Genomic DNA, 57,671 nt, shown 5'->3' with positions numbered 1-57,671 from the left:
CTCCGACCAGCTGTTGTCCCATCGACCCGCTCTCGCCGGAAAGCTGTTGGGGCAACTGATGGAAGGCTTCCATTCGGGTGCTTTTCACGCCTTGCCATGTACCGTCTTCACTGCAGATCGCGTGGTCGATGCTTTTCGCCACATGCAGAAGGCCGCACATATCGGCAAGATCATCGTGACCGCCCCTGACACGGCCCACCAGAGCGAGCTACCGGACAGCGCTGTCGCCACCGCTCCCGCCTCTCACGTGATCAGGACAGGCGTTGAGCACAGCGACCACGAGCCGGGCTCACTGGCAGAGGATGAGGTCAGTTCTGGAGAACCTTGGCTCGATGCAGCCGGCTGCTACCTGATCACCGGAGGGCTATCGGGGCTGGGGCTGGTGACTGCCCAGCGACTGGTGGACTGCGGTGCCCGCCACCTGATGCTGTTAACTCGATCAGGCGCCAGCAGCGCCGAAGCCAAGGCGGCAGTCGATCGCTGGCATCGCCAGGGCATTACCGTGGAGACTCCCTACGTGGACCTTGCCGATGGCACAGCGCTCGCGGCGCTGATCAAGGACCCGCAACAGCAGCGCCCTCCCCTGCGAGGGGTCATCCATGCGGCGGCCGCCATCGATGACGCCTTGGTGCACCATCTGGAGCGCTCCCACCTGGAGACAACGCTAGGAGCCAAGCTGCTGGGGGCACTGCATTTGGATCACCTGACCCGCGACTGCCCACTGCAGCTGTTCGTACTGTATGCCTCCGCCACCACCGTTTTCGGCAGCCCTGGGCAGTCCGCCTACGTTGCCGCCAATACGGCGCTGGAAGCCCTTGCCGTGAGACGACGTCGGGCGGGCCTGCCCGCTACCTGCCTGAGCTGGGGCATCATCGAGGACACCGGCTTTCTCGCGCGCCATCCCTCCCTTCAACAGTCACTGGCCAAGCGCATGGGAGGCAGTCAGCTGCGTGCCAGCCAGGCGCTGGACCATCTGCAACAGGCCATCAACGAGGATATCGGGGTCGGCGCGGTGATTGGCCCCGTCGATGGCTTGCCCGCCCAGCGCCGCTTTGACGACCTGCGCCAGCAGTGGCAACGAACGGATAGCTCGGAAGCGCCTCTCCCCCACATCGACCTGGCGACCCTGGACGAAAACGAGAGGGTGGAGATCGTGGAAAGCGTGGTACGTCAGCAGCTCGCCAGCATCCTGATGCTCGAGCCGGAGCGGATCGACGGCCACAAGCGTCTCTCTGAACTGGGGTTCGACTCCCTAATGGGGGTCGAGCTGGTGACGGCTATCGATCACCAGCTGGGTGTAACACTGTCTCCCATGGCCCTGGCAGACGCTGCAACGCTCAAGCGCACCGTCAACCTGATCTGCGAACAGGCGATGGGCCCATCCGACACGGTACACGACGAGCAGACCCACCTGGCCCACCGTCACGGTGCCTGCGCGGAGGCCGAGAAGGAGGGGTCATGACGCCTGACGAACGCAAGGCATTCAAGGGACAATGGCTCGATCAGGCCAGGCGGCAGGATGCGAGCCACAGCGAGCGGCCTGGCCGCCAGGATGCCCACCCAGACCTCACCGACTTCAGCACGCTGGAAGGTTACCGCCAGATCAGCATGATGCGCTCACTCGCCAGCGGGGCAGGTGTCGCCAGCCCCTTCTTCCGCTGTCATGACGCCAGAGCGGGGGCCATTAGTCAGCTACAGGGCCGCAATGTCATCAACTTTGCCAGCTATGACTACCTGGGACTGGCAGGAGACTCCAGGGTCATCGCCGCGACGCGTCACGCTATCGAACGCTATGGGACCTCCGTTTCCGCCAGTCGCATCGTGGCCGGCGAACGGCCGTTCCACCAAAAACTGGAGAGCGCGCTGGCCCAGCACTATCAGAGCGACGATGCCCTGGCCTTCGTCAGTGGCCACGCGACTAATGTGTCCACCATTGCCATGTTGGTCGGGCCACGCGATCTCATCGTTCACGATAGCCTGATCCATAACAGCGTGCTCGTCGGCGCCAAGCTATCCGGGGCCACGCGCATGAGCTTTCCTCACAATGATCCCGACGCCCTGGATCAGCTGCTTCGACGCCACCGCCAACGTTTTGAGCGGGTACTGGTGGTGATCGAAGGGCTCTACGGGATGGATGGTGATACGCCGGACCTAACCCGATTCATTGCCGTCAAGCGTCACCATCAGTGCTGGCTCATGGTGGATGAAGCGCACTCACTAGGGGTGTTGGGAGCGACCGGACAAGGGCTGTACCAGCATTGCCTCGTAGCTGCCGCCGGGGTCGATATCTGGATGGGCACGCTCAGCAAGGCACTGGCATCGAGCGGTGGTTACATTGCCGGCTGCCAACCGCTGATCGACACCCTGCGCTATCTGGCGCCAGGATTCCTTTACAGTGTTGGCCTGGCACCGCAGCTCGGGGCCCCTGCGATTCGCGCGCTCGAGCTTCTTGAGCAGGAGCCGTGGCGCGTCACCGCCCTGCAGCACAACGCTCAGCGTCTACTGGCAGGTTGCAGAGCGCTAGGACTAGAGACAGGACATTGCCAAGGCCATGCCATCATTCCCGTTATTCTGGGCGATTCGGCCAAGGCTACCCAGCTCTCTCACCGGCTGCTGGAGGCTGGCATCAATGTCCAGCCAATTCTCTATCCCGCCGTGCCAGAGCGAAGCGCCCGCCTGCGCTTCTTCGTCAGTAGCGAACATACACACGAGCAGATCGACGTCACCCTGCAAACGCTGGGTAGATTGATGGCGACATCGTCATGAAATGGTAGTGATTGAAGGATCCTGACCTTTGTCCCAGCAACGGAAAACCAAAATGATCCAACAAAGAAGCCACCCAAGCCTGTGAGCAGCAACAGCGTGAATGGGGAACCATCAACGTAGGGAGAAGCAGTAGAGGAGAGAGAAGAAAGGGGGAGAAAGCGAGGGGAGGGAAAAAGAGAGAAGAGAGAAGAGAGAAGAGAGATTGAAGTGAGCTTCCTAGGCTTTGTCCGAAAAGTCGACGAGCGAAGGTTAGACAAGGCAAAAATTGGTGAGAAAGCGCAGTTTACGAGGTGTAAATGAGCATTTTGACCGGGCTGGCGTACCAGCCGATTTTTAACGCCGTATCACCAAGCGCAGGCACTTTTCGTACAAGCCCTAGTCAGGCAAGCCTTGAGTATTGCAAACACTTTCCTAGCATTGTCGCTCGCGCCAAAAGGCTTCGTGCCTCGCCGGGTTACCTATATCCGCGGCCTTTTCCAAGGCACGCCTAGCCATGACCTGCATCTGTTCAGGGGACGTCAGCAACCGCTCCAGGGCTTCCTGCCAGGCGAGACCATCATCATCTACCAGCACACCATCCACGCCATCATCGACGATCTCTTGATATGGCGAACGGCGGCTGTAGACACCGACCCCTCCAATGCGAGCAATCTCGAGAAACTTGAGGTGTGACTTGGCGCTGTTAAAGGCTGATGGCCACAGCGGAGCAAGCCCTACGTGCAGGCGCGTCTGGCCGAGCCGTCGCCGATAGGCATGCCATTCCATGGGTGCAAGGATCATGACCTGCTTATGGTCGCGCAGCGGTTCAGGGGTAAATGCCCCCATCGCCACCTCCAGCGAGGCGCTGTCAAACGACGACAAGACATTGACGAGGGCTGGGCTGATCTTTGCAAGGTCCTCTCGGTGGGCTCGGGTACCGTGATATCCCAGCCGCCACTGCCCGTCACCCGGCAGCGGAGTCGCCGCGCCAGGCAATGAGCCTAGAGCCGGCGTCAACACCGTCACCGTCCCGTGGTGGCTACTGAGACGACGGGCCAACCGTTCACTTGCCACCACGACTTCATCAGCCAGGGCCAATAGCCGTGGCACGCAATAGCGGGACAGCAAGGCCATACGCTCGCGATAGGGCGGCGGTAGGCTGGCATCCTCCGCGGCTGCCCCGATGTCATCGTCCAGCAGATAATGCAGACTCGCCAAAAGGCCACGCTGCGACTCGAGCAGCTCAAGCCAGGGGCGAGGCAGACTTCTGCAGACAATGACCTGTGCCCCGGACAACAGGCGCCCGAGCCAAGGCCAACATAGTCTGGGGGTCACCCATCGTCGAGTATTCAATCGAGTCACGTTGGCGCCGGCCTTGCGCAACCCGGGCGCCGCCGTCGCCATAAAGTAGATATCCTCAGTGGGCAGCGCACCATCGCTAAGCAATAGCCATCTTGCTCGGGCGGCGCTCAGGCTTCCCGTTGCATGGCGCCGTCCGACTGCGCCTTTCAGATCATCAGCTTTCACACGCTGGGTTCCCCCCCCAGAAAAGCTCCAGCAGGAAATGCCACGACAGCCAACGTGCCCAGTGTCTCGCCTGACATCGCCCAGCGCCCCGATACGGCCACTATCAGCGTAAAGAGAAGTCTTCATGAACCAGGGTCAGGTTGGGGTTATAGGCGGGGTCATGATCGAGCTGCTCTTTCCAGGTGCTGCGCATATACAGCACCTCACCACTGGCTCTGGCCCGCTTGCTGGCGTTGTCATCGGCACCACGAGACTCAGACTCGTGGTGGTACAGCTCGGCATACGGCGTCCATACATTGCGATAACCGGCAGCGCGGACTCGCAAACAAAAGTCGACATCATTGAAGGCGATAGGCAAGTGGCGCTCATCCAGTCCGCCTACCTGATCAAACAGCGACTTTCGAACGAGCAGGCAGGCCCCCGTCACCGCAGAATAGTTCTGAGCCAGCATCAACCGCGAAAAGTAACCGTTAGCGTGACGACTGAAATACTTGTGGGCATGCCCAGCCACTCCCCCTATGCCAAGTACAACGCCCGCATGCTGGATCGTGTCGTTGGGATAGTAGAGCTTGGCACCGACACAGCCGATATCTGGCCTCACCGCGTGACGTACCATCTCATCTAGCCAATCTTCGTTGATCGGCTCGATATCGTTATTGAGTAGACCGAGCAACTCGCCCCGAGCATGGCGGGCGCCAAAGTTATTGATTCCCGAATAATTGAACGGGTGGTTCCACGCCACTACTCTGACACGCTTATCCGCCTCAGCGACGGTTTTGAGGTATGCCAGCGTTTCTGGACAGCGAGTGTCATTATCGAGAATCAGCAGTTCGAAGTGCGGATAACGGGTGCGCGAGAGAATCGCTTCAACGCAGGGCGCCAACAGATCGATACGATCCTTGGTGGGAACCAGCAGGCTGACCAATGGTAGAGGGTCAGGCAACGGCCAGCGAACTCGGTAGGTATGGGGCAACGGCCCTGGTTCTACCTCAGCCCCGCTGCGGGCCTGTTGCAAATGGTCTGCCACGGCGCGCAGTCCGGCATCGAAGGCGTACTGCTTGGCGTCGCTGCACAAGGCCGTAGAGCCGGGAGAAGCACGCCAGTGATAAAGCACGCGTGGGATATGGACGACGCGATCAGGATCCGCCGCAGCACACACCCTCAACGCAAGATCATGATCCTGGCTACCCTCGAAGCCAGGGCGGAAGCCCCCAAGTTGACGTACCAGTTCGATATCAAACACACACAAGTGAGCGATGTAGTTCTGTGCCAACAGCAGGTCTGGGTTATACCCTGGTTTGAAGTGTGGTTCGCAGCGATAGCCACGGGAGTCGATCTTGTCTTCATCGCTATACATGAGCAGTGGCGCGGGAAACAGGCTGGTAGCCTCAAGCACATAGCTCAAGGCGCACGGCGATAGCATGTCATCATGGTCTAACAAGGCGATGTACTGCCCCTTGGCCATGGATAGCGCCTTGTTGCTGGCTGCGCATACGTGCCCATGCTGCTCGAGGCGTGCGAGCTCGATTCTGTTGTCCCTTGCAGCAAACTCCTCAAGCAGGGCAATCACCTGAGGGTCCTGGGAAGCATCATCTACCAGGCACAGCTGCCAATGGGGGCTGTCCTGCCCCAGTACCGATTCAAGGCATTGACGCAGATGAGCCGGCACGGGGTCGTGGACGGGAACCAGAATCGACACCTGCGGTGTCGTAGGGTGACAGACTCTATGGGCGTCGGCTGCCTGGGCCGCACCAGGCACGTCCCGAGCGGAGAACCTGGGGCCGGCCTGTGAACGGACCAACCGCGACTCCCCCTGAACATCCATACGCCCAAACGATCTCTTGTGCTCCAGCATCACCCGCTGTCGACTGCGACTGTCATCGCGAGATCGCGCCCCCCCCGCCTTCCTTTTCGACTGACGGGTTCTTGAACGATCACGTGCGCGGGAGCCACGGAGCCCCTCGGTACCGGCGCGAATTTCCCCAAAATCGGCCTGTCGGCTGGTCGTCCGCCAATTCTGGCGATAGATGACCTCTCCAGCCTTTACCGCCTCACGCGCTGGCAGTGGAGGATGGGCATCTTGCTGCCTGACCGTCTCTTCATCCCGCCTTTCCGCCCGTCCATCCACCCTTTCGAGGTCATATAGGTTGCCCTCACCCATTAGCGTGGCGGACCGAGCCACAACACGATGAACAGGAGAAATCACTGGCCCAACAGGCCAAGAAGATACGCTAGTATCCTGCTCGTCTAGACGCTCCCACGCCTCCTCCCAGCCACGTTCGCGTAACCACTGGGGATAGCTTTGACCCGAACACATCCACTCAAACGTCTCTTCGTAGTCAGCCAAAGCCAATTCACGCCAGTGCCGCCGCTCCAACCTGGCGCGCTGACGACAGCCTTGTATCACACTTGCCCGTGGGACATTTCGCCAACGATGATGCATGTTCACCAGTCGCTGACTCAGACGATCATGGGCAAACCAGGGTGTCAGCCAGACGATACGAAAATGTCTGACGGCAAAGCGACCAGGCGAATCAAGAGGATCAAAGCGTAGGCGTTTCAGCCATCCTTTGACATACACGAGACGCTTACTGATGCGCCCGTTTCGCAAGGGCACTACGAGTGACTCCTCTTCACTGAAGCCACTACCAGTATCAAAATACAGACGTACTAGCGCGTGCCGCTGATCATGGTCCAGGTCGAGTTCAACCATATGCCACCCGGGAAGGGGCAAGTGCCTGCGCTGAAGAAACTGGGGATCATCATCCAGAGCCTCCCATTGCCAGTCGAGACGACCGTTCCCGAGCTTTCCCAAACCACTCCAAGGCCGCCAATACCGCTGAGGGTGGACGATAAAGTTCGCTCGCTCAAGAAGTCGTAACACCACCGAAGACGTACTATCCTCACTCATGCTGCGTGCTCAAGTCTGCAGATAGTCTTATGCTCCACGTCAATGTGGTGCCGCTATTCGGTAAGGTTCGATGGGGAAACATTGACCGGTATCTGCGACTCGACACTGCACTTCATCACCCGCTGATAACTTGATCGCCACCTTGAACCCTACACAACCGCTTCTCGGTGCTAACCAGTTCTGCACGTCATCACAAGGCTGCATAGCAGGCACCGTAACCGCTCGCTCGCCATTGACCAAAACATCAATCACCACGGGGTCATCCGCGTCCGTCTCCCACCAAGCCCAACCTGATACGCTCTCTGTATTACAACAAGTCATCTTACAATGGGAATAGCGCAGGTTACGCCGGTAAAGTTCCATACGCATGTCGAATAGTTTGCAACAGTGCTGATAGAGTTCTACCTCCTGCGCATTTATCTGATAGAAATCTCGCTCATCCTTGGGCTCAATCTCATGACGTGCTCCTAACTGACGACTAGAAAGGTTAGCCTCCTTAGGGGGGATATCTATATCGTAGCGGGTATTTATCAGTTCAAGACTTTCGGAATATCGCTCTGTCAATCCGATAACCCCCAACGCTTCAGGATCTACACCGTTAAGGATCGTCTTCTGTCGATTGACAAAACTATGCAAGCGAATGAACTCAGAAAAGGATCCCTTATACCGATCATGTCGCTGAAAATGCCAGTATTCAGAGGCGGCTCGTTGGAGGGGCTCACGAAGAAACGTCAAGGCCTGAGTCGCCCCGAAGACAGGAATGTATTTGGTGGCTTCAACGTGGCCAGCCACAACCTTAGCCTGTATATCGAGACACCCCCGATAAAACTGCCACGCATCCTCACGTCCTTCATAAATAAACTCACGAACTAGTGGGTGCGTAGTCAACGAATGCGAACCATAATCATATATAATTGACTGTTCACCAAGAGCCTGCTGCATCCCTAAACGAAAGCTAGTCCCTGCCGTCTTTGGTATGTGAATAAAAAATAACGGGCTCACAGCCACCTCTCTGAATACGAAGTATTTTCTCATGCAGCGTAAAACAGCACACATTATGCCATTGAGGAGGTAACGTGACATTCACCGGCAACCGGAAATAGTCATACCGCCTATCATCAGTATCAAAACGATGAACATGAATTTGTCAGTATTGACCGTCCTTATAAAATATTCAGTCATCGCCAATAACTACGTCACTACAGCCTGCCAGCTTCGACATGTTGGCATGAGGTTCGACGGTAACCCGATCTCCACACCCAAGTAAGCAGGGATGGGTCCAGCGAAAGCCGCAGTAGCCGTCAGCAGATTTACCCGACTGTAGTAGATCAGGACGAAACATGTCAGCCGAAACACGTGCCACATGCGCGCCATTGACAAATATGTTCACAAAAAGATCTTTCGCATACCCTGTGTCATCAGTGATCCAACCGATCACACTCTTGGCGTTTGATACTCCCACTGTGCCTGTCAAGGAGCGACCAAATGGCGTCTCGTTGTTAAGCCGCTGCTTGAAAGCAGACATTTCACGTTCAAGGCGGCTCAATTTCCCCGGTTCAAATAGAAACTTTGCCCCATTAACATCATGATAGTTAAAGTACTTATCTCCACGAGAAGGAGTTCCAGCCCTTGTTGCAGTCCCACGCTGACATTTAAGCAAGTACTCTTCCTTGCTCTTAACCACATAATGGTGCACCCGCAACGGACCCTGCCTAATAGAATCGGTCTTACCACTTCGAGGATCAGGCTTTCCCCCAATATCAGGACGATCCGAAAAATCCAACACATCCTCACCAGCGCAATCAATATATCTGAGGTCAGATATAAGCAAAGATGTATGAATACCTGCCTGCTGAACATGATTGACCTTAATCATGCTCTTTACATGCCGATCTGCTGCAAAGTCTGGACTGTCTGAGCAGTGAGTAAAACGTTTCAGAACAGGTTCTGGAGACTTACTTTCATGGCCACCGGAACCGAAACAGCGCCAATTAACACTTATACTACCAACATCGCCAGATGCAACCAGCTCCTCGAGCAATCTCCGCTCTTCTCCATGCCTCTGGCTTTCGTGGACTAAGAATTCGTCCGCATCAAGAAACATCACGTACTCATATCTACCTAATGCGATCTCCAGCGCCTTATTATAGGCGTGTACTTGGGTATTGCCAGCAACACTAGGTTGATATATAACACGGACGACACCTATCGTCTCAAGAGCCTCAAGTAGCGACCTTGTACCGTCGGTGGAAGAATTATCAGCCAAAATAATATTATTGAACCCGGCTAACTGATGCCAGGCTATCCATTCAATGATGTAATCGGCCTCGTCCTTCACGATACCCGCTAAACAGAATTTCTCCATGCTAACTCATCCTCATAGGCGAGTTTACCAGGTCAACAACATCATTCACTACCCTAGCCCTGACGCAATCACCAGGCAAAATCTTCTCATTCTTGGGTATGGTGAAGGAGAAACCACATGCTAAATTATCAGGACCTTCACCGCCGCGAACAGACTCATTGGCAGTAACGACACCTACCGAACGTTCGCCAATAAAAATTTCTACTTCAGCATGCTGCCTCTTGTGTACATAATGAGCCCAGCCACTGACCTGCTGCCCGTCAAAGGCAATCAGCCTACCCTCGGACTTGGTAATTCTGGTTGCTTCGATATAGTCCTCGGGCTCAGGATCGATGAAAGAAAGCGCAGCATCGCGCTGCTCGCGAGTAGGTTGAATCGAACAAAAATTCTCAAGCATGGAGAGAAAGACTTCGGGATAAGCAGTTGCTTTATCGTAAGAAACCAGCATAGCATGGATGGAATCACTACCTAGCAGCGTGAGTGTATTGTGATACTGTTTTAACGCTCGCTCCATCCCATGGGTGACTTCATCGAGCATAGAGATAGAATTCCGCTGAGCAATCGAGAGAATATCTTTATAAATAAAGATATATCGAGCACTAGGAGAAAGCAGACTATTGACTTCTGATAGATGATCAATGGTAGAAGGTCGCTTCCAACCCCAGTGAGTATGTTTCATCGAATACTCTTCGACAATATGCTTAAATCTGGCAATCTGCTTCTTTTCAAAGGCTTCTGACAGCCGTACGTCCTCATAGACCGGATGATTGGCACGGTCTCCCATGTACACACCGAGCCTGGACAACACACCCGCTACCATTGATGTTCCACCGCGTGCTGTACCGATTACAACAATAGGAGATACCTTGCTAGAATCCGGTTCTCCGACTATGACTATTCCCTTGTTGATCAAGGCATCATTCTTGGCCATCATCTCTCCACGCTCTGTTATTAGGTCGACAAGCACACAATATTAAGACTGGTATTATCATCCACCGATGGAGAAATCCTCGCGAACTTTGGTGAGACAGGGGTTATAGTTGGGATCATGATCGATGATATGACCCCAGGCGTTCTTCATATAATCGATTTCGGTATTGAACCTAGCGATCTTTTCGGGATTATCCTCAGCACCACGGCTAATAGACTCATGGTGATAAAGCTCAGCATAAGGTGTCCAGATATTCCTATATCCTGCGTCATGGACTTTCAAACAGAAGTCGACATCATTAAACGCCACCTTCAGTTCGTTTTCATTTAATCCACCGACTTCTTCATATATCTCCTTTCTTACTAGCAAACAAGCAGCCGTCACCGCCGTAACGGAGTGGACAATCTTGAGCCGGCTGAAGTAGCCGCCGGACTCTTTGGGAAAATACTTATGCGAGTGACCCGCAACACCGCCGATACCAACGACAACCCCTGCGTGCTGGATAGTATCATTACTATAATACAACTTGGCGCCTACACAACCGACATCTGATCGGCTTACGTGAGATACCATTTCCCCCAACCACTCCGGCGAAATAACTTCGACATCATTATTTATAAGACCCACAATACTACCTTTCGCCAAGGTAACACCAAAGTTATTAATAGCCGAGTAGTTGAAGGGATGGTCGTAACGCACGACGCTGACGCGTGAATCTTCTCGTTGAATCTCTTCGAAGAAAGTGTGTGTCGCGGGCTCAACACTACCATTATCAAGGATGATAATTTCGTAGTGAGTGTATAGAGTCTTATCTAGGATGCTTCGCACCGCTAACTCGGTAACCTCTACCTTATCCCGTGTGGGTATCAGAAGGCTGACTAGCGGCGCGGGATGAGGAATAGGCCAACACACGCGGTAAGTATTTGCTACCATCCCTTGCTCTATCGTAGCACCAAGACCATCCAGCTCAGCAAAATAATCCTTGAGAGCTTTTACACCGGCGGAGGTCGTATAGTCTTTTCCTCCCTGCGATAAAGCCGTTGAGCCTTCAATAGCTCTCCAGTGATACAAGACTCTAGGGATATGAAGAATTTGATGAGGGGAAGTATGCGGCAAACATCGCAACACAAGATCGTAGTCCTGAGAGCCTTCAACTCCTGTACGGAATCCCCCAATCCTCTCCAGTAACTCACGACGATATACACCAAGATGTGATATATAGTTCTGCGAATAGAGAAGATCTACATTCCAGTCAGGCTTAAAGTGGGGATCATAGCGTACTCCCGCAGAGTCAATCTTGTCTTCGTCACTGTAAACAATGAGTGCATCAGTGTTCTCATGTAATTCACGGGCCACAAAGTACAATGCATCTCTTGCAAGCTCATCATCATGATCCAGCAACGCCACAAACTCCCCAGTGGCAAGGGAAAGTGCGTCGTTCGTCGTCCTGGAGATATGCCCATTCTCCTGCCGGAGAAGTATCTTTATACGCTTGTCCCGTTCATTGTAAAACTTGAGAACTCTTGCGACGTGTGAAGAAGGTGATGCATCATCAACAAGGCATAACTCCCAATACGGATAAGACTGTGCGATAACTGATTCAATACATCTGGATAGCAGCTTCTCATCAGTATTGTAAACTGGCACCAGTATAGAAACTACTATCGGATTTTCCTGACCAGATACAAAGCTCTTTACACTCTCATCACTTGGAAGTGATGCAGCCTCAACCTCATAAATCCACTTGCGATACGAAAGCTCGGCCTCTCGATCGACAAACGTCTCAGCATAATCTGATAACAACCGCTCTACGACAATATCATGACTTTCGTCTGCCTGGAGCTGTGACTCCTGGTCCTCATCACATCCATGTAAAATTGCACCGCCATACCCATCGAAAGCATCCGCATTCATGGAACCTGCCCAAATATCGGATGTACTTAAACCTGAATACTCTAGCCTTTTACTTGAAAGCCTTGACGCAATCTCTTGCTGCGCCTCTTCCTCAGTGATATTGTCGAAACACAGTCGCTCAAGGCGAAATTTCCCTTCACGCTCCCATGGATCGAAACGGACATTCACAACATCGCCGGTCAGCCGTAGAATCCTGCTATTTGTGGTCCCAGATTGAAATGGTATCGGAAAGGATTCCTCTTCTGTAAAGCCTTGGCCATAGTCGATGTAGACTTTAGCGACTTCGTATTCATATTCCCCCGCAATAGTGAACTCTATTCGACACCATCCCTCAGTGAGCGGGTCATGACTACGACGTTGTACGGTAAATGCGGGATCTGTGCCATGAGATTGCCAATGAAACTCTCCCTCCATACAGCGCTCAAGCTGCTGAGCCTCTACCAATGTAACCGCACAGCCCTCACAACATTTGAGAAATCCCTCGATGCCTGACCACGGACAGTCCAGCTGAGGAGGATCAACACGTCTTAGTACTGGATTCTCTAGTCGAAACTCACCCGGCCGAGTCATGGGATCTAGGCGAAGACCTTGTAACCCTTTTGGTATATATAGTGTCAGGCGTTGTCGGCCTTGCTTGACGATGTTGCGGGTCCACACTACGTCAGGTTGAAAGCCGTCGCCGTAGTCCAAATAAAGGCACTGCTCCACGGGAAATCGTGCCGAAAAATCATACTCCAAATTAAACCAGCCCCCTTGACCTAGAACAGCCGGGTTTAGTGGGGTCAGCAGGAACTGTGGATCTTCTCCCACAGAAACCCATACAACTTTATTATTTTTTGTAATGAGTTGGAGCTCATGTATAGGCAATAGATCAACACGACTACTCTTTCTGACGTACTTCTGATACATTCCACCTAGATCGCGAAGTGGCTTGGTCGCGCGCCAGCTGAATGAAGTCTGCATGCGCCGTAATCGTGCTGACAGCGCCAGGTTCGTCAGGTCTTTATACTGTGGGGTGGCCTGCCCCTGCCCTGATTCATCATCCACTACTTCCACTCCCTATCTATCATCTAGTAGCCGGGGGCGTCGATAAATGCCAAGCCCCTGGCGTCCTTTTCAGACACACGCGGAGTACCGTCACCCAAAGGCCAGTCTATCGCTAGGGTCTTGTCATCCCAGCGAATCGACACTTCATCACCTGGGGCATAGTAATCGGTGCATTTGTAGACAAACTCTGCTTGATCACTGGTAACATAAAAGCCATGAGCAAAGCCCGGAGGAACCCACAGCATTTTCCGGTTATCCTCGTTAAGAAAGGCGCCCACCCACTTCCCATAGGTATCACTCTTACGTCGCATATCGACTGCCACATCAAACACCTCACCGCGGATGACGCGCACCAGCTTACCTTGTGGTTGTTTAAGCTGATAATGCAGTCCCCTCAGGATGTATTGCTCTGACCGGCTATGATTATCCTGCACAAACATCTGCTCGCCACAGTGCTCATTAAAGCGCTCTTGTCGAAATGTCTCCATAAAGAATCCCCTCTCGTCTCCAAACACCTGAGGGGTCATTAGCATGACATCGGGTATTGCCAGATTCTCTGCGTTCATCGACCCATTCCTTTCCTCTATGCTCGGCCTGTCAGAGCCCGACTGCCTTGGACGACACCAATTGTTTTAAATAAACTCCATAGCCCGTTTTCGCTAACCCTGCGGCCTGGTATAAGAGAAATTCGTCGCTAATCCATCCCTGAGTCCAGGCAATTTCTTCCAGGCACGCAATCTTTAGTCCCTGGCGATGCTCTACTGTCTGTACGTATTGAGCAGCCTCGAGAAGGCTGTCATGTGTCCCGGTGTCGAGCCACGCAAAGCCCCTTCCCAGGCGTTCTACGTGAAGTAGGCCACGGTCTAGATATTCATTATTGATACAGGTGATTTCCAGCTCTCCCCTGGCGGAAGGCTTCACACTTCTAGCAATATCCACAACATCATTGTCGTAAAAATAGAGACCGGTCACTGCATAGGATGACTTCGGACGTGTCGGTTTTTCCTCGATCGATATGGCACGGCCGTTTTGATCGAACTCGACGACACCAAATCTCTCGGGATCCTTAACGAAATATCCAAAGACAGTAGCTCCACGGCATTGATCCGACGCCCTCAGCAGCTGCTCTGAGAAATGTTGCCCGTGAAAAATGTTATCGCCCAAAACTAAACAGACCGGATCACTGCCGATAAAGTCCTCGCCAATGATGAACGCCTGGGCAAGCCCCTCGGGTTTCGGCTGAATGGCATAGTTAAGGGAAACACCGAATTTTTCACCGTTCCCCAATAGCTGACGGTATACGGGTAGATCCTCAGGCGTGGAAATTACAAGAATGTCACGTATTCCCGCCAACATCAGAACGGATAGCGGATAGTAAATCATTGGCTTATCGTAGACCGGAAGCAGCTGCTTCGACACGCCGTGGGTGATGGGATGTAGACGTGTGCCGGAACCTCCGGCAAGGATAATACCCTTACGATTCATGGTGAAGACCTCTGGGGATACTGACCACTGGGCACGCTATTTTTATAAGCGGGTTGACTATCATATTCAGTGAGTTGTCGACGACATACGGGACACGGTAGAAGCGCGACGGAGGGAGAGACTAAATTACATATCAAAGAAAGCAGTACACTATACTTCGACATGAAGTTAGACACACATAAAGCGGCCTTTCTAAACAACTTACGGACCAGTTAATTAATTTGCAATTTTTGCAATCGTTTAACCGACCCTCTAGCTCATCGAGCGATATCGACCATATAAAGGATCCAGTCTCGGAGTATTGTTGTAAAAAAACACATCTTTCAGCCGACGGAAGGTCGGAATGATAGAGTCTGGAATGAATCAGGCAAATTGAGAATGAGCGTTAGGGAAAGCTATACTCAGAGCCGCGAAGATACGCTCCCTTCCAAAACGCCAACAGCATTAACTTCGAACGCTTTCTTATTTCAGGTAATCTGTCAGCGTTAGCGCCAGCTGATCCTTCCAGTGTGGCATTTTTACACCGAACGTTTTCTCAATAAGGCTAAGACAAAGACGGGAGTTCGAAGGGCGCGTCGCCGCAGTGGGATATTCGCTTGTCGAAAGAGGCGCCAGTGCCGCCTCGTCTATCGCGAGCGGGATATTCGCCTCTCTCGCTAGACGAAAGATCTCGCGGGCAAAACCGTGCCATGACACCTCTCCTCTTGGGGCCAAGTGAAAAACCCCTGTCAGTTCCTGGTCATCCAGATAGCGCTGCCAAGCCCATACCGTCATGTCCGCAATCAAGCGGGCGGGCGTCGGTGAGCCTACCTGGTCATCGACCACAGATAACGACTCACGCTCACGACCAAGTCTCAGCATGGTCTTCATGAAGTTATTGCCCCTGGCGCTGTATACCCAGCTGGTGCGGAATATCTGGCTCCTACAGCCACTGGCCAGCACCGCCTCGTCGCCCGCCAATTTGGACTTCCCGTAATAGGACAATGGTCCTGTCAGGCTATCTTCCTTCCAGCAATGCTCTCCACCGCCTGGATACACATAGTCGCTAGAGTAATGCGTCAGTAATATGTCTCGCTCGGCACAGTATTTGGCCAGACACTCTGGTAACCCAGCGTTGAGCCGAAAGGCGAGCTCGGTCTCGGTCTCTGACTTATCCACTGCGGTGTAAGCCGCGGCGTTTATCACCCACTGAGGATGATAATGGGATAGATAGGCGCGCACCTGATCTATATCGGCGAGGTCTAGTTCGGATCGGGAGGGTGCCTGCACGTCAGCATGAATCGCCAGAGCCTTGAGCAACTCATGCCCTACCTGACCAGACACGCCCAGCAACACTACGCTCATGACAATACACCCAGCCGCTCGGCGCGGTAACTTCCATCCTGGACTGCCTTCCACCATCGCTCATTGGCAAGATACCAGGAGACGGTCTTGCGCAAGCCTGATTCGAAGGTCTCGCGTGGTGCCCAGCCAAGCGTCTGCTGTATATAGGAGGCATCGATGGCATAGCGCCGGTCATGCCCTGGACGATCATTCACGTAGGTAATAAGGTCCCGATAGTGATGTGTTGACGGCGCCATCTCCATCAAAAGGTCGCAGAGCATGTGCACCACTTCCAGATTGGTTTTTTCGTTATGACCACCAATATTGTAGGTGTCACCCACCACTCCCTCAGTCGCCACCTGCACCAAAGCACGGGCGTGGTCTTCCACATATAACCAGTCCCTCACCTGCCCTCCGTCACCGTAAACCGGCAGGGGGCTTCCCTTTAGCGCCTTGAGAATCATCAGCGGAATCAGTTTCTCAGGGAAATGGTAAGGACCATAGTTGTTGGAGCAGTTAGTGATAATGCAGGGAAGCCCATAGGTGCGAAGCCATGCTCGAACCAGATGATCTGACCCTGCTTTACTGGCCGAGTAGGGGGAGCTGGGAGCATAGGGAGTCTCTTCAGTAAAAAGGCTACCATCATCGTCCAGGTCTCCGTATACCTCATCCGTGGAGATATGGTGAAAACGAAACGCCCTGGCCTTGCCTTCCGCTATTTGCTTGGTGCGCTCCCAATACGCACGTGCTGCCTCAAGCAATGTCAGCGTCCCCACTACGTTGGTCTGGATGAACTCCCGCGGCCCATCAATGGACCTGTCGACATGACTCTCTGCAGCCAGGTGCATGACTACATCAGGCTGATATTGCTCAAAAATTCTTGCCATGGCGTCGTTATCACAAATGTCAGCTCGCTCGAAGGTATAGCGAGCGTCATACGCCACTGAAGCGACAGAGGCCAAGTTCCCGGCATACGTCAACTTGTCGACATTGATGACGCGATAAGAGGTATTGGCAATCAACTCTCTGACAACGGCCGAACCGATAAAGCCAGCCCCTCCGGTAACAAGAAAGGTCTTGGTCATATAGCGCCCCTGGTAGTCGTGTAAGTGGTCGGCCTGGCTCCGTGGACAGCATCCCTTCGGGATGACCACTGCTAGTCGAGAGAAGTTAGTAGTCGCGCGAATAACGCTGACCAGGCGTGATGGGCGACAAGCTATCATTCGCTTATCGCTCTATAGATGTTAGAGGTGTTCGCATCAGGACAGAATGCGTGTGACCAATGGTCGCGGCCACTCCTGGCTTAGCATTAGTCCCTATGATCCTGAATAATCATCCACAGCATACTAGCAATAAAGGCAATGAATATTGCAACTATGGTAAAGATCGAAAGATTATAAAGTCGTTCTGGCCGGGTGGCGTATTCTGGCAGAAGAGGACTCTGTAGCACACTCACTTGCTTCAACTTTCGAGCAGCCTCTATACGAGTCCCCTCCAGAGCCGTCAGTGCGCTAGAGTAGGTTTCCTGTGCAAATCTAGCGCGCAACTCAAGCCGCTGATATTCAGATGATAACCGGTTGAGGGAGTCTCCTGTTGCCTTGGCAAGCCGTTCCTGCTCCTGATCGATCTGTTGCCGTAGCGCTGTTATTTCACTCTCGACTCTGACCATGTCTGCTGAGCGTTGGCTGGAAAAGCTAGCCAATGCACTCCGTCGTGCCTGCATTCTGGCCAATTCGCCTTCCAAACTTGCTACAACCTGATTAAGGCTATCGACCGTCGATGTCGGCGATACCAGTCCATGTGTATTCTGATAATCGAGTAGATCTTCCCGACTCTGATCAAGTCGCTGAGAAAGACGCTCAACCTGCACCTCAAGAAAGCGCACCTGCTCTTCGGCAAGACGTTGTCCGATGGCGTTCATATGAGACTCGCCGGCCTCAAGCAGAAGAGACGTTAGCCGCTGAGCAAACTCAGGAGTAAACGCCTGTACTTCAATCTTTAGAACACCTGCATAGTCATCGAGTGACACCCGCACACGCTTTAAATAGTACTCGTGCATATCTTCTATCGGTGCATCCGCGTTCCATAACCTTGCTGGAAAATCTCCATGTTTACTGTAGTGGGAACGCAAATCTAACTGTCTGTCCGCTAATTTCAGCATGTCGACAGAGAGCAGATACTCTCTCAAAAGCAACATATCACTGTCGACATTCCCACCTGAAAGAAGACTCGACAAACTAAACGTTTGAGGCGCGATCTGAGGGCTTTCCAGCACCACAACGGCTTCTGAAACATAGCGATCTTCGGCCCAGATCAGCCAATAGTACGACATGATAACGATCGAAAAAAAGGCCAACAACCAGTGAGGTCGCCCTATAAGCCATCTCAGCATCTTGTTTCTTCCTTGGTAGCGATACCCCAGAGAAGATCACCCCCAGGGCCTGTCATCATGATGATGTTCCATGATCTTGATGTGCCGGATCCCTTGCCTGAATTGCTCGACGAATTTCGTGCAGACGATCCCTTGCGACATTGCGTCGAAGAATCAGGCTTTCCTGCAACTTTTCATCGCTCTTAACGTTACCGGAAGCAGCAGTTTCTTCCAGCTCGTCCAGACGATCCTGCCAACGCATCATCGTATGACGTCGCTTGCGCAGTAACTTTCTCAGATCTTCAAGTGCCATACGGTCAAGCCCCGCTGTAGGCTGCAGTGAACGGGGCGGTGTCTCACTAGGAGGCGATGGCTGACGTGCTACTGACTTCTGATCGCTGTCATGATGATATACTGTGATAGCATCATTAATATCATCAAACCAGAAGGCCTGGCCTTCCTTCAAATAGATCCCAGCCTGGCAGAGTTCTCGCAATATGCCCTCACTGTGAGACACCATGATCAGGCTTGAGCGTCCTACTCGTTCCTTGAAGGCTTGAGTGGCCTTGGCTCTGAAGGCCCGGTCTCCGACGGACGTCGCTTCATCCGATAGATAAACATCGAAGTCGAATGCGAGTGAAAGGCCAAAATTGAGTCGAGAGCGCATGCCACTAGAGTAGGTTCGAATCGGTTCATCAAAGGCTTCGCCAATCTCGGCAAATTCTGCAACCTTCTGAATGACATCACTGACATCCCTGCGCCCGCCATGAATGCGCGCCACGAACTTGACGTTCTGACGGCCAGTCAGGCTCGCCTGGAACCCACTCGCAAGTCCCATCGGCCAGGACACCCGGACGTGACGCCGTATGCAACCCCGTTCTGCCGTATCCATTCCCGCGATCAGTCGAAGCAGTGTGGACTTGCCCGCGCCATTCCCTCCCAATACACCCACGCTGACCCCGGTCGGGATCGTCAGGTGGATGTCCTTCAACACCCAGTCCCTGACCAAGTGATGGTGATATCGTTTGTAAAGGTGCTCTATCTCTATCATGGCGTCTTGGTCATTGCGCCACTAATTGATGCTTGAAGCGAAGATGCAATATCAAGCCAAGAGACATTAAGGCCAGCGTCACCAACCAGAAGTACACACTACTGCTACCCGGCACCTTTCCGTATGACGAGAAAAATCCCTCTCTTAGGAATTCAAGCCCGTGCACCACAGGATTCAGTAGCAGATATTTCTGTGCCCAGTGGGGGGCTACCTGAATTGGAAAGATCACGCCCGACAATATCATAAGTGGCATCATCACCATCTTCAGGACAATCGCCACTTCAGCTACCAGAGTGGCTAATACAGATACGACCAGCCCTAATGCCAGTCCCAGTAGCCACAGCGACAGCCACCAGGACAGTGCGATCAGCGCATCGTCTGGGGCCATAGCTTCTTCCTTGAGAAGTAGGCCGCCCACGATAAAGATAAGAAAGATAAAAGACCGTAATAGCCCCTCCAGGGCAACTCGCACCATCACAGGATCACTAGGCACGACTTGGCGATAGGCAAACAGTGCCTGACTCGCCCTGATGGCTCCCATACCTCTGGTCATACCCTCTCGCACAAGGAAGAACCCCATCAGGCCGACCACCATCCACGGCAGGAAGGGCGCGCCTATTAGCAGACTATCCGCATGAATAAAGCTTCGGATACCTACCATGATCAGCGTGAAGAGAACCGGTTCCGCCACCATCCAGAACCAGCCCATACGGTCGGTCATGGTGCGGGCTGTCGCCTCCCGCAGGAAAAGCGCATACCACACACTGCGGGTCACCACCCAGGGATGACGCGTTGCCGCACGACTCATGCCGGTACTCTCCTCCAAATCCGCTGCCACTCTACAGATCGACCGCTACCTTGGTAGCCACGGCAATCTGGTAGAGAATCTGCGTCAGGCTTGTCGCCAGCTGGAGATTCTTGGTCGGTACCTTGGGCATCACGAGAATTTCATCTCCAGGCTGGAGCGCGACATCATCCGCATTTCGCACAGCGCCGTTCTGCCTCACCACCAGAATATGGTCGTCATCCCCCCTCTGCGTCAGCCCGCCTGCAGCCTCAAGATAGTGATCAAGCCCAGCTCCCGTCTGAAAGACCATCGCCTGGGGAACGACGACTTCACCGCTGATCAGCACCGAGTCAGACGCCTCGGGCAGGGTTACCACATCACCATCCTGCAACCTGATGTCCGCAACCCCTTGATCGCTGGCCACCACGAGCCGCCCACTAGGCTCCAGCTGACGGGCACGAGCTACGAAGGTCTGAATCAACTCAGCTTCACGAACCCGTATCTGCGCTTCCTCGTCAGTAGCGGATGATGCTCCGAGATAGGTAGTTTCCAGACGACGCAGGCTATCTTCCAATGCCTGCTTCTGCTGGAGAGCGACACTCTCTCGGCGAATCGAGACATTGCCGCTAGCAGACAGGTTTCGCTGGACGGCGACCGCATCCAGCAACTCACCCAAGCGAGCGTCGATAGGGAGAGCAAATCGAGACGGCCCCATAAAGCTCCCTTCCAACGTCACCACAATGGTGTCTTCCTGATGATCAGCGCTGAAGATGACCTCATCGCCGGGCCTGATCTGGCGGCCCACAAATTCCGCCAGTGTCAGATACGTCGCCATCGGGCCGGTCGCTCTCTGTCCCCTGAGCAGTGCATGCGATACCCCACTTTTCAGACGTGCCAAGGTGACCAGCTCACTGCCACTCAACTGGTTCGTCAACAGCTCGTAGCGATAGGCACGCTCCACGTCTCCCGTTACCGCAATCGAGGGCCCACGCTCCTCAACCACGATAGTGTCGCCATCGCGGAGCTGGGGCCGAGCAATACTGCCGTCCAGGAGAAAACGATAAAGATCGAAGCTGGCTAAGTGTTGGCCTTGGCGCATCAGCTTGACCCGACGATAACTGCCAAGAGCGTTGTCGATGCCGCCGGCCTGATCAAGAAAGTACAGAATCGAGTCTGATGGTGTGCCTGCGTAGCGACCCGGGCTATGAACGTAGCCGGTCACATAGACGCCCACGGGCTGGACACCTTGAAGATTGGTGTAGACCTGCACATTGTCGGGATAGATGTTCTGAATGGCAGCCCGCACCCTGGCATCCAGCTCACCATGACTCAAGCCTTGCACCGCAAGCGGCCCTATCGAGGGCAGAAAGATATTTCCCTGCGCATCCACAGGTATCACGCGATCAAACTCTACCGCTCCCCATGCCCTCAATGTCACCTGGTCACCGGGCTTGATCCGGTAGTCGCGATTCAAGCCGTCCGCCATAGTGCCACGGAATCCTCCTGCGAAAAGGTTATCGCCAAAGGGCGGCAACAGGTCAACGCTAGGTGTTGTACTGGAGATAGACGAAGAAGCCACGGGACCATAGTGATCGTTATGCCAGTTTGTGCGTGGCCGGTCGTCGATCGCCTCAACACCTTCCTGCCGTTGAGCGCCTGGCAGAATGTCATCCGGCAGCACCAGGCTCTGTGCCATGGCGGCAACCGGAAGCAAAATAAGCCACACCAACATGATAAGAGACATGATGTGTGCCCGCAGGCCTACCTCGGTTCGACAGCTCCCCCCTTTGCGGTCTGCTTCAACTGTTCCAGCTCGTCCACCCAGCTCGCTTCCCCCATTCGTACCGTCCATGTACGCCATCACCAGGTCTCCGCTCCGTTAAACAGCGCTGTCACCAATCGATCACTGGTCCAGTTACCTTGCTCACCCCGGCAGGCCACCGCCACCATTCGCTCTGCGTTGGCGCGTCGTATCGTGAGATGACGGCAGATTCGCCGACTCGCAGCAAAGTAGGGGGCATCTGCCTGTACCTCGGCATTGGCTCCCCAGGGGCTGCTCGGCAAGACCGTGACGCTACCCGCACTAGCGTCTGTCAGAAACCGTGCCAGCGATGCATCTAAAGACCGCCCAGTCGGCGTAGCCATAATGCTGGCGTCATCACGGGTCGGTGCCATAGGCGAATGAGTACATCCCCCCAGGGTCCAAAGCAACAGCAGTGCTAGTGCAGACAGTCGTATCTGACTGCGCTGGAACACTGCCCTGCTGGCAGCACTTATTGCTCTTCCTGCCCCCAGCCCTACTATCATCCTTTTAGCATCCATCGCATCTACCTTTCGTCCCCTGCATTGTCCGGCCATGCTTCTGAGCTCGCGATAATCTCGCTTTCTGTGGCATATCTGCACAAGCAGGAAAGCGTGTTTAACAGAAATGTATAACCCCGACATCACCGTGACAAAAACACTGAGATTGTCTCGCCAAATGGCGTTAGGTAGACGCTTACATATATTTCAGCAACTTCGCAATAATGTCCTTCTCGCTCATCTTCTCAGTATCCACAACGATTTCGGCATCGACGGGTGCTTCGTAGGGGCTGTTGATGCCCGTGAAATCGGCAATCTTTCCCTCTCTTGCCTTTTGATACAGTCCCTTAGGGTCTCTTTTCTCACACACATCCAGGGGAGTATCCACGAACACTTCTACAAAACCATCCTGATCGAACAGGGCTCTAGCGGCTTCTCTGTCTGCGCGAAAAGGTGAAATAAAAGCCGTTATCACTATGACGCCGGCTTCTGCGAAGAGACGTGCTACTTCACCGACCCTCCGAATATTCTCTGCTCTATCTCTCTCATTCATCCCGAGATCTTTGCACAGCCCGTGACGGATATTGTCTCCATCGAGAATCATGGTGTGATAACCACGTCGATTCAGTTCGACTTCCAGAGCATTCGCCAATGTTGACTTGCCGGAGCCAGATAGACCGGTGAACCAGACACATCGGCCAGCATGCCCATTGGTTCGCTCACGCATGGCCTTGGTGACCGTGGTGCGATTCCAGACCACGCTGGCTTTGCTGTCATGATTGCGAAACTCATATGGCAGTTCGCTATCCACAGGGCTATGAATCATGCCTGCACCAACGGTCAGGTTGGTGAGCCGATCAATCAGTATGAAACACCCGGTGCCCGGGTAGCGGCGGTAGTCATCTACTGGCACCTCGGCTGTCAGCTCCAGGCGGCAGCGCGCAATGGCATTGAGATCGAGCTGTACACCATGTCTTTGCTCCAAGGTGTTGACATCGACCAGGTAATCAATGGCCACTACCTTCCCGGCCAGGTCCCGCGTAGCCAGCTTGATGTCGTAGAGCTTGCCGGGCTCCAACGGCGCTTCATGCATCCAGACGATATCGGCTTCGAAACCATCGCATAGCGTCACAGGGTCATCGGCAGCTACGATCCAGTCTCCTCGCGAAACATCGATGTCGCCAGCCAGAGTGACCATGATGGCCTGCCCCGGAAACGCAGCCTCGAGATCCCCATCCATGGTAACGATTCGCTTCACCTGGCTCGTGGTGCCTCGGGGCAGGACCCTGATCGTGGCACCCGCCGTCAAGATCCCGGACGTCAGCGTGCCGGCATAACCGCGAAAGTCCAGGTTAGGACGACTGACGAACTGCACGGGCAAGCGCAGGTCACGTAGATTCTGGTCATGCTGCAATTCCACCGTTTCCAGCAGCTCCAGTAGGCTCGGCCCGTCGTACCAGGGCATCTCGCTACTTGGCTCTACCACATTGTCACCCTTGAGCGCTGAAATCGGCATAAAGCGGATATCCCGAGCGCTGACGCGATCGACAACTGACTGATATTGTTCAACGATCTCTTGATAGCGCCGCTGGTCGTAGCCCACCAGATCCATCTTGTTGATCGCTACCACAAGATGTTGAATACCTAGCAGGTCACAGATGAAGCTATGGCGCCGCGTCTGGGTCTGCACACCATGTCGCGCATCTATCAGGATAATGGCAAGACTTGCCGTCGACGCCCCAGTCGCCATGTTGCGGGTGTACTGCTCGTGCCCAGGCGTATCAGCAATGATGAACTTGCGCCGGTCGGTGGAGAAAAACCGGTATGCCACATCAATGGTAATCCCTTGCTCTCGCTCGGACTGCAGTCCATCGACAAGCAGCGCAAGGTCGACCTCATCCCCCGTCGTCCCACTCGTCCGAGAGGCCTGAGTGATGGCCGCCAACTGATCCTCATAGATCATCTTCGAGTCATGCAGCAGGCGGCCGATCAGGGTTGACTTGCCATCGTCCACGCTACCGCAGGTGATAAACCGCAGGAGGTCCTTGTTTTCATGCTCGTGAAGATAGCGCTCGATATCGCTGGCAATCAGCTCGGACTGGTGGGACATGCAGAATTCCTGTTGAAAGAGAGAATGCCGCCATGGAAAACGGCCGACGGGTAAACGCGGCAGCAACGCTGCCCAGACAGAGCCAACATCCACGGGTTGAGCACCGCGCTCAGGTGTCGAGGTGCCGTCATCTCGATGCTTGCAACCTAGAGCGGCGGCCTAAATCTGCTGCCAAGTAGACGTGTTGCTATGACGTGATGTCAGAAGTAGCCTTCGCGCTTCTTCTTCTCCATAGATCCAGCCTGGTCATGGTCGATGGCGCGACCACTTCGCTCGCTGGTGCGAGTCAGCAGCATTTCCTGAATGATCTCGGGTAGCGTCGAGGCCCGTGACTCGACCGCACCGGTCAGCGGGTAGCACCCCAGGGTGCGAAAACGTACCCAGCGCTGTTGAGGAACTTCATCGTGAGCCAGGGGGAGGCGTTCATCGTCCACCATGATCTGCATTCCGTCTCTATCGACCACCGGGCGTGGCGCAGCGAAGTACAGCGGAACGATGGGAATCGATTCGAGGTGGATGTATTGCCAGATATCCAGCTCGGTCCAGTTGGAGAGAGGAAATACGCGAATCGACTCACCCTTGTTGATCTTGGCGTTGTACAGACTCCATAGCTCGGGACGTTGGCTCTTGGGCTCCCAGCGATGGTGGCGGTCACGAAAGGAAAAGATGCGTTCCTTGGCACGGCTGGCTTCTTCATCACGCCTAGCACCACCGAAAGCAGCATCGAAACCATGCTGGTCCAACGCTTGCTTGAGTGCAGCGGTCTTCATCACATCGGTGTACTTGGCACTGCCATGGTCAAACGGGTTAATGTTGGCAGCGACGCCTTCCTCATTGATGTGTTCAATAAGCTGCATGCCAGACTGCTTGGCCATGAGATCCCGGAAGGCAATCATCTCCCGAAACTTCCAGGTCGTGTTGACGTGCATGAGGGGAAACGGAGGCGTCCCGGGAAAGAACGCCTTGCGAGCCAGATGCAGCATCACCGACGAGTCCTTGCCAATCGAGTACAGCATGACGGGCCGCCGAAACTCGGCCGCCACCTCTCGGATGATATGGATCGACTCAGCCTCGAGTTGTCTCAGGTGAGTCTGCCTGTCGGGTGCTAGATCCATGGAAGCTAATCCTCAAGAAAATAAGGGCCGGCCTATGCCCGCCAGAAATACGGTCGTAAAGGGGCATCAGCAAGGCGATGAGAGATGACATCGGAGGCACAGGCGGAACGGTTAGGCCATAACGCGTCGGCGAGACAGCTGGGGTGACGGTGGGGGACCGGCTGCCATAGCGAGAGGAGGAAAGTCAGAAGCCTCTAGGTCGAAGGAGCAGGACCGGCGGAGACACCGCCAGGAGCCTGAGGCGGCATGGAAACAGCAGGTCCGTGAACGCCATGCCAAGGTACCCTCCCAAGCCGTCTTTTTCTGACCCTGTTTTCTGACCCTTGCCCAACTGCAACAACTGCAACAACTGCAACAACTGCAGCCCTTATCTTGGTGCCTGTGTGATGGTGCCTTGAGTGTTAGGGCCTATGTGTTAACGCGTCGTTGCCAGACTCTGACGTGCCGATGGGACGATATATACGTGAACAATGCTAAAAGCACGCTACCGCCCCGGGGATGTCACGGACGTTTCCCCTCGCCCACCTCAGTGCCCAACAGCACTTTCTGCACATTTTTTCTGTTGCGCGGCTCTTCATACACTTTGAAACAAAAGAACCGTCTTACGTTACAACCGAGGATGTTAATGATCTTGTCTGTCATCATCCAGCCAACCCTGCCACTCACTACGAAAATAAAACGACTTCGGCATAATGAGTAATCCAACGACATACAATTATGCCGATACAAATAAACCCAGACTTCACGTCCCGATAAAGAAGGCAACTCGGCACCAAGAAGCGCATAAATATAGATGGAAAATATCAGCAAAAACAATAAGATAAAGAACCAATAGCAAGACGCGTCTTCGTAAAAGCAAAATAAGTATCTTATTACCTACGACTGTAGTACAGATAATGATTTCAGCGCTTTGCTGAATGGAACTCAACCATAGCTATGGCTAATAACACGGTGACATGGTATAGGAGAATTGAGGACGGTTTATTCGAAGATGATTATGCAAAACTGTCGGACAATTAAAAAAATCACATTGCGACACTACTATTTTAACGCGATACGATTAATATATTAATTTCTAAAGTCTTAAAAAACCCGTTCACTCTCTTGTCCTTAAGGACAATTATCGGACACACATTGGCTTTACGGCATTAAACGTAGGAAGTCGACGAAAGTCAGGCGCCAATGAGCAGGGGAAGCATGGAAGGGCCGCAGCCTCGATCGGCAAGCGCGAAATGACATCGACACGATATCGACACAACAGACCTTTAATACCTACATTTCTCATTCCCCCTGTGCACTTAGCCGTAAACCCGAGTCCTGAATGACCATCCCCTACGCCGGCGGCGGTGCGCCATCGACACTCAGCCCTATGCCTCAGTCACAAGTACGATGCCCATCGCTCCCCTGGCCTGGCGACGAACCCAGATGACCAGGGAGGCAACGGGCACGCTGGCCAATCATTCTCAGAGCACTGCGCCGTTAGAACAGCCCCCCTCGGAATAGGCGCTTCTTATAAGCATCGCTCCTCCGTAGGATGGTCAGGGGGCTGTCCTCAAGGGTTAGACGGCCGTAGCAGCGGAGCCACTAGTGGACGACGACAGATCAGGCATATGCGCCGGCGATGGCCCTCTGGTCTGGGTCAAGGTCGCGGGTGTCCCCAGGGTGAATCCCGAGACGAGCTGACCCAGCCGGTCTGCCTGCTCCAGCAGACGTTCGGTGGCGGCAGTGGACTCTTCGACCAGGCTGGCATTCTGCTGAGACATACGATCCAGCTCAGCGACGGCGATGTTGACCTGGGCGATGCCCTCGCTCTGCTCATCGGCAGCCACGCTGATTTCGTCAAGGCTCAGGGCGACGCGCCCCACCTGGTGAACGATTTCGTCCATGGTCTGGCCGGCCCGACGCACCAATTCCGTGCCACTGGCGACTCGCTCGCCGGACGTCTCAATCAGTCCACGAATTTCTCGTGACGCATCGGCTGAGCGAGTGGCGAGCTGGCGTACCTCGCTTGCCACAACGGCGAAGCCGCGCCCATGCTCACCCGCTCGCGCGGCCTCTACCGATGCATTCAGCGCCAGCAAGTTGGTCTGAAAGGCGATCCCATCCATGACCTTGACGATGGCGCCGATCTGGCTTGACGACTCGGTGATGGACTCCATGGTTGTCACCACCTCAGCGACTACCTCGCCACCCTTCTCGGCCACTCCGGACGCTTCACCCGATTGGCGCCGAGCCTCCCTGGATGATGCTGCAGTATGCGCCACGGTACTGGTGATTTCTTCGATGGATGCCGACGTCTGCTGCAAGCTCGAGGCCGTCGACTCGCTGCGTCGTGACAGGTCCTGACCGCCTAGCGCAATCTCGCCTGCGGCCACGCGCACGGACTCGCTGCTTTCGCGAATGGTGACCATCACCGCCTCCATGCGCGACACAAATCGATTGAAGGCGGCCGCAATCTGCGCCACTTCGTCCTTGCCACTTTCAGGCAGGCGTCGGGTCAGGTCACCATGGCCGCTGGCCACATTCACCATGGCATCCCTGGCGGTGGACAGCCGCTTGAGCGCGAAGCGAAGCAGCACACCCAGCACTACCAGTGCCACCAGGCCAACGATCAGCAGTGTCCAGATCGACGCCTGTGTCACCTGGGCGAGGCTGGCACCGGCTTCCTGGCTATCCAGGGCGATCACCAACTGCCAATCCGTGCCATCAATGGACGTGGCGTACAGCTTGCGCAGACGCTCATCGATCTCGACCTCGATCGGCGACTGCTGTTCACTCAGGCGGACCAGGAAGTCTGGCGTGAGACGCTCGGCAAGCTCGCTGGCCGGGACCAGGCTGAGCGACGCGTCGGGATGTGCGACCAGCTTGCCGTCCCCGTCCACCAGAAAGGCAAAGCTGTTGGGTGTGGGAGCGATCCCCTTCACGACATCGATCACACTCTCGATCATGATATCCCCACCGACTACCGCTTCCAGGCTCCCCTGACGATAGAAAGGTGTGGCAAAGGTCACCACCAGACCACCGGTATTGGCGTCTTGATAAGGAGGCGTCACCACCGTGGACTCCGCGGCCACCGCCTGGAGGTACCAGGGGCGTTGCCGCGGATCATAGTCCGCAGGCGCTTCCCAGCCATCGGAAAACACGGCATCGCCAGAAGCACTATCAGCAAGATAGGTGGTCAGAAAGCCACCCCCTGCCTGAAGCTGCAGTAGCGCGCTCATCGGATCCGCTACGGCCACCGCCGGCGCCAACGCCTCGAGCTGCCGGCCATGGCCGATGACCCATTCGTCGATGGCGGCTTTGTTGCCCTCGGCAACGGACGCCAGCTGTTCACCGACCTGGCGCTCCTGATGATGCTGAAGAATGCTGAAGTTCACTACGCCGTTGATCACCAGGGCCGCCAGGATGACGGCCACGGTGGTCAATAGGAGCCGAAATCTCAATGAATGAATCATGTCGCTCTCTGTCAGGGGGGTGGGCCTCGCGTGAGCGAGGTCGACAAAAAGCTCTATCGGCTATTTCACACTCACCTTTAGTCAACGCAGGTAGGGGCTCTGTTGACGGCCTAGCGGGCCGGTTCATCAAGACCCCCTTGAGCATTCTCCCTTAGAAGACGGCCCCTTGGAGCATGCCCCCTTGAGGTCGTCCCTGTGCCAGCACCCAGGTCATGCACTTCCAATGCCCTGAGGCTTGAGAGCTTGCCGGCGCTTGAACAGCGGCAGCCACCGGCGTTGTGTTCTTGCCGCTGACGTCGGCGGGGCCAGGGAGGAAGGCTCATCGTCGAGATGCGTGCAGGTGTCTGGAAGGCGCATGTGCGCATTGGCCTCGATCAACGCGACAGCCGTCTGCGTCAGGCGCTCGGCCTCTTGCCTGGAGCGCCTTACCATGTCGGCGTTGCGTTGGGTCACGCTGTCGATGTCGGCCATGGCCTGGTTGAGCTGATCCAGGCCCTGATGCTGCTCGCCAGCCGCCTGTTCGAGTTCCACCATGCGCGCCCCCAGCTCGACGATGGCACCGGCAATGCCTTGAATGGACGCATCAGCGTCACGGGACTGCCGGGCGCCGACTGCCACACTGGCACTGGACGCCCCGGTCAGATCACGAATTTCGCCCGCAGCCTCCGCACTGCGCGCCGCCAGACTGCGCACCTCTGCCGCCACCACGGCAAATCCACGACCGTGCTCCCCGGCTCGAGCGGCCTCGACCGACGCATTGAGGGCCAGCAGGTTGGTCTGGAAGGCAATATCATCGATCAGCTTGACCATCGCCTGAACCTGGTCCGCGTGACGCTGAATCTCGGCCATGGCCGTTGCCACCGCGGCAACTCCTTCACTGCCGCTGGCAGCACGCTGCCCCACGTCATCGGCCAGGCGATTGGCCTCACCGAGATGGGCCACCGTCTGCGCCACGGTCGTCGTCAACTGCTCCAGGCTGGCGACCGTCTGCTCCAGGGCCGCCGCCTGCTGCTGGGTGCGACGGGACAGCTCACGGCCATCATCCTGCATGCGTTCAGCGTTGTGGCGGAGGCTGTCGCTGGTCTCGCGCATGTCACGCACGTTCTTCACCAAGGCCAGACGCAGTGACTCAACGCCTTGGTACAACTGCCCTACCTCGTTGTTGCCCCGGTCTGGCAGTGGCTGCTCGAGCTGCCCCTGAGCCAAAGCCTCAAAGTGGCGCAGCAACGCCTTGAGCGGCTGAAGAACATGACGTCTCACGCCAAAGGCCAGCAACGCAGACACCAGCAGTGACAGCCCCAGCGTCGCGGCCAGCGCCATGTTCATGCTGTCCGCCAGGTGGCGAAAGCCCGCTGCGAGCCGGGCCTCCTGGGCCAGCGCCTCGGCCGAAAAGGCCTCCACACCCTCCACGAAATCGTGGCTCATGGCCGTCAGGCGGGACTGCCCCGCATCGTAGCCCCCCAGGTCGCCCTCCTTGAGCAGCATCAATTGCAGCTCAAGGCCGGTACCGACCAGCGAGCGAAAGTGCTGTTCCAGCGTTGACCTGTTGCTCGACAGGGCCTCACTGGCGTCCGACGCCATAAAATCGTCAAAGGCCAGCTTGGCATCCGTCAGCAGCGCCTCGGCCGCTTCGATGACCGGCCCCGGACGATCGAAGGAAGGGACCCGCGTCAGCCGCGCCGCCCGGTCCATCTCTACGCGTGAGCGAAAGACCTGGGTCTGAGCCAGGTTGAGCAGCCGAAATTGCTCGACATGATCCTCTCGCATCGTGTCGAAGGCTTCACGGCCTTGTTGGTTGGCATACAGGCCAAGCCCACCAAGGCCCGCCATAAGGAAAAAGAACAGCGCCAGCACCAGCAGACCGCCGGTGCGGATGGAAAGAAAGCGAAGAGGCGTCATCGGAGCAAGGTTCCCTGGTTGTCCCGTTTCTTGAGCGAAGGGGTGCGGCAGGAATACCAGCTATTGATGACAAGACTGTGTCGAAACGGGACTCGGCGCCCAAGGTAATGGCATACGGCTCACGCACAGCCTGCCTCGCGCCCAGGCGCCTCTCGGGCTGGGGATAGGGCTGGTAAGAGGCCAGCCTAGACTTGCATGTTCATGACGTCCCGATAGGCCGATACCAGGCGGTTGCGCACCTGCTGGCCCATCTGGAAAGCCACGCTGGCCTTCTGCATGTCGACCATCACATCGTTGAGCTCGACGCCCGGAACGCCAGCCTGAAAGGCCTTGGCCTGGGTGTCGGCCGTCTCCTTCAACTCATTGATGCGCTGTATCGAGGACTTGAGTGCATCGGCGAAGCCGCCGTCGGCTTCGGCCCCATCGCGCACGCCTGGAGGCTGTGACGCAGAAACCTGACCGGCATCACGGGCCATGGTGGCCATCTGGGCCAGAGCCGATTGCATCGCGGGTGTCGACATGTGAAGTCCTGGTGCTCGTTAGTCTGCAGGGAGTTCCCCGATCGTCGCAGGCAAGCCTACCAAGTCTTGCGTTCTGCTCATCGCCGTAAATGGCCGACAAAACATGGGCTATTTCAATCATTGGCTCGACCAGGCCTCGCGATAATAGGCATCAACACAGAACCGGGCATTGCCCGCGGCCACTCGACCAACGGACCACCGGTCATGCCAATGACTCGACTTTACACGTCTCTTCCGCACAGGAATCGTCCATGAGCGCCACGGCAGACGCCAAAGCCACCAGCGCGGGCCCCCTGTCCGGACTGACGTCAAGACTGGGTGGCAAGCCCTTGATTCCGCTGCTGCTGGCAGGGGCAGCTTCGATCGCGCTCATCGTCGCCCTGGTGCTGTGGGCCTCACGCCCGCAGTATCGCGTGCTGTTCAGCAACCTCGGCGAAGCCGACGGTGGTGCCATCATCACCGAGCTCGACAGTCGCGGCGTACCCTATCGTTTCTCCGCCGGCGGTCACGCCCTGCTGGTGCCGGACGATCAACTGCACACCCTGCGCCTGCAGCTGGCCGAACAAGGCCTGCCCCACGGCGGCAACGTAGGCCTTGAGCTGATGCAGGACCAGGCCTTCGGTATCAGTCAATTCGCTGAGCAGATCAACTACCAGCGGGGTCTCGAGGGTGAGCTCGCTCGCTCCATTGCCTCGCTGGGCCCGGTCGCCGATGCCAGGGTACATCTGGCGCTGCCCAAGGATTCGGTGTTCGTGCGCGAGCGCCAGCCGGCCAAGGCCTCGGTGGTGCTGACCCTCGAGCCCGGCAGGCGAGTCGGAGAAGGCCAGGTGGCCGCCATGGTCCACCTGGTGTCATCCAGCGTGCCCGACCTTGCCAGTGAAGACGTGACGGTGATCGACCAGAACGGTCGTCTGTTGTCGGCGGCCAGCCACAGCGGGCTGGGGCTCGACGGCACCCAGCTCGACTACATCGCCGAGGTCGAGCGTTCCTACCAGCGACGGATCGAGGACATCCTGGCGCCACTGGTGGGCCCTGCCAACGTGCACGCGCAGATCACCGCTCAGATCGACTTCTCCAAGCGTGAAGAGACCCAAGAGCGCTACGGCCCCAATCAGCCCCCTAACCAGGCCGCCGTGCGCAGTCACCAGTCGAGCCTGGACATCAATGGCCAGGGCGATCTGGCCAGCGGCATCCCTGGTGCCCTGAGCAACAGCGCCCCGACCACCGCCGCGTCGCCGATTGATAACGGAGAGACCGACCCGGCGGCCGCCGAGCAGCCGGGGAACGCCCAGGACACCGCCGGCGACGAACAGGCCAGCGCCCAGCGAGTTCGCCGCGATGACGTCACCAACTACGAGGTCGACCGCCAGGTCTCCCACGTACAGCACCAGCGTGGAGGCATCGAGCGCCTCTCCGCCGCGGTGGTCATCAACTATCAGGATGGCGTCGACGATACCGGAGAAGCCACCCGCACGCCCCTCTCCGACACCCAGCTGGCCGAGGTCGAGACCCTGGTGCGCCAGGCCATGGGCTACTCCGAGGAGCGCGGCGACGCCTTGTCCGTGGTCAACCGTCCGTTTACCCAGCCGGATGCGCTGGTCGAGCCGACCTGGTGGAAGGACCCCATGGTTCACCAGCTGGCCAAGGAGATAGGTCGTTACCTGCTGATCTTGCTGGCTGCACTGCTGCTGTACCTGCTGGTCCTGCGCCCGCTGATTCGCCGCTATACGGAAACCCCGCCAGCGCCTGCGATGCCCAGTGCCTTCTCGGCCCGGGTCGGCGACGAAGAGGCCGAAGGCGAGCACAAGGCTGATGGCGACAGCGAGTCAGGCGAAGACGAGGCGGCCACGTACAGCCGGGACAACCGACGCAAGCGCAAGGCCAATGCCTACGAACAGAATCTCAATGACCTGCGGGAAATGGCTCAGGAAGACCCACGTCTGGTCGCCATGATCGTGCGCAGCTGGATGAACGCCAATGACTAGCATCGAAACCTCGAGCGGCATTCGACGCAGCGCCGTGCTGTTGCTTGCCCTGGATGAAGATAGCGCTGCAGAGGTATTCAAGTACCTGAATGCCAAAGAGATCCAGCAGATATCGCGGGAGATGGCCCAGCTCGGCCAGATCTCCCACGAAGAGATGCGACGGGTCCTGCATGACTTCCACACCGAGACCGAGGAGTTCATCGGTCTCAACATGAATTCCAGCGAACACATCCGCTCGGTGCTGACAAAGGCACTAGGCAGCGAGCGCGCCTCGAGCCTGATCGAGGACGTGCTGGAAACCGCCGGCACCAGCAGCGGCATCGATGCCCTCAACCTGATGGAACCGGCCACCGTGGCCGAGCTGATCCGCGACGAGCATCCGCAGATCATCGCCACCGTGCTGGTACACCTGGAGCGCCACCAGGCCGCCGATGTGCTCGAACTGTTCGACGAAAAGCAGCGCAACGATGTAGTGCTGCGGATCGCCACCTTCAGCGGCGTTCAGCCAGCAGCGCTGCAGGAGCTCACCGAAGTGCTGACCAGCATGCTCGACGGGCAGAACCTCAAACGCAGCAAGATGGGTGGCGTACGTACCGCGGCAGAGATCCTCAACCTGATGAATACCAACCAGGAAGAGGCCGCCATCGACACGGTGCGCTCCCACAGCGAGGACCTGGCCCAGAAAATCATCGACGAGATGTTCCTGTTCGAGAACATCGGCGACCTCGACGATCGCAGCATCCAGCTGCTGCTCAAGGAAATCGAGACCAACAGTCTGGTCATCGCCCTCAAGGGCGCTCCGGAAACCCTCAAGGCCAAGTTCCTGGTCAACATGTCCCAACGTGCCGCCGACCTGCTTCAGGAAGACATGGATGCCCGCGGCCCGATTCGGGTCTCCCAGGTGGAAGCCGAACAGAAGGTCATCCTGCAGGTGGTGCGCCGCCTCGCCGACAACGGCGAAATTGTGCTCAGTGGAGGGGACGAAGCCTATGTCTAGGGGCGTGCACAAGACGCATGACAAGGGGGCGCGGGCATGAGCCATTGGCGTCGCTGGAACATGGGAGCCCTGCCCGAAGATGCAGACGAGGCGCCCGCGCCTGACGCACCGACGCGTAATGAGCTGGCTGCCGAGCGCCAGCGTGCGCGCGACGCAGGTCACCGTGAAGGCCATGCCCAGGGTCACCAGCAAGGCTTCGACGCAGGCCATGCCAAGGGCTATCAGCAGGGCCTGGAGCAAGGTCTTGCCGCAGGGCGTGCCCAGGCCGAGCAGGAAATCGCCGCCGCGATCGACAGCCGTAGCGAGGAAGCGCTGGCTCCCTTGGCACAGCTGGTCGAAGACTTCCAGGCAGCGCTGATGCAGCTCGATGATGCCGTGGCGGAGCAGCTGACCGACCTGGCCCTGGCCACCGGTCGACAGCTGGCAGGCGAGGCATTGAAGGCGCGCCCTCGCCAGGTCGTGGAGCTGGTGCAACAGCTGCTGCATACCGACCCGCCGCTGGTAGGCCGCCAACGTCTATGGCTGCATCCGTTGGACCTGCGACTGGTTGAGCGCCACCTGGGAGAGCAGCTGGAGACCGCCGGCTGGACACTGCGAGCCGACGAACGTCTGCATCGGGGCGGCTGTCGCGTCAGCGGCGACCAGGGCGATATCGACGCCACCTGGGAGCGCCGCTGGCAGGCCGTCACCGCCCAGGTCCGCCGCCGCGCCCCCCGCGAGACGGACGACGACGGCACTAGCGGCGAGGACAGCGCCCCATGAGCTCACCTCAGGCCCACCATCAGCACTGGCAGCGCGTGCTTCAGGCCGTCACCCAACGGGTTGACGGCCTGCCCGCTACGCGAGCCACCGGACGTGTCATTCGCGCCACCGGCATGGTGATCGAAGTGGTGGGTCTGCAGGTAGCGCTGGGTGACAGCTGTCGCATTGAACTCCCCGGTGAAGGCCCGCGCCAACCAGACGGTAGCCAGGCCAGCCAGTACGCCGAGGCGGAGGTGGTAGGCTTTGCCGGCGAGCGTCTGTTTCTGATGCCGCTGGGAGAGATCAGTGGCCTGATGCCTGGCGCCCGCGTCTTGCCCCTGGGTGAGGGTGGCGCCAATGCCTCGCGCCGCTTTCCATTGGGCGACAGTCTGCTGGGTCGCGTTGTCGACGGCACCGGCGCCCCCCTCGACGGGCTCGGCGAGCTCGACGACGCTCCCCGCGCACCGCTGGCCACCCCTCCGCTCAACCCCTTGTCGCGGGCCCCGATCGACGAACAGATCGACGTCGGCATCCGCGCCATCAACGCGCTGCTCAGCGTAGGCCGCGGTCAACGCATGGGGCTGTTCGCTGGCTCGGGCGTGGGCAAGTCGGTACTGCTCGGGATGATGGCTCGCTATACCCAGGCCGATGTCATCGTGGTCGGGCTGATCGGGGAGCGTGGCCGCGAAGTACAGGACTTCATCGATAACATCCTCGGTCCCGAAGGACGCCGTCGTGCGGTGGTAGTCGCTGCCCCGGCAGATACTTCACCCCTTCAGCGACTCAAGGGGGCCGCCTACGCCACCCGCCTGGCCGAAGGTTTTCGTGACGACGGCAAGAACGTGCTGCTGATCATGGATTCGCTCACCCGCTACGCCATGGCCCAGCGCGAAATCGCCCTGGCCATCGGCGAGCCCCCGGCCACCAAGGGCTATCCGCCCTCGGTCTTCGCCAAGCTGCCGAGCCTGGTCGAGCGCGCGGGCAACGCAGCGCCCGGCGGAGGCTCCATCACCGCTTTCTATACCGTACTCACTGAAGGCGACGACCAGCAGGACCCGATCGCCGACTCGGCGCGGGCCATACTCGACGGCCACGTGGTGCTGTCGCGAGGCCTGGCCGAGGCCGGCCACTATCCCGCCATCGATATCGAAGCCTCGATCAGCCGTGCCATGAACGCCATCGTCGACGACGGCCAGCGCCGCCAGGCACAGGGCTTCAAGGCCATGTTTTCACGCTATCAGCGCAACCGCGACCTGATCAGCGTCGGCGCCTACCAGCCGGGCCACGACCCGCGTCTTGATGATGCCGTGCGCCGCTACCCTGATCTGGAAGCCTTTCTGCAACAGCGAATCGACGAATGCGCCAGCCTGGAGGCCTCGCGTCAGGCGCTCTCGTCCACTCTGGGAGGAGCAGCATGAGCACCCCACTGGATACCCTGATCGAGCTGGCCCGAGATGCCCGAGACCAGGCCCTGCAGCATCTGGCCAGCGCCCGCCGCGACGAGCGCCAGGTGGCCGACCAGCTGACTTCGCTGGAGCACTACCGGCAGGAATATGCCGAGCGCCTGCACCAGGACATGCGCCGTGGCATCGATCCGGCCACGCTGCATAACACCCAGCGCTTCCTGATGTCACTGGATGACGCCCTGGCCAGGGCACGCGGCGCGCTCCAGCGGGAGCGTGACAAGGTCACCAGCAGCCAGCAGGAATGGCAGCAAGAACAACAGCGCCTGAGCGCCTACGACACCCTGGCACAACGCCGTGCACAGCAAGGCTTGCGTCATCAGGCTCGCCAGGAACAGCGCGTCAGCGATGACCTGATCAACAGCCGCCTGCAGCGTGGCAACGCCATTCCCGGCGGTTACTGAGCGATAAGGATATCCCATGGACCTGACTCTGCTGGGCCTCGCCGGCCCGTCCACGACCAACGGCGCACAGGCCTCGTCAGCAACGGATGGCCAAGCCTCCTCCGGCGGCGACTTCGCCGAGCACCTGGCCGCGGTGGCCGGGCTGGCTTCCTCGCCGACGCAGCCTGGCGTGCAGGGGTCCCACAATGGCGATCGCGGGGGCAGCGCAGCCTCGCAGGACGGCGATCAGAACATGGCTGGGGAACTCGTCGCGGCCCACCATCCTGATGCCGCGCTGCCTGGTCTCAGCATGGCCCCCATCGCTATCCACGGCGAAGGGATGCCGGCAAGCGGTGAGCTTGCCATGGCCATCGCCCGCGCATCGGCGATCCAGGCGCACACGGTGACAGCCACGACAGCCAGTACTGGCCAGGGCGCTGGTCTCGCCCGAGCCGATGTCACCAGCGCGGCCCAGCTCACCGCAGGTCAGGCCAGCCTAGGTTCTCATGCCGCCGGTCCGCTCACCCCCACTCTGACGGGCCCTTCTCTGGCCAGCGCGGCCCAGGGCGCGGGGGCGATGCCATCACTGGCAGGGGGCAAGCTGAACGCCGTCACGGTGCATCAGGCGTCAAGTGAAGGCGTGATGGGCGGCGCGTCGGACCGCGCAACGAACCGCGCGATGGCCACCTCCGTCGATCCTCTCGCCCTGCATCTGACGCCTCGCGGCGAGCATCCGACCCAGGCGACTACCAGCACGGGCCAGCCGTCATCGCCGCTCGCGTCAGCGCCGTCAGCGCCGGTCTCCGACGCCGCTCAGCCGCCAGCGCCAACGACCCTGGCCAGCGGCATGTTGCAGGGTGCCAGCGAGGCTGCCGATCAGCCTCGTAGCGAAAGCTCGCTTGAGGCTCGTGCAGCCACCGATGGCCTGGCAGCTCCGGCATCCTTGAACAGCCGCGGCGCGGCCCCCCTGGCGGCGTCAGCGCTTCCCGCCAGCGCCGCAGCACTGTCCCTCAACCACAACGCCTGGCCTCAGCAGCTCGGCCACACCCTGGCGCGTCTTTCCAGCCAGGCCGGCGATGCCGAACAGAAGATCGAACTGCGCTTGCATCCTGCTGAGCTGGGGTCCCTGGGTGTCACTCTCAAGCTCGGCGAACATGGCGCCCAGGCGCAGTTCTTCTCGGCCCATGCTCAGGTCAGGCAGACCCTGGAGCAGGCCATCCCACAGCTGCGCGAAGCGCTGGCGGAGCAGGGTATCCAGCTCGGTGACGCCTCGGTCAGCGACCAGGGCACGCATCCGGGCTCCCAGGGCAACGCCCAGGACAGCGCCGCTGGTGGGGGCCAGGCCGCACTGGCCAGCGCTCCCTCCACAGACACAGGTCTCCAGGAGGCCACTTCCCGGCAGGCGCCGTCACTGCCCCTCGGCGAGGGGCGTGTCGATCTCTATGCGTAACGCTGTCGAGGCCTAGAGCATTGGTAAAAGAGTGCTTTGGTGAAATAGAGCTCTGGTGAACTAGAGCGCTGGTGGAATCGCGCCTCGATGAAACAATATCCCAAGATAAGCACGAACTTGGTGCCTGTTCTTGCCATCGACACGCACCCTCAAACGGCATACTGAGGGTGCGGCACATCCGCGTGTACCCATATTTCCCGTACAGGGACAACAGGCTCAGGACTTCAGGACATGGCGAAATCTCGACGGCTCATCTGGTTGCTGGTGATCCTGGTCATCCTGGCATCCTTCGGGGCTGCAGCCGGCTTCTACCTGCTCTACCAGGAGAAGGCCAAGACGTCCGCTCACGCCAGTCTCGAAGATGCCATCGGCGACACTCTGGTGGATGCCAGCACCCCGGCACACCCTGCGGTGGCGCCCATCTATCTCAAGCTGGAGCCCTTCACCGTCAACCTGGCAGATGACGACGATATTCCGCGTCTTCTGTATGCCGGCATGACGCTTCAACTGACCGATGAGCAGAGCCTGGAAACCCTGGAGCAGCACCGCCCCCAGGTGCGTAACAAGCTGCTGCTGTTGCTGTCGGACCGGGACGCCGAGAGTCTGGTGACGGCGTCAGGCAAGCGCGCCCTGGCAAGCGACATCGTCACGACCCTGAAGGACGTGCTCGGCCCCGATCGCGCCCGCATTGGTATCGACGACGTGCTGTTCACCGAGTTCATCGTCCAATAGGTCGCGATCATGTCTCAAGACGATCTCCTGTCTCAGGAAGAAATCGACGCCCTGCTCAAGGGTGTCAGCGGTGACGATGACACCGATGGCGAGGAAAGCGCGCCCCGGGGCCGCCTGCGCCCCTTTGATCCGGCCAACCAGCAGCGCATCATCCGTGAGCGGCTGCAGGCGCTGGATATCATCAATGAGCGCTTCGCTCGTCACTTTCGTACCGGCATGTTCAACCTGCTCAGGCGTAGCGCGGATATCACCGTGGATGCCGTTCGCTATCTGAGCTACAGCGAATTCTCACGCAACGTTCCGGTGCCTACCAACATCAACATCATCGCCATGAAGCCCCTCAAAGGCTCGGCGCTGATCGTGTTTCCCCCCAGTCTGGTGTTCATGGTGGTGGACAACCTGTTTGGTGGAGACGGACGTTTCGTCACCAAGTCCGAAGGGCGTGAGTTCACCAATACCGAGCAGCGCATTATCCAGCGGGTCCTCAACCTCGCCATCGAGGGCTACAGCGAAGCCTGGAAGTCGGTCTATCCGCTGGATATCGGCTACCTGCGCTCGGAAATGCAGTCCAAGTTCGCCAACATCACCAACTCGCCCAACGAGATCGTGGTCAGCACCAGTTTCCACCTTGAAGTCGGCAGCCTGTCGTCCACCTTCCAGGTGTGCATGCCTTACAGCATGATCGAACCGCTGAAGGACCTGCTGACCAATCCCCTCAGCGAAAGCAGTCGTGACAAGGACGGCGCCTTTCATCGCCGCATGGCCGGCGAGCTGCGCCACCCTGAGGTCGAGCTGGTCGCCAACTTTGCCACGGTCGACTCACGAATCGCCGACGTGATGGCGCTTTCCGTCGGCGACATTCTGCCGCTGGACCTGCCCGACACGGTGACCGCTCAGGTTGACGGCGTGCCGGTGATGGAGTGCGAGTACGGTAGCCAGCGCGAGCAGCGCGCACTGCGCGTCCTGCGAATGTTCGATCACGCCGCCGGGCATCCCTCCGGCAATGCTTTCGTCAAAGGCACACGGCCTCCTTCCAAGGAATCAGAGCATGACTGACCCCAATAAGCCCGAAGACCAGGTCGGCGACGATGACTGGGCTGCCGCCATGTCCGAACAACAGGACAACGACGCCACCACGCCCGAGGACGATCCCTGGGCAGAGGCCATGGCGGAACAGCAGGCCGCCGACCCCAACGCTGACACGGCAACCGCCGCCGACAGCCCCACCCCCAAGGCCGCCGGAGACAGCGTGTTCCGGCCACTGGGGGACAGCGCCAGCGCCAGCGGCACCCGTGACCTCGACATGATCATGGATATCCCGGTCAAGCTGACCGTGGAGCTCGGCCGCACGCGCCTGACCATCAAGCAGCTGCTGGAACTGGCCCAGGGATCGGTGGTGGAACTCGAAGGCCTGGCCGGTGAGCCGATGGACATCCTGATCAACGGCTATCTGATCGCCCAGGGTGAGGTCGTCGTGGTCGAGGATCGCTACGGCATTCGCATCACCGAGATCATCACCCCCTCCGAGCGGGTACAGAAGCTCAACCGATGAACGAGACGACCACCAGCGCAGCGATCGACGGTCTGGCCCAGGGCGGCGACGGCCTGCTGGGCCTGGCGATGCTGGGCAAGACGGCAGCCGCCCTGGCCCTGATCATCGCCATCCTGTTCGGACTCTCGGCCTTGATCAAACGGCGCAGCGGAGGCCTGCATGGCCAGCCAGGCAGGCTCAAGATCATCGGCAGCACCGCCGTGGGCCAGCGTGAGCGTGTCGTGGTCGTGCAGATTCAGGATCGCTGGCTGGTGCTCGGCGTCGGCGCAGGCCGGGTCAATCGCCTCGACAGCCTGCCAGCGCCCGAGGAGCCAGAACTGCCGGCATCGTCCGCTGCAGCGGACAGCTTCGGCGAGCGCTTCGCACAAGCCCTCAAGACCAACCTCGGACAGCGACCGCATTGATGGGTATGGCGATGATCGACAGCCAGCTGCCCCACCCCACCGGCCGCCCTGACGCGGGTTATTTCTGGCAGCCTCTGACTCGACGGTCACTGGCGCGTCTACTGACACCGCTGCTGGCCGTAGTGCTGGTGCTGGCCTTTAGCGGTCTGGCCGCCACGCCGGCGGTAGCGCAGCAGATCCCTGGCGTGATCAGCGAACCCTTGGCCGACGGCGGCCAGAAATGGTCGCTGTCGGTGCAGACGCTGCTGTTGCTCAGCGCGATGGCGTTTCTGCCTACCGCGCTGCTGATGATGACCAGCTTCACCCGCATCATCATCGTATTGAGCCTGCTGCGCACCGCCATGGGCACCGCGTCCACGCCTCCCAATCAGGTCTTGCTGGGGCTGGCGCTGTTTCTGACCGCCTTCATCATGTCGCCGGTGCTCAATGACGTCTATCAGGATGCCTGGCTGCCATTGACCACTGATGCCATCGACTTCGGCCAGTTCATCGACATTGCCCAGCAGCCCTTCCGCGAGTTCATGCTCGGCCAGACCCGGGAGCCGGACCTGGCGATGTTTGCCCGACTGTCTGACGTCGGGCCTATGGCAGGCCCCGAGGACGTGCCCCTGCAGGTCCTGGTGCCGGCCTTCGTCACCAGCGAGCTGAAGACCGCCTTTCAGATCGGCTTCACCATCTTCATCCCGTTCTTGATCATCGACCTGGTCGTGGCCAGCGTACTGATGTCACTGGGAATGATGATGGTGCCGCCGGTAACAATCTCACTGCCGTTCAAGCTGATGCTGTTTGTGCTGGTGGACGGCTGGCAGTTGATCATCGGCTCCATGGCCGAAAGCTTCTACCTCTAGCACGCGCCAGCCACACCGCTTCAAGGAGATCCCCATGCACCCCGAGACCGTCATGAGCCTGGCCTATCAAGGAATGCGCGTGACCCTGCTGCTGGGTGCGCCGCTGCTGCTGACCGCCCTGCTCACCGGTCTGCTGGTCAGCCTGTTCCAGGCGGCGACCCAGATCAACGAGATGACGCTGTCGTTTATCCCCAAGATCCTGGCGGTGTTTGCCGTGCTGGTACTGGCGGGCCCCTGGCTGCTGGAACTGATCATCACCTTCACCCGGGAGCTGTTCAGCAATATCCCGGCCCTCGTGTCCTGACATAGCGTCAGTGAGCGGAACATGGCAAGTGACCGAATAGCAGGGAGCGCTGTGAAGATCATGACCACTGGAAACACTCGGCTCCCATGGTAGAGGTCACCTTCGACCAGCTACACGCCTGGCTCAGCCTCTTCCTGTGGCCCATGATGCGCATCACCGCGCTGATGCTGAGTGCTCCCCTGTGGGGTCACAGCGCAGTGCCGACCCAGGCCAAGATTGGCCTGGCGGGCGCCATCGCCATCCTGATCAGCCCCATGCTGCCCCCATTGCCCGATATTCCGATTGCCTCCTGGGCCGGCCTTGGGCTGGTGGTGGAGCAGCTGGTCATCGGGGTCGCCATGGGGCTGTGCATCAGGGTGCTGCTGGTCGTGGTGCAGGCCACCGGTGAATTCATCGGCCTGCAGATGGGCCTGGCCTTCGCCACCTTCTTCGATCCGTCCAGTGGCACCAATATGGTGGTGGTCTCGCGCTATCTCTACATGATCACCCTGCTGATGTTTCTGGCCATCAACGGCCACTTGATCGTGCTGGAGCTGCTGATCACCAGCTTCGAAACGCTGCCGATCGGCATCCAACGCTTCAATCCAGATGCTTTCATCATGCTGGCGCGCTACGGTGGCACCATCTTCGCCACCGGCCTGCTGCTGGCTCTGCCACTGGTCGCCCCCCTTCTGACCATCAACCTGGCGCTGGGCATCCTCAACCGGGCGGCTCCCCAATTGACGGTGTTCAACATCGGCTTTCCCACCTCCCTCACCGTTGGACTGGCGCTGTTGATGATGCTGATGACCGACCTGGGCCGCTTCCTGCAGCACCACTTCCATCAGGGTCTGAACGTTCTGCAGTCGCTGCTCGAGACGCTGGCCCCGCTGTCGAGCTGAGCCCTCACGACGCCTTCACCCTCTCTGCTGGCTGCGGCATAAAGCGCCGCCCTGATGCCCTTATCACCCTGATAGCATTAGCGACTGCTGCTCGACGGCAGCATCCTGAACACTCGTCCAAGGGGTAGAGGTCACTCATGCGTTCGCCACAGCTTCGTGACGCCACGTCGCCAACAGGCTGTGCGCTAACTGCCACCACCGCCCTGGCCCGGCTGCCGGCGCTGGCTCCCTGCCTGCCGGAGTTTTCTGATATCGTCCCCTGGCCACGCCGCCGCGGCTGTCGCGCGGACGCCGTGGTGGGTTGGGGGCAGCGCCCCACCACCGCCAGGGCCAGACAGTGGGCGCTACGCCACCAGTTGCCGTTCATTGCGCTCGAAGAAGGCTTCGTGCGTTCCTGGGGGCCCGCGGCAGAGGGATACGCCAGTCATTCACTGGTGGTCGATCACAGCGGCATCTACTACGACGCTTCAGCCCCCTCCGACCTGGAATCCCTGATCGAACATGGCCGTATTTCACCCGAGGACGAGCTTCGCGCCAGCGGTTTGATCGTGCGCCTGTGCCACTCTCGCCTGTCCAAGGTCAACCACGCCCCGGACATACCGTTACCGGCGAGCCCTCGGCCACGCGTACTGGTGGTCGACCAGACCCGGAACGACGCCTCGATCGTCGGTGGCCTGGCCGACCGTCAACGTTTTCACCAGATGCTCGACCATGCACTGACCCGTCATCCCGATGCCGACATCCTGGTAAAGGTGCATCCCGAGGTCATCGCCGGGCGACGCCAGGGCCATCTGGAACACGCGGGCCGCCACCCTCGCTGCCAACTGCTGGCCGATGACATCAATCCCTGGGCGCTGTTCGATGCGGTGCAGGCCGTTCACGTCGTGACCAGCCAGCTTGGCTTCGAGGCCCTGCTGGCGGGGCTCCCCGTCACCTGCCACGGCCTCCCGTTCTACGCGGGATGGGGCCTGACCACTGACCACCTCCGCTGTCCTCGCCGCCACCGTCGAGCCTCGCTGCAGCGTCTGTTCGCCGCCGCTTATCTGCATTACAGCCGCTACGCCAATCCCTATACCGGCGCCCCTTCCACCCTGGAGGACACCCTGGATCTGCTGGAAGACCAGCAGCGTCAGATCGACGCCGGCAGGGGGCATTGGCGGTGCCACGGCCTGTCACGCTGGAAGCAGCGGTTTGTCGGGGATTTTCTGGGACCCAAGGCGTGTGTAAGTCATCACTCACACGAGCGCATCAAGCCATCACCGCTGGCCACCTCCACGGAGCGGCAGCTTCTCTGGGGAAGCCAGACACCAGCAGCGACAGGGGTATCACGCATGGAAGATGGCTTTCTACGCTCCGTGGGGCTGGGCATCGACCTGGTCAGGCCGCTATCGCTGGTCATCGATCGCTGTGGCATTCACTACGATCCTGGCCGCCCCAGCGAGCTGGAACGGCTGATCGCCCACGGCCAGTTCAACCACCGCGAACTCGCGCGGGCATCCCGGCTGATCCAGCAGCTGCGACAGCTCAAGCTGAGCAAGTACAACCCTCACCACGAGCCTTCCCGCCTGCCTGAACTGCCAGGTGATCGACCGCTTCTGCTGGTGGTGGGCCAGGTGGAAAGCGATGCCTCGGTGCGCCTGGGCACCGGGCGAATCCGCACCAATGCGCAGCTTCTCAGGGAGGTCCGTCGGACGAGGCCTGACGCCTTCATTGTCTATCGCCCCCACCCGGATGTGATGGCGGGTGTGCGGCAAGGAGCGCAGGTGCCCTCGGACGACTGGGACAGGTTGGTCGCCGACGTCGATATCACGACCCTGATCGACAGGGTCGATGAGGTCCATACCATGACCTCCCTGACCGGCTTTGAAGCGCTGATTCGTGAGCGCCGGGTGGTCACCTATGGTATGCCGTTCTATGCGGGCTGGGGGCTGACCCAGGACCACGCACCGGCACCCGATCGTCGTGGCCGCAAGATCAGCCTGGAGCAGCTGGTGGTGGCCGCGTTGATTCGCTACCCCCGCTACGTCGACCCCCGCAGTCGTCAGCTCATCAGCGTCGAAACCGCCGTCCAGCTGTTGGCCAGGGCGCGCCAGAACCAGCCGGAACTCACCCTGTTTCAGCGCCTCTATCGCCTGACTCGACGCTACCTGCATGGACCCTACTGAGGACTTGCGAGATGACCGAGCCCCTTCGGCTGATCCTCATCACCGGCGCCACCGGGGCCATCGGTGGCGCCCTGGCCGAACACTACGCGGCGCCAGGCCAGCACCTGCTGCTACATGGCCGGCGGCAGGACGTCCTGGACACACTGGCCACACGCTGCCGCGCCAAGGGGGCCAAGGTAAGCCTGTCCAGCTTTACCCTGGAAGATGATCAGGCCCGTCGCGCCTGGCTGGACAGCCTCAGCGCGACGCCAGATCTCGTGATAATGGCAGCCGGCATGAACACCGGCATCCGCGACGCTCGGCTCGATGAATGCGCCGAGGCCGCTCGTCAGCTGATGGACATCAACCTGCGCGTGCCCATGGAAATGAGCCGCCAGCTCGCGACCGCCATGCGCCGCCGCGGTCACGGCCAGCTGGTCTTTGTCAGCTCCCTGGCCGCCTGGCATGGCCTGCCGGCCGTTCCCAGCTACAGCGCCAGCAAGGCGGCCATCAAGGCCTACGCCGAGGCGCTAAGGGCCCCCCTTGGCAATGACGGCGTCGGGGTCACCCTGGTCATGCCCGGGTACGTGGCGTCCGACATGGCGCGTGCCATGCCCGGCCCCAAACCCTTTATGTGGAGCGCGGAGCGCGCTGCAAAACGCATCGCCAAGGCAGTGGATGCCAATCGCCCCCGAGTCAGCTTTCCACTGCCGCTGTGCCTGGCGACCCAAGGTCTGACGCTGCTACCACCAGCATGGGCCCAGCGCCTGCTGCAGCTTTTTGGCTATGGGATATCGCGCAAGTAACCTTCTGGTCATGACCTGCACGGCGCCTCACCCTGACGGGCAAAGGCACCACCCTCGCTCACAGCGCCACGTTTTTTTCACAATATCCATTTACCTTTCTACGCCCACGTCCTTGCCTACACCCACTTCCTTCCCTGCATCCACGTCCTTCCCTGCTCCGGTCCCCTCACAAAGCCCCTGATGACTTGCCGAGACAGCGATGGGTCATTTATTCAGCGAACACTCACCAACACTGTGCTCTTAATTACCCTTTTCTGCTTTTTTGAGCACTCTTTCGCCATCCAAAAGATGAAATAGCAAAAAAATGCAATCCTAATTCCATTTAGGCACAGTATATACATTTAGTTACTTTCTAATGCCTGATACTGGATAACACCTCATCCTACATGCGCATTTTCAGCCAAGGATCGGATGAAATGGCTGATGTATTTCCCTTAATCAGCCGCCCCAAAGGTGTTTCTATCCCGAAAAGGCATTTCCATGAAACCGACCCAACCCCACCACCCCTCCGTGGCCCCGGCACCCTCACTATTGGCTCACTGCCTGTTGGTCCCCAGCCTGGCACTCGGCCTGATGCCTGCTGCAGGGCTGGCCCAGACGCTTCCAACAACCGCGGCAGCAGGCACGCTCTACACGAGCTTCGAGGGCCGCCCCCTCACCTTGCAGCACCTCCAGCAAACGGCTCCTGGCAGCCCGGACAACCGTGTGACGGCGGTGCTCAATGGTCGTCCCATTAGCCTTCTGCTGCCCCCCGGCACACCCCTGAGTGCAGTGAACTCCAACACGCCACTCTCCCTGAGAGCTGACGATGGCACGCTGCTGTTCAGCGGAACGATGGGCGAGCTAGATCGCGACGAGACCCTGGCACTAGCGTCCCGCCTGGGCATTCTCGACATCGATCAGAGCCTGTACGGTGCCCTCAAACAAGCCTTGGCACGCCACTTCCAGCCCGTCACCCAGCGCATCGACGCGCATATGCAACCGCGCGCTCAGCAAGCTCTGACAGGTCCGGGCATCAGCGTCTGGACGACCAGCGAGGTCGGCGATCTGGACGGGGAAACAGACCACACAGGATATTCGGGAGATACCAAGGCGGTGCTGGCAGGGGTGGACTACCGCCAACGGAACTGGCTCGTCGGCCTCGCCGCGGGCCACAGCGATATCGAACTCCATGGCGACCGTGGCGGCCGCACCGACCTGGGAGGAGAGCTGGTCATGCCCTATGCGGCGGTGGCCCTGCTCGATGACCGTCTGGTGCTGGATGCCACCCTGCTGTACCAGGACCTGGATGGAGAGGTACATCGGGACTATCTGGCCGCCCCCATCGACGTGGATGGCCACCGCTGGGGAGGGCGAGCCTCGGGCACCTACTATCTGCCGCGCTATCACCGGGTCGATACCGGCCTTACCCTGGGCGGCGCCTATCTTGAAGACGACCTAGACGGCGATTACCTGGGGCAGCGCACTGACTATGGCGAGGAGACCGGTGAGGTCTTTGCTGGCGCCAAGTTGAGCACCCACTTCAGCGCGGGACGGGTCTATGGCCACCTGTTCTATCACTACGACCTGTCCAGTGACGTGGACGACGACGCCGACCACCTGGATGGCAGCGATGACGACCGTTTCGTCCTGACCCTGGGGGGTGAACACCGCCTCGGCAAAGGCGTGGTCATGTCGCTGTCGGGACAGACCACGCTGGGCGCCAGCGACACCGAATACGACGTCATCAGTGCCTCACTGGCCTACACCTTCTGAAGCCGGCCGAACAGCGTGACTCAGTCCGCCAGTGCTGCGGCCAGGGCCTGTTCCCAGCGCCGGTCACGCTGGCCGCAGACGACGAAAAACGGATTGAGCAGTGACTCGCCACGATTGCAGCGCAGTGGCATCAACGTCTCGGCATCCAGCACCTCGCCTCCTGCGGCCGTGACCACGGCCTGGGCCGCGGCGGTGTCCCACTCGCAGGTGGGTGCCAGACGGGGATAGAGGTCCGCCTTGCCCTCTGCCACCAGGCACAGTTTCAGCGAGCTGCCCATGGACGTGCACTCGCTGGCGGGCAGGCCCGCACAGAAGGCCTCGAAGGCTTCAGCCCCGTGGCGCCGGCTGCCGACCACCACCCACGGCGCTACCGCGGGGTCCGGCAAGTCACGCACTCGAATAGGCTGGCGCACCGGCGCCTTGCCGCTGGGGGCCTGCTCGGTGCGCCAGGCGCCTTGCTGGCGATCACCGAACCAGGTCACCCCCAGCACCGGCGCGTGCACCACCCCGAGCACCGGTACACCGTGCTCGATCAGCGCCACATTAAGGGTGAACTCGCCGTTGCGATTGACGAACTCCTTGGTCCCATCCAACGGGTCCACCAGCCAGTAACAGTCCCAGCCCAGCCGCGTCTCGGCGGCGATCTCGCCGGATTCCTCGGACAGTACCGGCGTGCCGGGCGTCAGCTGTTCCAGCAGCGCCACCAGCGCGTGATGGGCGGCCAGGTCGGCCTCGGTCAGGGGACTGTTGTCATCCTTGTGCTCGACGTCGAAGTCACGCTGATAGATCTCGAGCACCAGGCGACCGGCGTCCTCGACACCCGCGACAAGGGCATCCTTGTGTTCACTGCTCAGACTTACGGGCACGGAAGGCTCCTCATGGGCCACCGCGACCAGGCGGCAGGCCAGCAATTCAGCGGGGAAGATCATCTTCCCCGAAGGTTCAGGCAACACAGCTTACCCTGGCCCATGCCGCGTTGCAGGCCCAGAGCCACTCAGCCGCCGATAGGTGAGCGGATGGGCACGGCTCAGAGGTTGGGATCACAAGCGGTCGCAATAAGATCTGACCATTAGTGATATCTCTTAATACAACCTGGCTTTAATAATCGGCTTGAGCAGATAGCTCAATAGCGATCGCTCACCTGTCTGAATATCGACTTCGGCCACCATACCGGGCCGAATGGCGAGGCGCTCGCCGTGGCGCTCCAGGTGGGCTTCATCGGTGCGCACCAGCACCTCGTAGTAGGACACCTTGCCGCGCGGCGTTTCCTCTTCGATCGTATCCTCGCTGATCTGCTCCACCGTGCCTTCCAGGTCGCCGTAAATGGTGTAGTCGTAGGCCGTGATCTTGACACTGGCCGGCATGCCCGGAGCCACGAACGCCACGTCCTCCGGCCGAATCCGTGCTTCGATCAATAGCTGGTCTTCCAGCGGTGTGATTTCCAGGATCGGCTCGCCAGGCTGTATGACCCCACCGGTGGTGGTGACCATGATGTCGTTCACCCGCCCGTGCACCGGCGACACGATCTCGGTGCGCTCGAGTTGGTCGCGACGCTGCAGCAATGTCTGCTCCAGCGTCGACAGCTCCGCCTGCTTAGTGGAAAGCTCAGCATAGGCATCCTGGACATAACTATTGCGCATCTCGGCCAGCTTGCCGGCCAATGAGGCCACCGTCTGCTGCAGTTTCAGGACCTCCATCTCGCTGACGGAGCGTCGCTCGACCAGCGGTTCCAGCAGTCTCAACTGGCGCCTGGCGATGGCCATCTCGTCCTCGATGGAGGCCTCTGCCTGCAGCAGGCGATTGCGCCGGGCCTCGAACAGCGCGCGTTCGGAGCGCGCCAGCTCGCCCTGCTCATCGATATCGTCGGGAAAACGAATGCTCTCCTGCTCCAACACCTCTGCTTCCAGGCGCGCGATGGACGCCCCGAGGACCTCGACCTGACTCATCGTTTCCAGGTAGGCGCTACGAAAGCGCGTATCGTCCAGCCGCAGCAGAGGCTGCCCTGCAGCGACCCGCTCGCCCCGCTGCACCAACAGGCGCTCGAGGATGCCACCCTCCAGGCTCTGTATCGTCTGCATGCGTGATAAGGGCACCACCTTACCGTCGCCACGGGTGACCTCGTCGATGGTGGCCCAGGACGCCCAGGCAATAAAGATCGCGATGGTGGCGACGCAGGCCCACAGAATGACGTGGGTACCCTGGGGCAGCGAGCTCCCCCCCTGCAGCTGCTCCAGCACCTGCCGCTGGCGTGATGTTGCACTGGCCATGTCACTGCTCTCCTGAGGCGCGGGCTGCGGTGGTCCTGACCTGATTGCCCGAGACTACCTTGTCGACGGGGCCATCCATGACCCGCCGGCCATCCTTGAGCACCACCGCCCGATGTGCCAGCGACAACAGCGACTTCTTGTGGGTCGAAATCACCACCGTCCGCCCCTCCAGCCAGCGCATAAGAAAGGCGATGACCCGCTGCTCGTTGGACTGGTCGTAGGCAGCCGTAGGCTCATCCATCAGCACGATACGCGGGTCCTGCAGGATCAGCCGGGCCAGGCCAACCGCCTGGCGCTGCCCCCCGGACAGGCTGGCATTGCCCTGAAGAGGCATATCCAGCCCCAGGGCGTGCCGGCGGACGAAGCGACCGAGGCCGACATGATCGAGCGTCTCCATCAGCTCCTCGTCGTGATAGGCGCCGCCATCCAGCATCAGGTTGTCGCGCAGGGTGCCGTGAAACAACGCGATGTCCTGGGGCACATAGCCGATGGCACGGCGACGATCCCCTGGCTCGATCTGGCTCAGGCTCACCTCGTCGAGCTGGACCGTCCCGTTCGCAGGATCCACCAACCCCGCCAACAGCCGCAGAAGGGTCGACTTACCCGCGCCATTGCCTCCCAGCAGGGCAATGCGCTCGCCCGCGGCGAGAGACAACGAGTCGAGCGCCAGGGCGGGCGGCGCATCCTGCTGATAGGCAAGCCCGACCTCACGTAGTTCGTAACGCCCCTGGACCCGTTCCTTGCGCACAAACTGGCGTCCCACCGGGCGTTCTGTCGGGGCGTCCATCAAGCCGTCCAGGCCTTCCATGGCGACCTTGACGTGCTGCCAGCGCGCCAGAATACCGGCCACCTGGGCCATCGGCGCCACCACCCGTGAGGTCAGGATGGTACAGGCGATCAAGCCACCGACGGTCAGTTCGCCGGCAGAGATGACGTAAACACCGGCGATGACCACACCGACATACACTAGCTGCTGGACCATGGAAGCGCCGTAGGTCAGCTTGGATGACAGCCGCCGATGACGGGTGGAGGCATCGGCGAGCTCCCCTGACAGGCTGTCCCACAGCCGCAGGTGGCGGCCCTCGGCACGACTGGCTTTGACCGATTCAAGGTGGTCAACGGTCTCTAGCAGTACCCCCTGGCGCACCGCCCCTTCTCGCAGGTTCTGGCGCGAAAGCCGCGCCAGTTTGCGCTGGGCCAGCAGGCCGGGCAACACCATCATCACGATGCCAGCCACCGGCACCCACACCATGTCACCACCGATAAAGTAGATGACACCCAGAAACAGCACGACGAAAGGCAAGTCGCTGATCGCACCGATGGTGGAAGACGTCAGGAACTCGCGAACGCTCTCGAACTCTCGAATCTGGCTGGAAAAAGCTCCCACCGACCCCGGCTTTGCCGCCAGGCGCAGGTTCATCACCTGTGAAAAGAGCCGCGACGATAGCTGTTGATCAAGCTGCTTGCCGGTGTTGTCGAGCAGACTCGCCCGCAGTACCCGCAAGCCAAATTCGAGCAGGATCGCCAGAACGACACCGCTGGCCAGGATCCATAGGGTGGAGAACGCCTCATTGGGCACCACCCGGTCATACACCTGCATGGCAAACAGCGCCGTACCGATGGCCAGCAGGTTGGCCATCAAGGCCGCCACGCCAACCTCCACCCAGGTTCCCCAGCAGCGACTCAGGGGGCCTTTCAGCCAGTGCTCCTGCGGCTCCTCGGCGAAGCCCCCGGCCCGATCATCCGGCTGAAGGTCCGGCCTGGCGACGATCGTCACGCCGGTATGCCTGGCACAAAGCTCTCGGGGGCTCCAAATTTCGGTACCACCACCGCTTTCACTCAGCAGTACCTGGATCGCGCCCTCTTCACGGGCCACCACCGTCACCCAGCGCTCGTCGTCCAGCTCGATCAATACCGGCAGTAGGTCATTGGCCAGCCTGTCCAACGGAACGTCGAGGCAGCGTGCCTTCATCTGTACCCGCCTCAGCGCGCGCGGTACCTCGGACACGGGCAACCTCCCCTGCTCCAGCGGTAGGCCATCGCCGAGTTCGGCGGTGGTGCAATGCCGACCCCACTGCTCGCACAGCACGACTAGCCCTTCTCGTAATGCGTCTCCAGTCACGCCTTGTGACGACTCCATCGCTCAGCCTCCCTGCGCGATATCCTGTTCCTCGAGCCTCGGCACCACGGCGGCCAGCGTTCCCAACTGCGAAGCGGCCCGGTACTGCAGACGCAGTTGCTGGATCTCCACGTCGATACGCTGCCTGGCCGCCTCGAACCGCTCGCTCTCGATACTGAGCAGATCGGCGATGTCCCTGAGACCGACGCTGAATTGGTCTTCGTAGGTCGTCAGGACCTCGCCGGCCCGATCGATCTGTTCCTCGAGCCCTTCCAGACGCCACTGGGTCACCTGATACTGCTCCTTCAAGCCGGCGATGGTGCGCTGAAGATCGCGCCGTGCGGCCCGCCGCGAGAATTGCGAAGACTCCACCCGCTGCGCGGCAGCATCAGTCCTACGCCAGTTGGACAGCCCCTGGATGGGCGCCATCCGCACACGCAGGGCGATCACCTGATCCTCTTCCATCACCCCGCCGACCTCACGCCTGAGCAGCGATCCTTCGAGGTTGAGCTGGGGCATCAAGGCCGCCTCAGACTCTTCCAGCTCAGCCTTCGCCACAGACACGTCGGCCTCGCTCTGTTCGAGCACAGGGGCGTCCTCGATCGCAAGGTCCACCTGCGCCGGTGCAGCCAGGCTTGCCAGATAATCCTCGGGGTCGGGCATCTGGGTGGCCAGGATGTCCCGTTGCAGCAACACCCGCAGTTCCTGCTGGGCCTCACTAAGGGCACCCCGCTCCATCGCCAGTTGCTCACGGGCACGGGCGATGTCCAGACGGCTGCGCTCGCTTTCGCTGCGATCGCTGTAGCCACCAAGATCCCGCTGGTCGGTCATCGCCGCCAGCGCCTCGAGCCGGTCCAGATAGCCCTCCACCTCGACCACGCGGAGCTGGGCCGCCACCACGTCGAGGTAAAGCTCGATGATATCCAGCGCCACTTCGTCGCTGGTCACCTTGAGCGAGGCCAACCGATGGCGGTATTCGGCCGAGGCCGACGCCACCTGCGACGCAATACGTCCCCAGTCATACAGCACCTGGGTCGCCGTGATGTCGTAGCCGAGCTCTCCCATCAGCGAGTTCTCCGGCCCCGCCGACACCTCCACCGAGGGCCAGTAGCTATCGCGCGCGATATCCACCTCGGTGGCGGCCACCCGAACGTCGGATTCCGCCGCCCGTACCTCGGGATTGACGGCCAGCCCCTGGACCACTGCTTCCGACAGACTCAGCGCCTGGGCCTGAAGGGCGCAGACCATCAGCGCCCCGCCAGCGATCCACCAACGGCACCTGGCCCTGCGTGGTCGACCTGACCTTGCTTGCACTGCGCCAGGCGCTACCCCCACCCTCAATTGACCTCCACATTGACGGTGTCTTCCACCAGCAGCGTGGTACTGCCCAGGCTGTACTCGACATAGGTGGTATCACCGCTGGTCTGCTCGTTGCCGGTGGCCACGGCGCCGCTAGCACTGAGCGTATCGCCGTCATCGCCTTCCACCGTCAGCAGGTTGTCGTCATCGGTCAGGGCGATGGTCTCGTCCTCATCGAGGGTCAGGCGCGATGCCCCATCGTCATCACCCAGGTCGATACGCTCGATATTGCCGATCGTACCGACAGACGCATCAGTCAGATCGAGGTCGATGCCGCCATCGAGCAGCAGCACATCCTCCCCGCTACCTCCGTCGATGGCGGCAAAGCCCGTCCCGGAAAGACGAATCTCATCGTTGCCGGCGCCACCATTGAAGGTGTCGCTGCCCTGACCATCGATCAACAGGTCGTCGCCACCGCCACCGTTGAGGACGTCGTCGCCTGTTCCGCCTCTCAGCAGATCATTACCTCCCCCGGCGTCGATGGTGTCGTTACCGGCGTAGCCGTAGAAGCGTTCATTGCCGATGCCACCATCCAGGTCGTTATTGCCTCCATCGCCTTCTTCGATGTAGGTGCTGCCGCCGAACAGCTGGTCCAACGCTTCGGCTTGCAACAGGTTACCGACCAGTTCGCTGCCCTCGAGTCCTTCGGTGTCGGTGGCGCTGATGCGAAGCGCGTTCAACACGCTGAGCTGCAGGTCAGTGCCAAGACCGAGCAGACCGCCGTCGCCATCGGTAAACCTCACGCTGCCCAGCAACTCATTGACCGCCAGATTGTCGATGGGACCGCCATCCAGTGCGGTGATGGTCAGCGAGGCCCGCGGCGCCACGAGCCCGAGGACGCCGCTAGAGCTCTCCGTCGAGATGCTCAGACCGAGCTCCTGAGCCATGGACTGGGATGCCGTCAGTTCGACCGAGTCGGTCAGATTGATATCGAGCAAGGGACGGAAGTCGATCGTGACCGACGCGAGATTGTTCTCGGCATCGGCAGCCACCAACGCCTGGCTGTTGAGATCGATGATGCCCAGCGCCGAGACATCCAGCAGCCCCAGCAGGCCGCTGTCGGCCTGCACGATCGGCGCGGTATTGTCCGGATCCGGGTCGCTGGGGACCGTCGGTTCGTCCAGTGTACCGGTCTCATCGACCGCCACACTGGTGGACGTGCTGTCGCCATCCCCGTCGGTCAGGGTCGCGTCGATCTCGGTGGACGACTTGAAGCCGCCGACCGCCGTCTCTCCCGCCTGGACCGTGGTGTCCACGGAGAGATGGCCACCCTCGAGAAGTTGCTGAATGATCTGCCAGTCGGATGCCGCATCGGTCCCCTGGCCGACCAGATCGACACCTTCGAGCAGGATGACCTGGTCCGTAGCACTGGCGTCGTAGCCACCCAGATAGCCACCGCTGGAGCTAATCTCGAGGCGGGTATCGCCATCCGCGGTGCGTACGAAGTGCAGGAAGCTGGTCAGGTTGCCAGGGTCGGTACCGATCCTGACCTCGTTCTGCAAAAGGCCCTGAAGGTCCAGAATATCGCCATCGCCGAGGGAGAAGTCAGTGATGGTATCGACGACCGGGCTACCGGCGGCCCCTGCGTTTCCGGCTTCAAAGCGGAATACATCGCGGCCTGTCCCACCCGTCAGGGTATCGGTACCGGTGCCGCCGATCAGCAGGTCATCGCCATCTCCCCCCGACAGGACATCGTCGCCGGCCCCACCCCGCAGGATGTCGTTGCCGGCGCCGGCGTTCAGGGTATCGTTGCCGCCGTAGCCATAGAGGCGATCGCTGTTGGCGGTGCCCGTGAGGGTATTGCCCGCATCGGGATCGGCCGATTCATCTTCTAACAGATAATCGGGAGCACTGTTACCATTGAGAAGATCTAGTTCGAGTATGTCGCCCCGAGACTCAGGGCCGACATCGTTACCCTCAACATCTATCGCGGAAATCGAGAGAGAGGAACCTAGACCAATTGAGGTCAAGCCTCCACTGTAGTAAATCGAACCCAAAAACTCGTTCCATTGCTGAGAACTCAGCCCTCCATCAGCTGCAGTTATCACAATCGATGCATTGTTATCCAAGACGCCCAAGCGATTCGAATTATCGACTGTAAGCCCAAACGACTGCGCCATTGATTCTGAGTATTCGAACCCAGGACTACCCAAAGAAACGGAAAGAAGCGACGTCAGTGCTACTGTAACACTTGCGATATCGTTGTCTGGATCATTGACGCTAAATGCTTGGCTTCCGCTAAAATTCACTAGGCCAAGAGCGTCTACACCCACGATACCCAGCAAACTCGCAGAATCACCCAACCCGACCGAAGGGGCCTGATCAGACATAAAGGCATCATTGGCGAGGCTGCCTTGTGTGAAGCGGTAGGTCCCGTCGGCAAGATTGACGTCAAAGGTCTCGCCTTTCACGGTGGTGACCGTCAATTGGCTGGACGTATCGTCGTATTGGTAGCCGGCGATCAGGTCGGACTGTCCCTGCTGCTCCACGCTACCGCTGTCCTGATCGTAGCGGAAAGTCACCCCATCGATCACGATGGAGCTGACCACACCACCATCGGCACCAAAGTCATCGACCAAAGTGCCTTCCACCGGCTGGGCCATCCCGCTGGTATCGATAAGTACAGGCGCCGCGGCGTCGGGCACGGCGTCGGTGAGCTGGATCTCCAGGCTGCCCTCAGCGCTGTTGCCGGCCGCATCCACTGTCGAGACCTGGAAGCCGAGCTCCTGAATGTCCGCACCAAGGGCCGGGTGATCCAGCGCCGCCAACTGGGTAAAGGTGTAAGCACCCGTTGCCCCGTTGATGACCAGCGTCGCGACGTCACCACCCGCCACCGTCGCCGTCATGGTGTAGTTCTGTTGCTGGGCATCGTAGCTGCCCGCCCAGGTGACATCACTGCCACCGGCGGTAAGTCCCTCAGGGGCCGTGACCGCGATCTGCGCCAGATCCCCCCAGTCATTACCGGCCAGGTTGCCCGACACCGTGGCATTCACCGCTTCATTCAGTGCCTCGCTGCTATCGGCGATCAAGGCACCGGTAGTGTCCAGGGTCGCAGTATCGGTCACGGTCCCGCTATTACCGGCGGTATCCTCAAGCGTCATGGTGACCGTCAATTCGCCATCGGCAAGCGCACTGAGGTCGAGCCCCGTGACGCTCACAGTGCCATCGCCAGCCACGGTAATCGCGCTTTGGTCGACAGTGATATCGGTGGTATCACTATCTCCATCACTGATTACGATACTGGATAGAGTGCTGTCAGCATCAATCTGCCCGCTGAGGGAAATCGCCGTGGCTTCCGCAGCACTCATCAATTCATCATCGAAGGCAATCGAGTTGTTCGGACCACTAGGCGCGGCCGTATCCACGTTGAAGTCAACGCTGCTGGAGGCAGCGGAGCTATTACCGGCAGCGTCGGTAATCACCGCTGCGACGCTATAGTCGCCGTCTTCCAGAGCATTGCTCGGAATCACCACCGTGGCGCTACCATTGGAGACGTCGTCCGCCGTCACGGTATACGTCACGTCGTCCGCGTTATCGATCTGCAGCGTAATGGTGTCACCGGCCTGGGTGCCGGCGGTCAGACCGACGCTGGCCTGAACCCCATCGGACAGCTCAGCAGCGTT

43 protein-coding genes (1 of these 43 running past the window's edge) are annotated in these 57,671 nt (G+C 59.0%); 18 read left to right on the top strand and 25 right to left on the bottom strand.

Going from position 1 to position 57,671, the window contains the following annotated elements; translation table 11 throughout:
* Both JF545_RS15955 and JF545_RS15950 read left to right on the top strand, forming a co-directional pair.
* Positions 1 to 1,462: the 3' end of a type I polyketide synthase gene (locus JF545_RS15955; protein WP_206943711.1), read on the top strand. Its footprint begins 6,209 nt before the window's first position; the window shows 1,462 of its 7,671 coding nt (coding positions 6,210-7,671); the start codon falls outside the window, past its left edge; it ends in the stop codon at positions 1,460 to 1,462.
* Positions 1,459 to 2,766 carry an aminotransferase class I/II-fold pyridoxal phosphate-dependent enzyme gene (locus JF545_RS15950; RefSeq protein ID WP_206943709.1) on the top strand — a complete coding sequence of 436 codons (1,308 nt, stop codon included), beginning with the start codon at positions 1,459 to 1,461 and terminating at the stop codon, positions 2,764 to 2,766. Before JF545_RS15955 ends, JF545_RS15950 begins: the two co-directional genes overlap by 4 nt.
* A gap of 411 nt (positions 2,767 to 3,177) precedes the next feature.
* On the opposite strand, the gene JF545_RS20165 is transcribed toward JF545_RS15950, so the two are convergent.
* From JF545_RS20165 to fliE, 20 genes are all read right to left on the bottom strand, one after another.
* Positions 3,178 to 4,272: a glycosyltransferase family protein gene (locus tag JF545_RS20165; RefSeq protein WP_206943708.1), complete on the bottom strand. Its 1,095-nt coding sequence runs from the start codon at positions 4,270 to 4,272 to the stop codon at positions 3,178 to 3,180.
* Positions 4,273 to 4,375: 103 nt separating this feature from the next.
* The gene (locus JF545_RS15940) at positions 4,376 to 5,971 is read right to left on the bottom strand and encodes a glycosyltransferase family 2 protein (RefSeq protein WP_206943706.1); all 1,596 of its coding nucleotides are present in this window, start codon (positions 5,969 to 5,971) and stop codon (positions 4,376 to 4,378) included.
* 1,251 nt (positions 5,972 to 7,222) lie between these two features.
* Positions 7,223 to 8,266: a hypothetical protein gene (locus JF545_RS15935; protein ID WP_206943705.1), complete on the bottom strand. Its 1,044-nt coding sequence runs from the start codon at positions 8,264 to 8,266 to the stop codon at positions 7,223 to 7,225.
* 91 nt (positions 8,267 to 8,357) lie between these two features.
* Complete coding sequence (locus tag JF545_RS15930; protein ID WP_206943704.1) at positions 8,358 to 9,548, bottom strand: glycosyltransferase family 2 protein; 1,191 nt, start codon at positions 9,546 to 9,548, stop codon at positions 8,358 to 8,360.
* A 1-nt stretch (position 9,549) separates the two neighbouring features.
* Entirely contained in the window at positions 9,550 to 10,479 is a 930-nt protein-coding gene (locus JF545_RS15925; RefSeq protein ID WP_206943703.1) for a hypothetical protein, read from the bottom strand.
* A 57-nt stretch (positions 10,480 to 10,536) separates the two neighbouring features.
* Positions 10,537 to 13,440, bottom strand: coding sequence for a glycosyltransferase (locus JF545_RS20160; RefSeq protein WP_206943702.1), 2,904 nt, complete (start codon positions 13,438 to 13,440; stop codon positions 10,537 to 10,539).
* Positions 13,441 to 13,463: 23 nt separating this feature from the next.
* Positions 13,464 to 14,006, bottom strand: coding sequence for a dTDP-4-dehydrorhamnose 3,5-epimerase (rfbC, locus tag JF545_RS15915; RefSeq protein WP_206943701.1), 543 nt, complete (start codon positions 14,004 to 14,006; stop codon positions 13,464 to 13,466).
* 31 nt (positions 14,007 to 14,037) lie between these two features.
* Positions 14,038 to 14,925 carry a glucose-1-phosphate thymidylyltransferase RfbA gene (rfbA, locus tag JF545_RS15910; RefSeq protein WP_206943700.1) on the bottom strand — a complete coding sequence of 296 codons (888 nt, stop codon included), beginning with the start codon at positions 14,923 to 14,925 and terminating at the stop codon, positions 14,038 to 14,040.
* A 462-nt stretch (positions 14,926 to 15,387) separates the two neighbouring features.
* The gene (rfbD, locus tag JF545_RS15905; protein WP_206943699.1) at positions 15,388 to 16,269 is read right to left on the bottom strand and encodes a dTDP-4-dehydrorhamnose reductase; all 882 of its coding nucleotides are present in this window, start codon (positions 16,267 to 16,269) and stop codon (positions 15,388 to 15,390) included.
* Complete coding sequence (gene rfbB, locus JF545_RS15900; RefSeq protein WP_206943697.1) at positions 16,266 to 17,333, bottom strand: dTDP-glucose 4,6-dehydratase; 1,068 nt, start codon at positions 17,331 to 17,333, stop codon at positions 16,266 to 16,268. Before rfbB ends, rfbD begins: the two co-directional genes overlap by 4 nt.
* A gap of 224 nt (positions 17,334 to 17,557) precedes the next feature.
* Positions 17,558 to 18,640 (bottom strand): chain-length determining protein, encoded by a 1,083-nt coding sequence (locus tag JF545_RS15895; RefSeq protein ID WP_206943695.1) that lies wholly within the window; start codon positions 18,638 to 18,640, stop codon positions 17,558 to 17,560.
* Between the two features lie 55 nt (positions 18,641 to 18,695).
* A complete protein-coding gene (locus tag JF545_RS15890) occupies positions 18,696 to 19,670 on the bottom strand; it encodes an ABC transporter ATP-binding protein (protein ID WP_206943693.1) in 975 nt (324 codons plus the stop codon).
* Between the two features lie 10 nt (positions 19,671 to 19,680).
* Positions 19,681 to 20,478, bottom strand: coding sequence for an ABC transporter permease (locus JF545_RS15885; protein WP_206943691.1), 798 nt, complete (start codon positions 20,476 to 20,478; stop codon positions 19,681 to 19,683).
* Between the two features lie 31 nt (positions 20,479 to 20,509).
* Positions 20,510 to 22,153, bottom strand: coding sequence for a polysaccharide biosynthesis/export family protein (locus JF545_RS15880; protein WP_242520915.1), 1,644 nt, complete (start codon positions 22,151 to 22,153; stop codon positions 20,510 to 20,512).
* Positions 22,154 to 22,317: 164 nt separating this feature from the next.
* The gene (locus JF545_RS20230; protein WP_222484087.1) at positions 22,318 to 22,602 is read right to left on the bottom strand and encodes a DVU3141 family protein; all 285 of its coding nucleotides are present in this window, start codon (positions 22,600 to 22,602) and stop codon (positions 22,318 to 22,320) included.
* Between the two features lie 352 nt (positions 22,603 to 22,954).
* Positions 22,955 to 24,868: a sulfate adenylyltransferase subunit CysN gene (gene cysN / locus JF545_RS15870; protein ID WP_206943685.1), complete on the bottom strand. Its 1,914-nt coding sequence runs from the start codon at positions 24,866 to 24,868 to the stop codon at positions 22,955 to 22,957.
* A 200-nt stretch (positions 24,869 to 25,068) separates the two neighbouring features.
* Entirely contained in the window at positions 25,069 to 25,983 is a 915-nt protein-coding gene (cysD, locus tag JF545_RS15865; RefSeq protein WP_206943683.1) for a sulfate adenylyltransferase subunit CysD, read from the bottom strand.
* A 1,559-nt stretch (positions 25,984 to 27,542) separates the two neighbouring features.
* A complete protein-coding gene (locus JF545_RS15860; protein WP_242520914.1) occupies positions 27,543 to 29,426 on the bottom strand; it encodes a methyl-accepting chemotaxis protein in 1,884 nt (627 codons plus the stop codon).
* Between the two features lie 222 nt (positions 29,427 to 29,648).
* Entirely contained in the window at positions 29,649 to 31,337 is a 1,689-nt protein-coding gene (locus JF545_RS15855) for a methyl-accepting chemotaxis protein (protein ID WP_206943678.1), read from the bottom strand.
* 185 nt (positions 31,338 to 31,522) lie between these two features.
* Positions 31,523 to 31,858, bottom strand: a complete 336-nt coding sequence (fliE, locus tag JF545_RS15850; protein ID WP_206943677.1) for a flagellar hook-basal body complex protein FliE — start codon at positions 31,856 to 31,858, stop codon at positions 31,523 to 31,525.
* A 251-nt stretch (positions 31,859 to 32,109) separates the two neighbouring features.
* On the opposite strand from fliE, the gene fliF reads away from it, so the two are divergent.
* The 16 genes from fliF (at position 32,110) to JF545_RS15770 (ending at position 48,303) form a co-directional block, all read left to right on the top strand.
* Positions 32,110 to 33,843 carry a flagellar basal-body MS-ring/collar protein FliF gene (fliF, locus tag JF545_RS15845; protein WP_242520913.1) on the top strand — a complete coding sequence of 578 codons (1,734 nt, stop codon included), beginning with the start codon at positions 32,110 to 32,112 and terminating at the stop codon, positions 33,841 to 33,843.
* On the top strand, positions 33,836 to 34,840 hold the full coding sequence (gene fliG, locus JF545_RS15840) for a flagellar motor switch protein FliG (protein ID WP_206943674.1): 1,005 nt from the start codon (positions 33,836 to 33,838) through the stop codon (positions 34,838 to 34,840). The genes fliF and fliG overlap by 8 nt, the downstream gene beginning before the upstream one ends.
* A 36-nt stretch (positions 34,841 to 34,876) precedes the next feature.
* On the top strand, positions 34,877 to 35,602 hold the full coding sequence (fliH, locus tag JF545_RS15835) for a flagellar assembly protein FliH (protein WP_206943673.1): 726 nt from the start codon (positions 34,877 to 34,879) through the stop codon (positions 35,600 to 35,602).
* Positions 35,599 to 36,999 carry a flagellar protein export ATPase FliI gene (gene fliI / locus JF545_RS15830; protein ID WP_206943672.1) on the top strand — a complete coding sequence of 467 codons (1,401 nt, stop codon included), beginning with the start codon at positions 35,599 to 35,601 and terminating at the stop codon, positions 36,997 to 36,999. Before fliH ends, fliI begins: the two co-directional genes overlap by 4 nt.
* Entirely contained in the window at positions 36,996 to 37,448 is a 453-nt protein-coding gene (gene fliJ, locus JF545_RS15825) for a flagellar export protein FliJ (RefSeq protein WP_206943671.1), read from the top strand. The genes fliI and fliJ overlap by 4 nt, the downstream gene beginning before the upstream one ends.
* A gap of 16 nt (positions 37,449 to 37,464) precedes the next feature.
* Positions 37,465 to 38,877 (top strand): flagellar hook-length control protein FliK, encoded by a 1,413-nt coding sequence (locus JF545_RS15820; protein WP_206943670.1) that lies wholly within the window; start codon positions 37,465 to 37,467, stop codon positions 38,875 to 38,877.
* 231 nt (positions 38,878 to 39,108) lie between these two features.
* Entirely contained in the window at positions 39,109 to 39,609 is a 501-nt protein-coding gene (fliL, locus tag JF545_RS15815; protein ID WP_206943669.1) for a flagellar basal body-associated protein FliL, read from the top strand.
* A gap of 9 nt (positions 39,610 to 39,618) precedes the next feature.
* The gene (gene fliM / locus JF545_RS15810) at positions 39,619 to 40,665 is read left to right on the top strand and encodes a flagellar motor switch protein FliM (protein WP_206943667.1); all 1,047 of its coding nucleotides are present in this window, start codon (positions 39,619 to 39,621) and stop codon (positions 40,663 to 40,665) included.
* The gene (fliN, locus tag JF545_RS15805; protein WP_206943665.1) at positions 40,658 to 41,161 is read left to right on the top strand and encodes a flagellar motor switch protein FliN; all 504 of its coding nucleotides are present in this window, start codon (positions 40,658 to 40,660) and stop codon (positions 41,159 to 41,161) included. The genes fliM and fliN overlap by 8 nt, the downstream gene beginning before the upstream one ends.
* A complete protein-coding gene (fliO, locus tag JF545_RS15800; RefSeq protein ID WP_206943662.1) occupies positions 41,158 to 41,565 on the top strand; it encodes a flagellar biosynthetic protein FliO in 408 nt (135 codons plus the stop codon). The genes fliN and fliO overlap by 4 nt, the downstream gene beginning before the upstream one ends.
* Positions 41,562 to 42,413 (top strand): flagellar type III secretion system pore protein FliP, encoded by an 852-nt coding sequence (gene fliP, locus JF545_RS15795; RefSeq protein ID WP_431606268.1) that lies wholly within the window; start codon positions 41,562 to 41,564, stop codon positions 42,411 to 42,413. Before fliO ends, fliP begins: the two co-directional genes overlap by 4 nt.
* 34 nt (positions 42,414 to 42,447) lie before the next feature.
* Entirely contained in the window at positions 42,448 to 42,717 is a 270-nt protein-coding gene (gene fliQ / locus JF545_RS15790; RefSeq protein WP_206943660.1) for a flagellar biosynthesis protein FliQ, read from the top strand.
* Between the two features lie 86 nt (positions 42,718 to 42,803).
* The gene (gene fliR, locus JF545_RS15785) at positions 42,804 to 43,598 is read left to right on the top strand and encodes a flagellar biosynthetic protein FliR (RefSeq protein ID WP_206943658.1); all 795 of its coding nucleotides are present in this window, start codon (positions 42,804 to 42,806) and stop codon (positions 43,596 to 43,598) included.
* A 137-nt stretch (positions 43,599 to 43,735) separates the two neighbouring features.
* The gene (locus JF545_RS15780) at positions 43,736 to 45,763 is read left to right on the top strand and encodes a capsular polysaccharide biosynthesis protein (protein WP_206943656.1); all 2,028 of its coding nucleotides are present in this window, start codon (positions 43,736 to 43,738) and stop codon (positions 45,761 to 45,763) included.
* Between the two features lie 11 nt (positions 45,764 to 45,774).
* On the top strand, positions 45,775 to 46,548 hold the full coding sequence (locus tag JF545_RS15775) for an SDR family NAD(P)-dependent oxidoreductase (protein WP_206943655.1): 774 nt from the start codon (positions 45,775 to 45,777) through the stop codon (positions 46,546 to 46,548).
* Between the two features lie 480 nt (positions 46,549 to 47,028).
* Positions 47,029 to 48,303: an autotransporter outer membrane beta-barrel domain-containing protein gene (locus tag JF545_RS15770; RefSeq protein WP_206943654.1), complete on the top strand. Its 1,275-nt coding sequence runs from the start codon at positions 47,029 to 47,031 to the stop codon at positions 48,301 to 48,303.
* A 20-nt stretch (positions 48,304 to 48,323) separates the two neighbouring features.
* On the opposite strand, the gene cysQ is transcribed toward JF545_RS15770, so the two are convergent.
* From cysQ to JF545_RS15745, 5 genes are all read right to left on the bottom strand, one after another.
* Entirely contained in the window at positions 48,324 to 49,169 is an 846-nt protein-coding gene (gene cysQ / locus JF545_RS15765) for a 3'(2'),5'-bisphosphate nucleotidase CysQ (RefSeq protein WP_347401339.1), read from the bottom strand.
* A 216-nt stretch (positions 49,170 to 49,385) separates the two neighbouring features.
* Positions 49,386 to 50,570, bottom strand: coding sequence for an HlyD family type I secretion periplasmic adaptor subunit (locus JF545_RS15760; protein WP_206943652.1), 1,185 nt, complete (start codon positions 50,568 to 50,570; stop codon positions 49,386 to 49,388).
* 1 nt (position 50,571) lies between these two features.
* Positions 50,572 to 52,710 (bottom strand): type I secretion system permease/ATPase, encoded by a 2,139-nt coding sequence (locus JF545_RS15755; RefSeq protein ID WP_206943651.1) that lies wholly within the window; start codon positions 52,708 to 52,710, stop codon positions 50,572 to 50,574.
* Positions 52,711 to 52,713: 3 nt separating this feature from the next.
* On the bottom strand, positions 52,714 to 53,937 hold the full coding sequence (locus JF545_RS15750) for a TolC family protein (protein ID WP_206943650.1): 1,224 nt from the start codon (positions 53,935 to 53,937) through the stop codon (positions 52,714 to 52,716).
* 89 nt (positions 53,938 to 54,026) lie between these two features.
* A partial coding sequence (locus JF545_RS15745; protein ID WP_206943649.1) for a beta strand repeat-containing protein occupies positions 54,027 to 57,671 on the bottom strand: 3,645 nt, incomplete at its 5' end.

This window comes from Halomonas litopenaei (assembly GCF_017303055.1).
In the GTDB taxonomy this organism is placed as follows: domain Bacteria; phylum Pseudomonadota; class Gammaproteobacteria; order Pseudomonadales; family Halomonadaceae; genus Halomonas; species Halomonas litopenaei_A.
Note: the sequence above shows the minus strand (reverse complement) of the source record. Positions and strands in the feature narration are given on the sequence as shown.

Coding starts and splice junctions, on each gene's coding strand:
- JF545_RS15950 (WP_206943709.1), top strand. CDS start 1,459: ATGACGCCTGACGAACGCAAGGCATTCAAGGGACAATGGCTCGATCAG.
- JF545_RS15935 (WP_206943705.1), bottom strand. CDS start 8,266: ATGTCACGTTACCTCCTCAATGGCATAATGTGTGCTGTTTTACGCTGC.
- JF545_RS15930 (WP_206943704.1), bottom strand. CDS start 9,548: ATGGAGAAATTCTGTTTAGCGGGTATCGTGAAGGACGAGGCCGATTAC.
- JF545_RS15925 (WP_206943703.1), bottom strand. CDS start 10,479: ATGGCCAAGAATGATGCCTTGATCAACAAGGGAATAGTCATAGTCGGA.
- rfbC (WP_206943701.1), bottom strand. CDS start 14,006: ATGAACGCAGAGAATCTGGCAATACCCGATGTCATGCTAATGACCCCT.
- rfbA (WP_206943700.1), bottom strand. CDS start 14,925: ATGAATCGTAAGGGTATTATCCTTGCCGGAGGTTCCGGCACACGTCTA.
- rfbD (WP_206943699.1), bottom strand. CDS start 16,269: ATGAGCGTAGTGTTGCTGGGCGTGTCTGGTCAGGTAGGGCATGAGTTG.
- rfbB (WP_206943697.1), bottom strand. CDS start 17,333: ATGACCAAGACCTTTCTTGTTACCGGAGGGGCTGGCTTTATCGGTTCG.
- JF545_RS15895 (WP_206943695.1), bottom strand. CDS start 18,640: ATGCTGAGATGGCTTATAGGGCGACCTCACTGGTTGTTGGCCTTTTTT.
- JF545_RS15890 (WP_206943693.1), bottom strand. CDS start 19,670: ATGATAGAGATAGAGCACCTTTACAAACGATATCACCATCACTTGGTC.
- JF545_RS15885 (WP_206943691.1), bottom strand. CDS start 20,478: ATGAGTCGTGCGGCAACGCGTCATCCCTGGGTGGTGACCCGCAGTGTG.
- JF545_RS15880 (WP_242520915.1), bottom strand. CDS start 22,153: ATGGCACAGAGCCTGGTGCTGCCGGATGACATTCTGCCAGGCGCTCAA.
- JF545_RS20230 (WP_222484087.1), bottom strand. CDS start 22,602: ATGGCTACGCCGACTGGGCGGTCTTTAGATGCATCGCTGGCACGGTTT.
- cysN (WP_206943685.1), bottom strand. CDS start 24,868: ATGTCCCACCAGTCCGAGCTGATTGCCAGCGATATCGAGCGCTATCTT.
- cysD (WP_206943683.1), bottom strand. CDS start 25,983: ATGGATCTAGCACCCGACAGGCAGACTCACCTGAGACAACTCGAGGCT.
- JF545_RS15855 (WP_206943678.1), bottom strand. CDS start 31,337: ATGACGCCTCTTCGCTTTCTTTCCATCCGCACCGGCGGTCTGCTGGTG.
- fliE (WP_206943677.1), bottom strand. CDS start 31,858: ATGTCGACACCCGCGATGCAATCGGCTCTGGCCCAGATGGCCACCATG.
- fliF (WP_242520913.1), top strand. CDS start 32,110: ATGAGCGCCACGGCAGACGCCAAAGCCACCAGCGCGGGCCCCCTGTCC.
- fliG (WP_206943674.1), top strand. CDS start 33,836: ATGACTAGCATCGAAACCTCGAGCGGCATTCGACGCAGCGCCGTGCTG.
- fliH (WP_206943673.1), top strand. CDS start 34,877: ATGAGCCATTGGCGTCGCTGGAACATGGGAGCCCTGCCCGAAGATGCA.
- fliI (WP_206943672.1), top strand. CDS start 35,599: ATGAGCTCACCTCAGGCCCACCATCAGCACTGGCAGCGCGTGCTTCAG.
- fliJ (WP_206943671.1), top strand. CDS start 36,996: ATGAGCACCCCACTGGATACCCTGATCGAGCTGGCCCGAGATGCCCGA.
- JF545_RS15820 (WP_206943670.1), top strand. CDS start 37,465: ATGGACCTGACTCTGCTGGGCCTCGCCGGCCCGTCCACGACCAACGGC.
- fliL (WP_206943669.1), top strand. CDS start 39,109: ATGGCGAAATCTCGACGGCTCATCTGGTTGCTGGTGATCCTGGTCATC.
- fliM (WP_206943667.1), top strand. CDS start 39,619: ATGTCTCAAGACGATCTCCTGTCTCAGGAAGAAATCGACGCCCTGCTC.
- fliN (WP_206943665.1), top strand. CDS start 40,658: ATGACTGACCCCAATAAGCCCGAAGACCAGGTCGGCGACGATGACTGG.
- fliO (WP_206943662.1), top strand. CDS start 41,158: ATGAACGAGACGACCACCAGCGCAGCGATCGACGGTCTGGCCCAGGGC.
- fliQ (WP_206943660.1), top strand. CDS start 42,448: ATGCACCCCGAGACCGTCATGAGCCTGGCCTATCAAGGAATGCGCGTG.
- fliR (WP_206943658.1), top strand. CDS start 42,804: ATGGTAGAGGTCACCTTCGACCAGCTACACGCCTGGCTCAGCCTCTTC.
- JF545_RS15780 (WP_206943656.1), top strand. CDS start 43,736: ATGCGTTCGCCACAGCTTCGTGACGCCACGTCGCCAACAGGCTGTGCG.
- JF545_RS15775 (WP_206943655.1), top strand. CDS start 45,775: ATGACCGAGCCCCTTCGGCTGATCCTCATCACCGGCGCCACCGGGGCC.
- JF545_RS15770 (WP_206943654.1), top strand. CDS start 47,029: ATGAAACCGACCCAACCCCACCACCCCTCCGTGGCCCCGGCACCCTCA.
- JF545_RS15760 (WP_206943652.1), bottom strand. CDS start 50,570: ATGGCCAGTGCAACATCACGCCAGCGGCAGGTGCTGGAGCAGCTGCAG.
- JF545_RS15755 (WP_206943651.1), bottom strand. CDS start 52,710: ATGGAGTCGTCACAAGGCGTGACTGGAGACGCATTACGAGAAGGGCTA.
- JF545_RS15750 (WP_206943650.1), bottom strand. CDS start 53,937: ATGGTCTGCGCCCTTCAGGCCCAGGCGCTGAGTCTGTCGGAAGCAGTG.